Here is a 57,671-nt window from a genome sequence, read left to right as displayed (position 1 = left end):
GTGGCCTGAGCCTCCCTAGTCGCGATGTCATGCTTCTTTCCCAGCTCGTTCCACAGATCGACTTTATAGCCCAGCGATGTACTCACCTCGTAGCTGCGGGACGTAGGCACGCCGCCCAGCAGCGTACTGCCCGCACCCGCTGTGGGTTGGGGCCAGAGCGCATTACCTGCCAGATCTGCTTGCAGTTGCGCTTTGCGGACTTCGAGCGCTTTAACGGCCAGCCCCCGGTCGCTGTTCTCCACGGCCACCAGCAGGAGACGCAGTTGCGTGTCCTGCAATAGTGCTGCGGGCACCGGTGCTACCTGGGCAGCCCCTATGGATTTGTCGGCAATGGCGCCTTGCTTCCAGTTTTCGGGAAGCCCGCTCTCGGGTAGCTTGAAAGGCGTGCGGGTGGCGCAGCCCGCGAGCAGGATCAGCACCGTGCTGGTTGCCACCCAGCGTGCTGAGGTGAGCGTCTGGCGGTTCTTCATGTTCATTACTCCCGGGCCAAAGCCACAACGGGATCGAGGCGTGCTGCGTTGCGGGCCGGAAGGTATCCGAATGCGATGCCGATAAGCGATGCGCAGGCGAAAGCGGCGACGATGGCTTGGGCGCTGTAAATCAGCGTGAACGCGCTGGAGAACGTGGTGAACAGCCAGCCGATGCCGAAGGACAGCGCGATGCCTAGCACGCCGCCGATCAGGCTTACCAGCACGGCCTCGATCAGGAACTGGTGCAGGATGTCGATGCGGCGCGCGCCGACGGCCATACGCACGCCGATCTCGCGGGTGCGCTCATTGACCGATACCAGCATGATGTTCATGACGCCGATGCCGCCGACAAACAGCGTGATCAACGCGATGGTCGAGTTCAGGAGTGTCATCGTCGCGGAGGTGGATTCGTATGCCTTGCGCTCCTCGTCCGAGTTTTGGGTCATGATGTCTGAGTTCCCGCGACGCCACTTCAGCAGGCGTGTTATCGCGTGCTCCGCTGCAGCCGGCGAGGCCCCGTCCCTGACGCGGACGGTGATGCTATCGAGCCGCGTCTTGCCGCTGATGCGGTCGGTGACCATGGTGTAGGGCGCGAAGATCCTTAGGTTCTGGCCTGGCCAGCGGGTGAGCGTGGCGCTGGGCGCGGCCACCCCGACCACGCGTGCCGGCACGCCGCCCAGCATGACGATCTTGTTCAGTGGGTCCTCGCCATCGGGAAACAGGGTCTTGCGGGCCGCAGGGTCAATGACAATATCCTGGGCGCGGCGCGTGACGGCATCGGCGTCGAAGTTGGCGCCAGCCGCCAGGCGGATCCCCATGATCCCGAAGTACTGCTCGTTGACGCCTATGACATCGGCGGTGGCGGACACATTCCCATTGCGGGCGGTCAGTGAAACTTGGGCTATCGGCGTGGCACCGGCCAGATAGGGCTCTAGCGCCAGGGCCTCGGCATCGCTGGGGCTTAGCCCAATGGCGCGCTGTGCATCCAGGTCGCCCCAGCCGCGCCCAGTCCAGATGTTGATCGTGTTGGTGCCGAGGACGCTGATGTCGGCCAGTACCTTTTGGTGAGATCCCTTGCCAACAGCCACTACGAACACCACCGCCGCCACGCCGATGACGATGCCTAGCATGGTGAGGAAAGTGCGCAGGCGGTGCGCCGCCATCGCAATCATTGCCATGCGCGTCGCCTCAAAGGTGCGATCCTTGAGTGCCAGTAGTGATGCGCGGGTGCGGCTGCCGTGTGGCTCAAAAGACCTGATCGCTGGCATGTGCCTTTCCGTCGATCCCATGGCCAATACCGGACGGTCGGTGACAATCTCCCCGTCGGCCAGTTCAACGATTCGGTCCGCGTGCTGGGCTACCTTCATGTCGTGGGTGACCAGAATGACCGTATGGCCCTCGCCGTGCAGTTCCTTGAGGATCTGCATGACCTCTTCGCCGCTGCGGCTGTCGAGCGCACCGGTCGGCTCATCGGCGAGGATGACCTCGCCGCCGTTCATGAGGGCGCGGGCGATGGAGACACGTTGTTGTTGCCCTCCCGACAACTGACCGGGACGGTGGTGGTTGCGCTCGCCCAGGCCCAGCCGCCTGAGCAGGTCGAGCGCGCGGCGCTTGCGCTGCGCGGCAGGTGTACCGGCGTAAATCGCGGGAGTTTCGACATTGCCCGCCGCGGTCAGGTCCGACAACAAGTGGTAACGCTGGAAGATGAAACCGAAGTGCTCGCGACGTAGCCGCGAAAGCTCCTCAGGCCGGAGGCCGCCCGTGGAACGTCCGGCGATGCGGTAGTCGCCGCGTGTAGGGCGGTCCAGGCAGCCAAGGATGTTCATCAGCGTCGACTTGCCGGAGCCGGAGGACCCAACGATGGCCACCATCTCGCCGGCTTGGATGCGCAGCGACACATTCTTAAGTGCGGCAACAGTCTGCTCTCCCGCAGTGAATTCTCGCCAGACGACATCGAGCTGGATCAGCGGTGTGGGCATGTTTATTGTCCCCAAGTGGTTTCACTAGGTATCGCACTGGCGGCATCCCCGATCACCACGCGTTCCCCAGGCTGAAGGCCAGAAACGACCTGCACCCGAACGCCATTGTTCAGTCCCACCTGGACCGGGCGAGCAGCCACCTTTCCCCTGTCATCGACGACTCGTACGGTTCGGGTGCCGTCGGGCTGCCTGTCGCCCAAGGCGGTCACGGGGATGGTCACGACGTCACGGGCTTCGTCCAGCACGATGTGGACCTGTGCAGTCATCAGGGGGTACAGTTCGCCGTCTGGGTTCGGTATTTCGAACAGCCCGTTGTAATAGATGGCGGTCTTGGTCGCTGCTGATTGCTGGCTTGTCCCAGCTGTGGATTGCTCGGCCTTGGAGGCGATAGAAGCTGGCGCCGGCTCTATCGACTGCAGTTTGGCGTGGTAGCGTTTCTCCGGGTCGCTGAGCACTGTAAAGTAGACGTTCTGGCCCGGCTTCGCCCGCGTCACGTCTGCTTCCGATATCTCAGCCTTTACCTTGATTACGCTCAGGTCGGCGAGCATCACGATGGTCGGGGCGGACTGGTTGGCGTTGACCATGCGGCCCTCCTCGGTAACCACCGCGACGACCACACCGCTCATAGGCGCGGTAATCCGCGTGTAGCTCAGGTCGGTGCGCGCGGTTTGCACGGCCGCACCATCTTGCTTGATCTGGGCATCAAGCGACGCAATCTCCGCCAACAGCGCGTCGCGCTCGGTCAGGGCATTTTCGTAACTGTTGCGCGGCGTGGCGTCAAGCTGCAGCAAATTGCGCTCGCGGGTGAGTACGAGCTCGGCCTTACGGAGCTTGACCTGACGTACTCGGCGCTGCGCCTTCACGTTCTCCAGCGCGGCCTCGGCCTTGTTCAGGGCGTTACGTTGCGGCTGCGAGTCGATGTCCGCGATCAGCTGGTCGGCCTTCACGGTATCTCCGACCTTGACGTGTAGCTTCATAACCTGGCCGGTAGCGCGAGCGCCGACGCTCACTAGCTTGACGGGCTCCAGCAAACCGCTGGCCAGTACCGTACGTTCGATCGGCTGCACCGTGGCTTCGGCGGTGATGAGCTCGGATGCCTGCTTTCCAGCGTGTTCATTCGAAGCGAAGTAAGCCGCCGCAGCGATGATCAGGACACCGGCCGTGGCAGTGCCTACGGCTCCCGACAATGGTCTTCTCATTGGCAAATCACGCAAGAGCGCTTGTAAGAACTGGTTGCCTTGTATTTGATCCGGAAGGAGAGGTTCGTTGGGCTAGGGCAGCGAAAACGTATTGTCAGGATTGCGTAAAGGCTTCCTCTGTGGGATCCCTGACATACTATTATCGAGTCCTCACCATTTGAAGGAGGCTTGGCCTTGCACTTACTGTTGGTGGATGTTGATGAGGACCTGTGCAAGATGCTCACGGCTTATCTCAGCTCTGAGGGATTCTTCACGACTACCGTTGGCGACGGTGGGGCAGGGGTGACGGCTGCGTTGTCCGGAAATTATGATGCGGTCATCCTGGACATCATGCTGCCAACTTTGAGCGGCATCGATGCGTTGCGCGAGATCCGCCGGCGTAGCGACGTACCCATCATTATGTTGACTGCGCGGGGCGACAAGCTGGACCGGGTGGTAGGGCTGGAAATGGGGGCCGATGACTATGTGCCAAAACCTTACGATCCGCGGGAGCTAGTCGCGCGTGTGCGTGCCGTTCTGCGCCGGCGGCCGTTGAGCGGAGTTGGGGACCACTCTGAAAAGGTCTCGATTCGGGGCTTGGTCCTTTCGTCGAGCAGTAGGAAAGTCATCTGGAATGGTCGGCCAATCGAGTTGACCGCATCGGAATTCAACGTGCTGGAATCACTGATGCGGGTCGACGGTGCAGTGAGATCAAAAGATGATCTCACGCTGGAAGCGCTGGGGCGCCGACGCGAACCCTATGATCGCAGCCTGGACGTCCATATCAGCACCAGAAGCTGCTGACCAAAGGCGCTCGAGACATTTGAAATAGAGAGTCCGCGGAGTCGGCTATTGGATAAAGGTGGAATAGTGAAATTGCGCTTGTTCTGGAAAATTCTTCTTGGGTTCTGGATCACCAACCTCTTTATTTTCAATGCCGTCTCGATAGCCTATGCTGTGCGGTGGGGGGACGGATTACGGATGAATCGGGAGGTCGCTAAGATCGTCGCTCCCTACCACTTGTCCGCGGCCCAGCTGGCAATCGAGTCAGGCGGGATGGCGAAGTTCAAGAAGGTGTCGCAAAGCTGGAAGGCACAGAATTCGAACTGGCCCGGCGGCTACGAGCCATGGAACCTGTTGACGGTCGTTGAAGCGAAGCGCGTGGCCAAACCTGAGGAGGGTCCCCAGGAACGGCGCGATATCTGGGTCAAGCATGCGGTCGACCCTGAGTCGAATGAATGGGAGCTCCGCTACACGCTGCCGCCGGAGACAGGCTCTTGGAGCATCAGGGAACTCTTCAGGTTCTACCTGGAGGTGGAGTGGGCGATTCCGGCCGCGCTGGGCGGCCTAGTGTTCAGCGCGATCCTGGCCTGGTACCTGAGTCGACCGTTCCAGCGGTTGCGCAACGGGTTTCGCAGGCTGGCCGATGGCCAGCTCACTACCCGGCTGCAGCCCTCAATGGGCCGGTGCCGCGATGAGATCGCTGATCTCACGAACGACTTTGATCGCATGGCCGAACGGCTGCAGCAACTGGTGCTGGCACGTGATCAGCTACTGCACGACGTCAGCCATGAACTGCGTTCGCCGCTGGCCAGGTTGAGTCTCGCCGTGGCGCTGGCGGGCCAGGATGCGCGCACCCCCACGGAGCCACTGCAGCGCATCGAATCGGAATTGGAGCGGCTGGACGACCTGGTCGGCGAACTGTTGTCTCTGTCCCGGCGTGAAAGCGGCGAATCGGAACTTGATGCATATTTCGATATGCGCGCCTTGGTGGATGCTGTCGTAGCCGATGCAAGCTTCGAGGCCCAGGCTAAGGGGATCGCGCTGGTAGCACGGATCGAAACGGAACAACAAACGCTGATGCAAGGTAGCGCGGAACTCATCCGCCGCGCGATTGAGAACATTATCCGCAACGCCATCCAGTTCTCCGCACAGGGCGATAGCGTTGAGGTCAGCCTATCGGTGGACGCCGATCCGCACCAGGTGGTAGTGCAGATCGCGGACCGTGGCCCGGGTGTGCAAGAGGCCGACTTGTGTCGGATGCAAGAGCCGTTCGTTCGACTTCATAATGGCCTGAGCCGGCAGGGCTACGGATTGGGGTTGGCGATTGCCAGCCGTGCTGTAAGCAGCCACAGGGGAACCCTCGTTTCCGCCAACCGTGCCGACGGGGGACTGGTCGTCACGGTGAGATTGCCGCTGGCGAGTATGGTGTCCCACCTAGTGGAGCACATCTTCGAGAACGAAGGCTGAAGAAGGGGCGGGTTGAGCTTCTAGGGCCCATGCAGGGGCGCGTGGGCTCCTTTCTACGCACCAGTCTGACCAGGGGCGGGTCTAGTGTTGCCGCCTAGGTCGAACTGCAAGGGTGTATCCGTTGCGCTCCAGTCTTTGACGTTGATGCGGTTTCTGATGTAGAAGCTCCGTGTCTGGCTCTAGTGAGGTATCCATGTCATCAAGCTCTGTGGCACTCGTCGAGTCTTTCATCACTATGCCGGAACTGAATCGATTACTCGGCGTACTTCACTGCGATTATGAAGTAGACATCCAGTGTGATCGCGATGGATTCTGGACGGTTCACTTTGTTGTGGCAACTCGAAAATTTACGCTTGCTACCTCTCGTGGATCGAGAAGAGGATGGCGGCAATTGGAGGCGGTATTCTGCTTTCTGAAGCGGGAATGTCAGGCTTGCCAGCAGATTCGCTTGCATATATCAAAATGGACGTTGTCGTCTGACCGGCTGTCAGCGGGACAACTGGCGGGCCGCGGGGCGCTGCGCCCGTCCCAGAACGCATCCGATCGCAACCAGGGCCGCGAGCTGTCGTCCGCCAGTATCTCCCACTGACGGCGGAACTTGAGGTCGGCTTGCGCGAGCCGCGCGGCCGTCGCGAGCCTCCTGGCGATGAGGTCCTACTCGTGAATCTCCTTCTGCCGCACTTCATTCAGTGGGCCACTGGGTCGGTCTGCGCGAGCCATTGTCCCTTTCTGGAGCTTATCGCCGAGCGGACTGGATCTGGTCGTTGACCTGCGCAGACGTCGACCTGTCTGGACGCCTGTGCCGTGCCCGTTTCCATGTCGCCGCGCTGGACTTCTGCGGTCAGGTACTGCGGCTGCTTGTCCCGCGCGATTCAGTGCCAGGCGAGTGTGGCGGGCATGACGACGGTGACCTGGTCGGCGGCCGCGTAGCGCCAGGGGCGTGAGGTTCTGTTCATGGCTCGCTGTGCGTCGGGCGTGAGCGACCGTTTGTTGTCCGGCAGCGAAATCAAACGGGGGCAGACAAGGGTTATGACTCGCGAGGGTCATTCGGCTCTCGCGCCTGCACTGCAGTGAGATCGGAATCCGCTGGCTCACGAAGGGCGAGCTTACCGGAGTACTCATGCACGCGGCCGTTCTCGACCCGATATGCACGATCCGCTACTTCGAGCAGTGCATGACGGTGCGTAATCACGATCAACGTTGGCACTTGTTCCCGGACCCGCGCGAAAATCCGTGCTTCGCGCCCAACGTCAAGCGATGAAGTCGGTTCATCGAGAATGACGGCGGACGGGCGGCGCGCGAGCGCGCGACCTAGCGCGACACGCTGGCGTTCCCCACCAGATAGTGCCCTTCCCTGGATTCCTAATTCCCGATCAAGCACGTTTCCGTGTCCCTCACTGGCGAGTTCCTCCAGTTCCAGCAACGCAACGAGATCGTGCAGATATGCGTCGGACGGCGGGCTGTCGCAGCCGTATGCCAGATTCGCTCTGAGTGTTCCGGTCAGGATCATGGGCGCTTGCGGAGCGACAGCGATCTCGCGCGCGATGTCGCTGACGGACATATCGCCGACGTCTGCGCCGTAGAGGGACACCGTTCCCGATGTGGGGCGCGCAAGTCCGAGCATCAGGTTCGCCAGGCTCGATTTCCCCGCGCCTGACGGGCCGGTGAGCACGACAAGTTCATCGCGTTTGATCGTCATGTTCACATCACGCAGAATCTGCCTTCCGGCGTGCGTCACCTCCAAATGCTCGAGGCGATAGACATCGGGCGCCGAGAGGTCGAAGTTTTTGTTGGATTCATGCCGTTCGGGCGGCAGATCCAGGATGCCGAAGCCCTCGCGCAGCGCGAGATGGTTGCGGCGCAAGTCGGACAGCGAGCCCGCCAGCGCGGTGAATGGCATCGCCAGTGCGACGACATAACCGACAATCATGACGAAATCGCCCACCTGTAATGCCGATTGCGTCACGCCCTGGGCCGTGGTTACGGTAAACAGGGTGAGTAACAGCCCGGTGCAGACCGCCTGTGCGGCGAGGAGGAGCGCGAGGCGCGCATTGCCGCGCGACAGCTTGCTTACGTAGACGTCGAGAATCCGGCGCAGCGCCGCATCTTCCCTCCGGTATGCATTGTTGAGCTTGATGTCGAACAGGAAGCCGAGCTTCTCGACGAGATGGCTCGATAGCATGTCGGCACCACTGAATATCTCCGCGTGGGCGGTCTTGCTCTTGCTCGCAAGAAACCATGTCGCCGCAAAGAGCGCGAGCATAGAAAAAACGAAAACGAGCGCGAACGTACCATTGGTCAGCCGCCACAGTACGGCGCTCGAGAGAAGGAGCTGCAGCGCGGTGGGCACGATGATCCAGAACACCGTGAACGTGATTGCGCTGAAGGCTGCCCGGCTTCGTGTCACGACCGAAACGAGCTTGCCGGGATCTTCATCCGTCAGGCGTGCATAGTCTACGCGAATGAGACGGGCAAACATGACGTGATGGAATGCCGCGTCGCATCGTGCGAGCACAGCCGCAGAAATCATGCTCTTTATCCATTCGAATGCGCTGGACGCGGTCCAGGCAAGCCCGTATGCGCCGGCAAGCACGATCGCATAACCTTCGGGCCGTTGCGCGCCATCCACCGAAAGCGCATTGGTTGCCTCTCTCAAGAGGTACGGAACAAGCGTGGAAAGTCCTGCGACAACGGCGACGAACAGGGTAGCCCCAATGAAATGGACCGGCAGTGCCCGATATCTGGCGACCGTGATCTTGTAGGCGAATATCCAGTCCTTGAATAGTACGGCAGCGAATCGCATCGTCATGTCCTAGAGCTACATCTTCGCGCGGCAGTCATGCGGAGCCGTTTGGTCACACCTTACCGTCAAGGCCGCGCACGAACATCTCCGCGGCATATACTCGGGTGATCTCCATCAAGCCCGTCGGATATCCCAGTGCCGCCCGCTTGATGATCTTGCTCATGCCGTCGACATCGATGAACCCTGCGGATGCGCACCAGCCGTCGAGACAGGTTTCCCGAACGTGCGCGTGGTTCGCCGTGATGCCCTGCAGGGCAGCATGCATGATGTCGCCCTTGTCGGTTCGCCAGAGGTTCGGCAATCTCGACGCACGATAGACGGCTTGCCGCACGTTGAGTCGATTGTAGTCGGCAGAGAACGTCTCTTCGAGTCTTGTTCGCAGAGCAAGTTCCACGATGGGCTGGGAAAGGAACGGCATGACGGGCCGGCTGTGCGACGGGTAGGATTGCACGAGCGCGTCATCGAGGATCGCGGCCAGCGCCGCTATCTGATGGCGCCTGCCAGGTTTCAGTCGCAATGAGATATCCGGCAACACGTCGTCGTACAAACCTGCGACAGGCCGCTCGTTTTGTTCCCCCTGAACCACTGCCTGCGCCTTCTGGCTAAACGCGCCGCGCAGATGCTCGGCAGCCCCGTTACCCGCAAGCCTGAGGACGCTCCAGATCGGCAGACGGTACTGGATCGACAACGCTATCAGCGCGGACGCAGCGCGCGCCATGCGAAGACAGGATACCGTGTCGACGAGTAAGCAGAACGGTGGTGGTGCGAGGTACAGCGAATCGCCGCCGTGGCCGTTCAGCATCACACCGTCATTGCCGGGAAAGCCCCGTCCTGCCATGTCATCTTCACGCGCGAGGAAGCACAGCTTCGTGGTGGGGCGCGCAACGACCCGCAAGCAGTCGACGGAAGTGAACGGCAACCGCGCCAGCAGCGGATACGTCCTGTGCTCGATATCGCAGGATTCTGCGACACTTCTGGCGATCGATACCTCATTGGAAGACACCCGCATGGGATCGAAGTGCGTGATTGCCATCGTTCGCCTGTGCAGTTCCGCTCGCCGCAATGCAACCGCCAGCGAGGTAGAGTCTACGCCGCCGGAGAGCTCTAGAACGATCGCATCCCGGTCACGCAACATCGACCGATGCACCATCGTCAGCAAGTCCACGAACTCCCTGTTATCGGCCTGCGTCCCCCAACGCCAGGGTGACCACGCGCGGAACAGTTCCGGTGCGTCAACGCGCGCCCAGCACAATGCCTGCCCGGGTGGCAGCAAGGAAATGCCGCTCCACCCGGTTCTCGTTGCGTCACCACAACCATGGAGGAGAAACTGATGCAAAAAGCGGGTATCCGGCTCGCGCGCTGCGTCACCAATCGCTGCAAAATCGGCAATCCGGTTCCCGACATGCAGGGTGCCATCGGCGGCGAGACGATAGAACACCGGATGCTGACCGCAAGGGTCGGTGAGGATCAGGAACCGATTCCGGAGCTTGTCGTAGACGATGACAAAGTAGGGGCCCCAGAACCGCCGGCTCATGTCTTCTGGAGCTCGCAGGACAACTTCCACAACATCGGCAGCCGATGCAGGCATTCCGCTGTCGCCGGAGAATATCCGACCAGAGATGGCCCAGCATGCTTCGGGGCTCTCCCCGAACGTCGATGGATCGGTGTGTGCCGACGGGCAGAAATCGGCGATGCGCCCGCGAGTGGTGGACCAAGTGTAGTGTCCCGATGCTCGTTCTCCGTCCGCTCGCGGGGCGTCGGGTTGAAGTATAACAAATGCCATGGTGATCCGACTCTCAGTTGACTTCCAGAATGACAGCAAGCTGATTGCGCAAACTAGGCTCGTCGCCGATGATCCGCCCTTCATGCTCGACCCAGGCATGGGCATAGAAGGGGCGGTTCTGTACGCCCATGACAAGTCGCAGATCAAATCCGTATCGAAAGCCAAGGAGAAGCAATGCGCCAGCCCATTCGAGACATTTTGTTTTCCTGGGATACAGCATGCAGGCAGCATTCAGTGACCTGACGAGGTCATCGATGTCCCGTCCTGATGTTAAGCGCCGCCGTTCCCGCTTTTGCTCTATGAGGTGCTTCAGCCCCGCCAGGCGCTCAGCCGCGCAGCACCGATGCACGGTGTGCAACGTCATCAAGGCGTGCGCTACAAGCACCGCGCCGTGGGAAAAGGAGACATCGTGGCTCGTCAGATGCCAGCAGTTCTGGGAGACGCCGGTGTAGTGGCGCTCAACCCTGTTGACGATTGACTGGACCGCACAATCATCCGGAGTCGGTCTGCATAGCGCATCGGGCGCGATGGTTTCGGCCCTATCCTTTGCGCTGAGGTGCAGTCTGCGGGATTGTTCCGCTGAGAGAACCGTATAGGTGTCGTCAAGTATATTCAGCGCGATCAGTTGATCTTCGAACCACGCAAATCGAATGTTCTCCGTCATGCCATCTTCATCGCATTCATGGTCGGCATATCCCAGTATCGCCGAGTTGTCCCCACATGCGATGGCATGTCGAGGCGCCGTGCCGTGTCTTGGCGGTCTGTCCGTCAGGCCCGGTGCCCCGAAGGGCACCGTTTCTAGACGAGGATCACTTGAATTGGTAGACCCACGAAAGGCTCTCCAGAATCGCGCCGCCGGCCTTTCCCTGCGTGCTATCCGTTGCATTGATCGTCTCGAAGTCGTCTGACTTCAGAACTTCCATGATGTCGTGATTGAAATGCATGCTGATTTCCTTTCGGATGAAGATCGGGATCGAATGCGAATTGACCTAGATTATCTGTCAGCTCCTTATTGAGTTAAGAGAGGCACTTGGAAGAATATGATTTGAACCTGGAGTCTGCAATGTGTATTTGCTGGATTTCATATACTACTTTGCAAGAATGCGCGTGTGTTTAATGCTTCGGTTTGTAGAAGGCAGATTTGTATTGCGAAATCGCAATTTGTGATGGGAATTGAATAAACGAGGCGAGCATCTCAGATGCGAATGTCATTTCGCAATAGTGGATCATGCGAAGAATAGCGAGTTCTTCGGAATCTCCCCCAAAGCCCATCTCGTTATACAGAAGTCATGATTCTTCCCGCAGTGCCTGAATGGTGAGTGCGGCGTCCATGGTTCGCTACATGCCGATCCAGATCGTCTTGGCGCCGGGCTCCCCATCGCTCTTGCGCCCAAGGAACCCACCCAGGGAAGCAACCAACCGAATCATCTGATTGAGTGTGTCAGGTGTGTTCGGGCGAGCTTTCTTAGCGAGCAGGTATGCCTCCCGAATCTCGTCGGCGTCGAAGAACAGGGACGCATCCAGATCCGGGCAGGTTCTGCCCAACCGCATCAAACGGGCAATGCGCCACGCCGCCACCATATACAACGCCAAGGCTCGCTCCACACGATCCATGTGCAATAGTTGCAGCGCCTCGACCTTGCCGCCCGTCTTCAGGACATGGAAGAATATTTCGATCTCCCACCGGGCTCGGTACCAGTCGAGGAGTTCGATGACAGCGTCAACGTCCTGTGCTTCCCGGTTCGTCAACAAGCGCCAAACCGCTGCCTTGACGCCGGCGGGCGCTCCGATCTCCCTGGCCTCTACACAGGTGAGCGCCGGGCCGGCCAGACCCGGCAGCTTCACATGGACGCGTAGCTCCTGTTTAACCTCGCGCGCCTTCTGGCCCGCACGCCCTGGCAAGATAAAAGGTGACTTCACCAAGTACCGGGCTAGCGTCGATGCTAGCTCACAACTTGCCCGCCTCAGCAAGGTTGCGGTTGTATTTGCTGCGGATCAGCCAGTCGGCCGGCTGGCCAAGTTCCTGGGCGCGCGCCATCGGCTCGGCGATGTCACCCTCGCGGTCCGTTACGTACGTACACCAGCCGTGTCTGGGGGCAGCAGCGCGGCTTGATCTGCAACCCGTTCGTACCTCTCGATCCAGCGGACGCTTTCCTTGATTCCGCTGCGGTGGCCATCCGGTCACGTTGTGCGGCCGACGATCTTGATCGATGGAGGATCATCCGATGCGTCCCGCTCCCTTGCGGCCTACCGCCGCTGCCGTCGCTACGACGAGGGAATTCCTCGAGGCCGGCCCGCCCCAGCTCGCGGCCGTTGCCGGATTGCTTGTAACCGCCGAAGGGCGCCAGCAGGTTGAGGGCGCGGCCATTATCGAACTGGCCGGTTCGCATTCGCCTCGCCACGCGTCGGGCCCGGGCCGTGTTCGCAGACCAGACGCCGCCGCCCAGTCCATAGACGCTGTCATTGGCGACGCAGACGTCCTCGTCCTCGTCCTCGTCCTCGACCGCCAGGATGGACAGCACCGGCCCGAGGATCTCTTCCCGGGGCAACGGTCATGCCACGGCTCACGTTGCCGAACACGGCGGGCCGAACAAAGTAATCCCGCGGCAGATGTGGCGGCGCCTCCGGCCCACCCGCCATCCGGGTGGTGCCTTCCTCCAAGCCTTGCCGGGGTCCCTTAGATTCCCATGCGAGTTTCAGGCAGCCATCGCCCCGAAACCCCCATGGGAATCTAAGGGACCCCCTGTACCGCGAGGTCTGCGGCCTGCTGTTCTCCCGCTACGGTGTTACGCCTACCGCCAACAAGCTCCACAACGTGGAGCGCAAGGGCTGTATGGGCACGCCCGCCGAGGCGCTGCAGGCGTTCTGGCAGGAGCTGCGGGGACGCACGCGCGTCGCCATCGAGCATCCGGACCTGCCGGACAACTTGAAACAGGTTGCCGCCGAGGCCATCAAGACGATCTGGCAGGCGGCCAACAAAGCCGCCACCGGCGAGCTGGCCACGCTGCGCGCCGAGGCTCACCATACGGCCAGCGCTGCCGAGGCCGAGCGCGATGTGGCCCGGGCTGAGACTGCGGGGATGCGGGAGGAAGTGTCCGCTCGGCGCAGTTGGCCGAGGCGCGGTAGGCGCACGAGGCCGTGCAGGCAGACCTGGCCGCGGAGCGCCAGGCCCACGCCGCGACCCAGGCCAGGCTAGAAGCGGGCCGGGCGGAACTGGACCCCGCCGCGCGGCAGCTGGCGGAGCTGCGCACTCAATTCTCGACCGAGCTGGAACGCGCCCGCGAGCAGGTGACCCTCGCCCAAGAACGGGCCGAGGCCAGCGAGCGACGTAGCATGCGCGAACTGTACGCGGAGCGCACTGCGCGCGAGAAGAGCGAACGGGCCGCCGAAGGCTTGCGTTCGGAGCTAGTGGCGGCGTGCAGCGAGGCGCGCGACGCGGCAGTGGCCGAGGCCCGCGCCCGGCTCGAAGCGCAGGCCACGGCGCAGCGCCGGGCCGACCGCGCCGAAGCCGCGCTGGCACAATTGCGGGTGGCGCCGCCCGAGCGGGAGAGTGGAGGTGGACGGCGGCGCAAGGCCGGGAGCCCGTCGCCGACTGAGAAGCCAAGCGACAAGTCGGGCGAATAACTGGACGAACAACAGGATGAAAGGCAGGGCGCGCCGGCCGCCGCCCCGAACCCGGATGACGGCAGCGACGGCAACAATGACAATAAAAAATTTTTGTCCAGCCAGCGGCCGGGACTGCAGCCGGCTTACAACGCGGCGTCCTTCAGCTTCTTCAGCGGACGCACCTTCACCTTGACCGATGCGGGCTTGGCCGCGAACCATTGGTCTTGGCCGGTGAACGGGTTCTTGCCGAAGCGCTTCTTTGTGGCCGGCACCTGGATGGCCGCCACCTTGAACAGGCCCGGCAGGGTGAATTCGCCTGCGCCCTTCTTGTGGATCGCGCTCACGATGGTGTTCTCAAGGTGGGCAAGCACCGTCTGCACGGTCTTCTTGTCCAGCTCGGTCTGGCCGACCAGGTGCGCCAGCAGGCTCGACTTGTTGAAGGTGTCCTTTAGCGGCTTAGCGACCGGTGCAGCCGCAGCAGCCTTTTTGGCCGGTGCGGCCTTCTTTGCCGGTGCAGCCTTTTTTGCAGCGGTCTTCGTTGCAGTCTTTGCTACTGGTTTTGCTTTCGTGGCCATAGTCGTAGATTTGGTTGAAATGCGCGCCTGCAGGCTGGATTCAGCAAGCAGCGCACCGGCGAAGCATAGCAAATGCTGCCAGGCACGCAAGGGCGGAAAACCCCTCCAGTTACAGCCTGATGCCTTCCTGCAACGGCGCGTCGTCCGCGATGGTGGCTGCGATCCGGTCACAGGTGCGGGGACTGGCGAGGCCGAGCATCGCGCTGACGTCGTCGCGTGCGTGGCCCGCCAGCAGCTGGCGCCGGCAGAAGGTATTACGCAGGATGCGCGGGCTCATGTCGGCGGCGCTGAAGTCGATCGCTTCCAGCGCGGCGCGCACGATCACGCCCAGGGTCTTGACGGTCATGGCCTGGCCGTTGGTCTGCAACGAGAAGATGAGGTCGCCGGCGATGGGCAGCGTGGCGCGGCGTTCCCGCCATGCCGCGAGGATCGGCACGGCGAATGGCGCGAGGTGGACGGTGCGGGTGTCCCGGGCTCCGTGGGCCGGTACGCGCAGATAGGGTGGCGTGGCCTCTGGGTGCAGGTCGCCGACCACGGCCGCGCGCCCCTCGGCCACGGTAATCCCGGTACCGAGAAACAGGGCCACGATGGCCCGGCTTCGCAACTGTGAAAGGTCGTCGGTGGGAGCGGGTTGCACCCAGGCCTGGAGGCAGGCGTCGGCGGCTTCGGGCAGGAAGATTGGTTCTGGCTCGCCCTCAGGCCAGTGGGCTTCGCTCACCAGTGGCGCGGCCGGATTGGTCTGGCGCACGCCGATGGCGACCAGGTGCCGGCACAACCGATCCAGCAGCTTCAGGTAGCGCATGCGCGTGGCGACGCCGTGGCGCACACCGGCAGGCGTGTGCCACAGCGCGGCGATGTGCTCGGGGCCGAAGCTGGCCAGCGTCGCGCCGCGCTCCAGCAGATGGCGGCGGAAGTGCTCGAACATGGCCCGGTGCTGAACGATCGAACGCGCCGAGAATGGGCGGCAGTCCGCGCCGGCCGCCTCGCGTGCTTGCCAGTCGGCATAGGCGGCGGTGGGATTGGTGTGCCAGAGAGACGTGTCCATGGGGCTCAGTTATATACTGAATTTGACTTTCCCCACACCCCTGCCGCCTCGGACGAGGCGGGTATCGCTGGCAGCTGGGGGGCAGGGCGCGCATCGTTGGCACGTTAGACGCAAGGCCGGCCATAGCGGTTGCGGCGTGCACGCATAACGTGGGTACCGCGCATCCAGCATCTCGGCAATCTCCCGCAGGCTATCCCATTGCGTCGGACTGCACTCGAGCAAACTCCCATAGGCGCAGTAGCGCAGGATCTCGTGGAGCAGGGCGTAGCGCTTTGGCTCCGGGAAATGCAGATTGCCTTCCTTGGCCCACGCCTTGTAGCCGGCGTGCGTGAGGGCCAATAGCTGGCCAACTGTGCCATCGAGATTCTCGCTGACTGCCTTCGCTTCCTGGTGCAGCGCTTTTTCGAATTCGCTCACGCGGCCTCCTACAGCGGGTGAAGATCCGCCACGCCGACCCAGCGAGAGCCAATTGTGGTGCGACCGCGGATGATTTCCTCGACCTCCACGTCGGCGGGCGGTCCAGATGGGCCTTGAAACAAGGCAAGCACACGGGCCTTGACGGCAGGCAGGTAAGGGGCCGCCCGGTAGATCAGGCTGGTCACGGCACCGGCTTCGATCCAGCCGTAGCACCGATAGAGCGGCGTGCCATTGGGGTGATGGCCCATCGGCTCGTTGAACCTCGGCGCAAGACCGTCGAGAAACGCGCCGAGTTGTGAGCGTTGCATGCCGATGCCGCCGGTCGTTTCCTGAATGGCCGGCAGCGTGGTGTTGTACTGGCCAGCGAGCGCGGCGCGCATGACACGGCGGTACTCCTTGCCGCCGGCCAGCAACACCTTGCCGGACCTGGACTGGCCAGTTCGCCGAGCCCGCGAATGCCGGCAGATCGGCCAACATCGCGTCGGCATGCTGCGCGGTCATGCGCTGGTCGTAGGGATCGATCACCGCGTGCGGATCCAGGAAGCCGTGACGTGCGGAGAGGATCAGGACATTCGGTCTGGCCTCCCGTCGCAGCTGCGCCCGATAGGATTCGTACATCACGCCTTGGTAGAGGTCAATAATGGCACACGCCTGGCGGTCGAGCTTCATGCCGGAACAGGCAAGCAGCAGCAGTGCCGGAGCGTTGGCGAAGTGGACGCGGCCCGAAGAAGTCGGGAACAGGGAGAGCTGCGTTTGGCGGGAGAGCATTGGCATCGTCGTCGAAAGGGGATGCTTCTACTCTATCGGCGCGGATGCGAAGTCAAGGAGCGACACCGTGATCGGGTGGCACTAGATTTCGCGCTTTCGATTACGCATCCATTTCCCTTCCGGCCGGAAATCGAGCACCTCCGGTCGTCGCGGCCATGCGACGAGGTCGCCTAGCCGTCTCGAGGTAGACCATTGGCCGCTCGCGGCCTTCCACCCAGCCAGCTGTTCGGCGGCCGAGCTTTTCGGCGGCGTGTGCCGGGGCCATACGCCCATTTCCCGGTTTTGTCGCAGTAAGCCTCCGGTAGAATGTGCCGGTGTCGAATTCAGCACGTGTGGGCAACGGTCATGAACCTCGAAGTTGCGAAGGTATTGAAGCGTCTGCACTACCCGCTGGACGTGATGCTGACCTGCGTGCGCTGATACGTCGCCTATCCGCTGAGCCTGCGCCATCTGGAGCAGATGATGGCCGAGCGTGGCATCTCAGTCGATCACTCGACCGTGCACCGCTGGGCGCTCAAGCTGCTGCCGGCACTGCACAAGGTATTTCGTCATCGCAAGCGCCCGATGGGCAAGAGCTGGCGCATGGACGAGACCTATATCCTGGTGCGCGGCCAATGGAAATATCTGTATCGGGCGGTCGATAAGGCAGGCAATACCATCGACTTCCTGCTGCGCGCCCAGCGCGACAAGGCCGCGGCACGGCGCTTTTTCGAGAAAGCCGTCGACCATAACGGCGAACGCGATTCGGTTACCATCGACGGCAGCCCGGCCAACCTGGCGGCGCTGCACGACCTCAACGCCGAACGGGAAATGCCCATCGCCATTCGCCAGGTCAAGTACCTGAACAACGTCGTCGAGCAGGACCATCGGGCGATCAAGCGCATCACCCGACCGATGCTCGGGCTTAAAGCCTTTCGCTGCGCGAGTCCACATAAGCGATTCCCTAGCGACTAACTTGTCGGCAGGACCCGAGCATCCGCTTTTCGGCCACATTCGTGCCATGGCATATATTCATATGGCCCAAGACGGACCGGTATTGGCTGTCGCGTCTGAAAGGGCGGCTGATGAATTCTGCTAAGGGCTATTGCAACATGCATTTTGTCTGAGTCACGCACCCGCTACGACGCTTGGCCGTTGAACCAAGCCGCTTCGTTCATTAGACACTGCCCGAGTGCCTGGATACGTCGACGCGCCCGGCGTGCGCATTCTTCTGGCGAGCTGTGAGCTGCCGGCAGCCGTTGGATGCCACGGCAGACTCGCCGAAAAATGAAATCAATCTCATTCTCGGTGAAATCGCCATAGGCGCAGTATGTAGTGTGCTTTTCTTTTAGATACGTGCCCAACTCGACTTCGGTGAGCATCAGCGCATTAGCCAGCAGAGACCTCGAGTGCAAGCGCAACCAGCGACGCCGCCAAGGCTTGTAGCTCTCGTCGTTCATTTGACCCCCAATACCAAAACGCGAACTTCGCATGCGGCTTGAACTGCAAGGAGCCTCTACTGAATGCGTGTCGCGAGATTTTTGGAATCTAGCATAGCTCTCTGTTAGACGAGCAGCAATTAGGGAAGCTAGAAAAATTGGACCTACTAAAGAGGGGGTGATAGGCACTGAAAATTTGCCGGTACTGACGCGAAACAGTGGCAGGCATAACCCCTCGGTCAGAGAGCAGTTGACGGATTTGGGTGACTTCGGTGAACTCGAGCCACGCCGCGAACCGAGCTGCAAGAAGCTTGCGGTAGACGGAGGCGCGCAGAAAATGTCGCTTGAGGGCGAAGTGCTGCCGGCTCGGACCGAAGCTCGAGAGGAACGCCTGGGTGCGTTTGCGATCGCGAGAGTCGTGCATCCGACGCTAGCGTTCACGCGTGGGCTGGTGGCTGTTCTCGGCCCGACTATTCAAGCGCGCAGCGGACTTTGGCGAGCACGTGTTTGACGTTCGCCAGGTCCTCCGGCAACGTGACAATGCCGCCGATTGTACAGTAAGCAACTCATCTCGCCATTCGGGCTTCGTCGACTAGAATGAGGCTTGTTGCCAGACTCCGGGAGTGGAAACATGGAGCCAGATGAGTTGATCAGGACCTTCGAGGAAATGGCCACGGACGATGACGTGGAATTGTCACTTGACGGCGCGATCAGCGGTCTGGCCGTGCTTCTCACGGATCTTGCAATTCAAGGAAGGAGAGGGCGCTGCTGACGCAGGTTGGTGCCACCTTATATCGGGTGGGATTGAACGAGTGTGTAGTTTCGGCGATCAAGATGCGGACGAGGTAACAAAAAGCCCGCCTCAGTGGGCACGATCGTGTACTGTTTCGTGTTTAGATTATACCGTGCAATCGACCTTTAGCTGCTTCGCTTGCGCGGGCAAGGTGAGGGAGGACGGTCTCACGAATCCGACCCCACCTTCCGCCCACAACGCTCAAGGTCAATGTATTCCGAGTAAATTGTATGCGCGATACTCGAAAGGGCAATCGCTGCGATCTGCCAGTCGAACTTGAACTTCGTTCTGGTAATCGCTTTCCAATCTCGCGCTGAAAGGGTCTCTGTCAGAAATTACGAGCGGGAGCTCCCGTCTGTGCTGGAGCACTTTACACAAGCTCGGGAGACGCTCGGAGTTTCTTGCAGCGTACCAGCGAAGCACGGTGCTCGTCCTGCCGTCTCGCGGCCAAAACTGTGCCCAGGATAACGCCGTCAGCAGCGTATGCTGCCTGAGCGGGGAGGGTACAGAACAAGAGCTGCGAGCTGAAATCAGGCTTCGCATTGACGCCACATGCGGTTGATCGAAGAGCGACTAGAAATCCATTTCTAATCGATGGGTTACGCGGGAATGCTCGCGTCGCAGCTGGGTCCGGAACCGTCACAAAAATCAAAGCCACCCCAATGAACTCGGCCTAGATAATGTTAATGTGTATTGGCCTGAAGATATTCAGGGCAAAGAACGCATTCTAAATGTCGAAGCCAAGACCGGCACTGCCGAGATTCACTTCGTAAATCGATTTGTCCAGGAATATGCTCGGGAGATTAGCGCCTCGTCGACGAACGCAAAAATCATAGAGGCGCTGCGAAAATTATTGACTAGTCTGACCTGGCTAATGAGCATTCCAGCGAGACTGGTTAGTTGAGAGGGTGGGTGCAAGTGAGGTAAGTGTTTCCTTTTTCGGAGAAAAAGTGAGTATGTTGTATCGTATCGCGATCAACGGGACCGTCAACCTGAGCGGCAGACGATGCGACCCCACGCGCTGCATAGCTGATCTGCTGCAAACTTAATTGCGTTTCACCAGCCATGCGCTAGTGTGTAGCAATCTCACTCCGTTCGCCGCTGCCGTACATAGGCGGGACGGGAGAGACCAGGCCCGCGGCGCAGCGAAACGTAGCCCTGCCCCGCCGAGCCCCGGGGGAAAGGGATGTCTCCGAACAGTCAACTCGCGCATGGCAATGAGCCAGGTGTGCTGGAGCATGGCCGCTTGCCGGCCGGCGACGAGCACATCGGGCTGCTGGGATCGAGCCAGGCGTTTCGCCGGGCCATGGCTATCGTGGCCCGGCTGGCCAGGGTCGAGGTGCCGGTGCTGATCGTGGGCGAGACCGGAACCGGCAAGGAACTGGTGGCCCGCAGCCTGCACTATTCCGGCCGCCGGCGCGACCGCCCGTTTGTTCCGGTCGACTGCGGCGCCTTGCCCGAGACGCTCTTCGAAAGCGAACTGTTCGGCCATGTGCGCGGCGCGTTTACCGATGCCCGGCACGATGCCACGGGGCTGGTCACGCAAGCCGAAGGTGGCACGCTCTTCTTCGACGAAATCCACGCGCTCAGCCTGCGCAGCCAGGCGGCACTGCTGCGCTTCCTGCAGGATTTCCGCTACCGCCCGCTGGGCGCGGTGCAGTGCCGCGACGCCGACGTGCGCATCGTCGCCGCCACCAACCGCGAGCTGAAGCAGGGCGCCGAGGATGGCTGGTTCCGCGAGGACCTGCTGTACCGGCTCAATGTCGCCAACGTGTACATGCCCAGCCTGCGCGAGCGGCCGGAGGACATCCCGGAACTGATTGAGTTCTTCATTGCGCGCTTCTGCGCCCGCTATGGCTGGCCGCGCGGCCATTTCGACGAGGCTTCGCTGGCCTGGATGCTGGCCCAGCCCTGGCGCGGCAACGTGCGCGAGCTGGAGAACTTCGTGCAGCGCTGCCTGCTGTCCTGCGACGGCCGGACCGTCCACGCAGAAGGCTGCGCCGCCGCGTTGCCATGCCCGGGCGATGGCCGCGCCAGCCAGGTTGCACTGTGCATGCCGCCGTTCAAGCAGGCCCGCGACCAGGCCATGGCGACGTTCGAAGCGGCTTACCTGCGCGCCGCACTCGCACGCAGCCACGGCAACGTGTCGGCGGCGGCTCGGGAGGCGGGCAAGGAGCGCAGGACTTTCGGGCGCTTGCTGGAGAAGCACGGCATCGACCGCGCGGATTTCCTCTAGCGCTGCGGCAGTTGCGGATCAGGCAAGCGCCCGCTCGGCGGTGTCGACCAGCGTCCCGAGCGGAATCCGCGGCATCGCGTTAATCGCATCGTAGGCGATCGCAAACGGGTCCAGCCGTGCCTCGGCCGGCACCGGCGCGTCCATGCCGGTGACCACGAAGCCGAGATAGAAGCGCTGCTGCGGGTTGTCCTGGACCGTTAGGCGGCCGCCGTGGCGGGCCATGACGTAGCGGGCCAGGTACAAGCCGAGCCGGTTGAGCATCCAGGTGCGCGCGTCTTCGGTAGCGGCGCGGAAATCGGCCGCGTCGACAAAGGCGGCGAGCCGCGCGAATTGCCCGAGCGGATCATCGGCGAGCTGCTCGGGCGCGATGCCGGCCACCTGTGCGAGTTCGCCGAGCATGTCGTGCTGGCGAGACAGCAGCGTCTGCAGCCAGGCGCGGCGATCGGCCAGTGATGGCGGGGGGGCGGTGGGCTGGCTCATCTGAAGTACTCGATAAAGGCGATGCCGGCGTCGCGCAAGGCCTGCCGCAGTTCGGGCGAGGGCGGCGCGTCGGTGAACATCCAGCGTGGATCATAGCCCGGGACGTTGTCCCGCAGCCAGACATCCCGGTTGATCTGCTCCTGGATACGCTCGCTCAGCCCGACGGTATTCGGCACCCCGCCGCGCTGTCCCGGCACGCCCACCCAGGGCGTGTACGACTTGGCTTCACCGGCCAGCACGCCGCCGCCGGCCTGCGGCACCGGCACGTCGACATAACGGCCGCCGGTGTTCGGCACCGGGAAGTGCTGCTGCCCCGGTGCGCCGTACAACTGTTGCAGATAGGTCTCGCGTTCCTGCCACAACATGGGCTGGCGCATGCGGCTGATTTCCTCCCAGCTCAGCGTGGTCGCGTTGCCCGGACCCAGCATCAGCGGCTCCCGCGGCGCCGGTGTGACCAGCACGCGGCCGGCTTCGCCGGTGCCCAGCGCCAGCGGGCCAAGCGGCGAGACAGGAGAAAGTGGCGGGCGCAGCGCCAGCGACTGCGGGCCGAGCGGCACCAGTGCGGTGCTCGCCGCACCGGCTTCGCTGCCGGCGCCCAGCATCAGCGGCACCGCGCTCGTACTGCCTTGCGCGGGTACAGCCAATGCTTGCGGGCCGAGCGGTACCAGCGCGGTGCTCGCTGCACCGGCTTCGCTGCCAGCGGTCAGCATCAGGGGCGCCGTGCCTGCCGCGCGGGACGGCACGGTGGCGGTGGCGGCCACACGCATGCCGCCGCCTTCGAGCAGTTGGTAAAGCGTTGCCGTTTCGCCGCGCACCATGATCACCAGGTCCGGGCGCGAGCCGACGGTCACAAACATCGCACCATCCTCAGTGAAGGTGATGACGTATTCGCCTTGCTGGATGGTGCGGGCGGCTGTGCTGGTGGCACTTCTGGCCAGCGCGGTCGTGGCCCCGGCCAGAGGCGCGGCGCGCCCCAGGGCGGCACTCATGCGCAAGGCGCCGCTGGCCATGCCCAGGTAGCCCGTGGCTACGCTGAGGAAGCCGTTCAGCACCATCGCGTCGCCGGCTTCCTGCTGCTCGCGGGTGAACACGTCGTGCGCGCCGATGCCCAGACGATAGGCAGAGCCGATGCGCATCGCTTCCTCGCCCTTCTGGACGCCGTAGTAGCCGAGCGAGATTTCCAGTGCGGCAAAGAAGGCGATGCCGGCGGCAGAGGTCGGCGGGAAGATCGTCAGCAGCAGCGCCAGCGCCGACAGCGCTGCCACCACCACCATCTCGACCTTGGCCCAGAACTCGTTCCGGTCCATTTCCTCCTGGATGGCGTTGCGCACCTCCTCGTCGGCCAGCGGGAACAGGCTCTTGATGACGGGGCCGAAGTGCTCATAGCCGACTTCATTGGCCCTGATCTTGCCGATCAGCTCGTCGTAGTTCTCCTGCCGCGTGGCGATGGCGGCCAGGATCTGCTCGCGAATTTCCTGTGCGGTACCGGACTGCAGGGTGTCCAGCATCCCTTCCGGCAGTACCTGGTAGCCTTGCGGGCCCAGCGCCTGCATGATCGGGCCGGCCCGGGTCAGCGCCTCGCGGGTTGCCGCGGGGTCCGGGAAGAGCCGGTGCAGCGAGGCCTCGGCCGACCCGCCGGGCGGGTGGTAAAGGCTGGGTGCGGCAAGGCCTGAGACGGGCCGCGTCGCCTGCGCGCCCGCGGTCGGGCTGGCGGCGGGGGCGGCGTCGGGGAAGAACTGAGCCAGGTCGGGCTGGCCCATCTGGCTGGCCAGCGTCTCAAGGCGGGAAGGCGGGCGGATGCCGGCGCGCAGCTCGCTTGGCGTCGCCCAGGGCTCAAGGCTCAGCGCTTCGCGCTCCGAGCGCGAACCGGATATCTGCGTCTCGAGGTGGCAGCCGGTACAGGCACGGAATTCCCCGAAAGCCTGGCGCGCCCGCAGCTCGCGCATCAGCGGGTCGCGCATTTCCTGCAGTTCGAAATAGGGGCGGGATGCGCCCGATTGCGTCATGCCCAACGCGGCAATGTCCTCGGCCGGGATGGTGTCGCCGACTAGGTCTGCCCACATGCCGAGATTGCGCTTGTTGGACAACAGCCGGTGGGTCGCCGTCGTCTTCACCAGTTCCTTGAAGGAGGCGATGCGCTCGTCCAGCGAACCCGTGAGATTGAGCACGGTCGGATTGGCCGGATCCTGCGCCGGCGCCATGCAGACCTGCGGGGTGGCCGGTGTCTCGGTCTGCGATTCGGCGCTGCAGACCTGCGGCGCATCGGCGGATGAAGCCAGGCTCAGTGGCGACGATGATGACGATGGCGGATCCCGGCGGATCACCGGCTCGCTATCCGCTGCGCCTGCATCCTGCACCACGTGCGCCAGCTCGTGCCCGAGCAGCCGCCTGCCCTCGCCGGTGTCGGGCCGGTACTCGCCGGCACCAAAGGCAATGCGCGGACCGAGCGCGAAGGCGCGGGCGTTCAGTTGCGCCGCGCTGGCCGCCGCCTCGGCGTTGTCGTGGATGCGCACGTCGGACAGGTCGGCGTGGTAGCGCGCCTCGAAGAAGCTGCGCTCGCCGTCGCCGAGGCGGCGCTCGTGGCCCAGCGACAGGTTGCGCGAACTGCTGAGCAGGTCGTGGCTGCGCGGCTTGCGGCGCAGCGTGCCATGCGCTGCGGCCTGGCAATGGGGGCAGGGCGGCTGGCCGGCCGCGCACGTGCACCCGGCAGGCTTGCCGGCCAGCGCAGCGTCGGCCATGCGGTCGGCTTCGGCTTCCTCGGGATCGCCGGTGGCGCCGACCTGGACCTTGGCGCGGATCGCACCGCGCGCGTAGAGGTCCTGCAGGGCCAGGTTGCCCAGCGGCGCAGTGCGGGCAAGGGAGGTGCCGGCGTGACCCGCAGCGGTGCGTGGTTGGTGTCCGCTGCGGGCTGGCTCGCCGGCGCGGCTGGTGTCGGGGGTGCGGGCAGGTTCGGCGTGGGTGTTCATGAGGTTCACCGGCCGTTCAGGCGCACTTGGTGGAGGAGCAGGTCAAGTGGGTTTCCACGCCCTTGTCCGTCACCGTGGGGTCCAGGATCGTGTTGAGGCTGGGCGGCGTGAAGCCCTCTGGCTTGTCCTCGACCGATTTCACTTCCCAGCTGCCGTCCTGCTGCTTCTGGTAGGTGACGTCGACATCCTGGATGAACCCCAGTGGATCGACGGGGTCTTTGTACTGCCAGCTCACCACCAGTGTTTCGCCGGGCTTTTTGGCGTTGGCCTTGTCGCGCACGTTGGCCCGCCACACCGGCATATTGATCGGCCCGACATCGCCGGCGCGCTCCATGAAGTCGCCGCGCAGGAAGCTGCCGAGCCTGACGTACCACGGCTGGTCGGCATAGGCCAGCGGGCCGACCGGCGCATAGCCCTTGGTTTCCAGGTCGCGCTCCATCTTCTTCTGCCGGCCGATGATCTGGGCGGCAAACATCACGACGTTGAACGTGCCGGCGCCCCAGCCGGCGTAAGTGCCGGCCTTGCTCTGCGGCGACGGCGTCTTCACCACCACCTCGACCTTGTTGCCGGCGCCAAAGGCGCCGTAGCTCTCCGCTTCGGTCGCCAGCCTGGCCAGTTGCGCCTGCTGCTGGGGCGTCGGCGCGACTTCCAGCTCGATATGGAGGACGCGCCGCTGGGGCGTTCCCTGGTGTTCGATGCGGAACCACTCGTTGCCAACCTTCTCGCTGCGCCCGGTGCCGGGCTCGAAGTTGGCGAGCTTTTCCAGCCCCTTGCTCAGCTCCTTGTACATCGCGTCCGGCTTCTGGTAGTAGTCCAGCGAGTTCTGCATCGTCTTGAGCTGGATCAGTGCACCGCCCTTGATGCTGGCGCTCTGTCCGGAGAAGGGCAGGCCCTGCCGCCCGGATCCGGTGATGGGAGTCGATGTGCCGCCCTCGATGAAATCCACGCCGGGAAAGTTGCGCGGCAGCTTGAGCGCGCCGGGGTAGTTGTTGACGAGCACCATGTCTTCGGCCGGCAGGCCGCGCAGGTTGCCCGCGTTCCAGTTGACCAGCGGGTTGCGCGGCGTGCCGGTGCCCGGGAACAGCAGGGGTACCTGGTTGAGCAGGCTGGCCTGCGCGGGGAAGATCACGCGGTCGGCCCAGCCTGGCATCTTCCGGTCTGCGGCCTTGGTCAGCGCGTCGAGCTGTTCGGGGCTCAACTGGCTGGTGCGCGCCTCGATATCCGCGTCGTTGAAACCATTGAGCAGCAATGCGGCGTTGTCCCAGTCCCCCTTGGCGACGGCGTTGTCGTAATCCTGTTTCAGCCTGGCGATGCGGCCCTGCTCCATGTCCGAGAACGCCATGCTCTCGATCGGATCGGTGACCCGCTTCGACCAGCCGGGCATGGCTTTGGCCGCACCGTTGCGCAGCAGTTCGCGGTCCTTGGGCGAGAGTTCGCCCAGCAGCATCGTGATGTCGGTGTCGTTGAAGCCGTTCAGCAGCACGGCGGCGTCTTCCCAGCGCCCATAGCGCACCGCCGAGCGGAAGCGCCCGATCAGGTCTTCGCGGGTCGAAGTCCGGTCCTCATCGCGGAAGATGCCGCCATGGCTGAGTCCGGTGCCCGAGGGCGCGTCACCCTGCGCCACCCGGGCGGCTTCGTGTTCCGGCTCGCTGTCCGCCGGGGCAACGCCGCCGTGGCCGGGCAGGTCGCTGGCGCCGTGGTACTGGCCGACGTGGCTCAGCTCATGCGCGAGCAGCAGGTTGCCAGTGGTCGAACCGGGCTGGAACTGGCGGTCGCCGAAGGCAACGTGGCGACCGGCCGTGAAGGCGTGGGCACCCAGTGCCAGCGCCATGGCCGAGGCTTCGGGGCCGGTGTGCAGCGTGGCTTGCCTGGCCGGCTCCCGCACGGCGGCGGGCAGGCGTTCGCGCCCGGCCGCATCGAGCTTGCGCGAAGGCAGCACGGCCAGCCTGCGCAACATGGAAGTGAAATCGCGGCCGGGTCCGGCGTTGGGCTGGTAACGCTGGGCGAACTGGTTGTCGAGCCGCGCCGGGCCGCCGCTCCCAGATATATGGGGCGGCCGCGCAAGCATCTGCGCCTGGTTGCCCGTGGGCCGCTGTCGCCAGGTGTGGCGCATGCCTGTCGCTGCGCCCTCAGGCGCGCCCCCCTTCGATGGTGCCCAGGTGCGCGCGGAAGCGCGCCGCCGCGCCGGGGTCGCCGTGCTTGGTCTGGCGCCGCGAGAGCGCGCGCATCAGTTGCGCCATGCCGACCGGGCTGCCGTCGCCGGCGGCAAGGAAGGCGGCTTCGAGCGCGATGGTCTGGATGTCGCCGCCGGTGAGTTCGAATTGTCCGGCCAGGAAGGCGTAGTCGATATCGCCGGCCAGCGGCACCTCGGCCGGGAAGATGCCGCGCCAGAGCTGCTCGCGCAGCACCGCGTTGGGGCGGCCGAACTCGACCGTATAGTGCATGCGCCGCGCAAAGGCGGGGTCGAGGTTCTTGGGCAGGTTGCTGGCCAGGATCACCACGCCGTCGTGTTCCTCCATCTTCTGCAGCAGGTAGGCCACCTCGATATTGGCGTAGCGGTCGTGCGCGTCCTTGACCTCGGCACGCTTGCCGAGCAGGGCGTCGGCTTCGTCGAACAGCAGGATGGCGTCGGCGTCTTGCGCGGCGGTGAAGATGAGCTCGAGGTTTTTCTCGGTTTCGCCGATGTACTTGGAGATCACGCTGGCCAGGTCGACGCGGAACAGGTCCAGTCCGACATGGTTGGCCAGCACCGAAGCCGCCATGGTCTTGCCGGTGCCCGAGGCGCCGGCGAACAGCAGCATCAGCCCGGCACTGCGGCCGGTGCGGCCCTGCATGTTCCAGCCGCGGAAGACCTGCTCGCGGCTGGCAATGGCGGCGGCGATCTCGTGCAGCAACTGCAGCGTGGTGGCTGGCAGCACCAGCTGGGGCCAGCGGTGCGGCTTGGTGGCGTGCTGCGCAACCTGCGCCAGCGCCTGCGCGGCGAGCTGGCGGGCGGCGCGCTCCAGCGCCTCGCGGCCGCTGGCGATGGTAGGATCGGCGGCGCGCAGGGCCTGTGCGGCGCGTGCCACCACCCTGATCCGCGCACCGGCCAGCGAAAAGCGGCAGGCGAGCTGGCCTGCCGTGGCTTCGGCGGGTTCGTGTGCGTCGGCAAGCCTGGCACCGCAGATTGCCTCGGCCCAGTCGGCGGCGCGCTCGGCGATGCCGGCGGCAGTCAGCCCGACGGTCGTGAGCGGCAACTGCCCAAAGGCGGGGGCAGGGCGCCAGCCGGGCGGCACCAGCCACAGCACGTCCAGGCCGGCGTCGCCGGCACGCCGCAGCGCGGCGGCCATGCGTTCGTCCGTGGCAGGCTCGCGGCTGGCATGGGCTGGCTCGTGCAAAACCAGCGCCGCGCCGGCCAGCCTGGCCAGCTGCAGCACCGCGGGGCCGGTCAGCAGCGCCGGCGGCGCCAGGTGCAGGCCATGGCGCCCGCGCCGGGCCAGCATGTGGCGGACCCATCCTGCCTGCCGGTCGGCATCGTCGCTGCGGCAGGCGACCAGCTCGCCGCCCGGTGCATTGGCGAAGGTGGCGAGGGTACTGGCGTCGCTGGCCACCGTCTCCAGCCAGGGCTCGCACGCATCGCCGCAGGGGCGGGCCTGCGCCGCGGGCGGAATGCCGAGCAGGAATTGCACCACGGGCCGTGCCAGCGCCAGGCCCTGGCCCAGCGAACTGCGCCGCTCCTCGGTATCGGCCAGTTCCAGGATGCCGGCCGCTGCCAGCGCGGCGATGCGCGCGCGCAGGCCGGCACCGTCCGCCGGGATCAGGTCGGCGTCGTGCAGCCGGCGCACCATGTCGACGGTGGCGGCCTTGCGGCCGATGTCGTTGTTCAGGTAGGCGTAGAGCGTTTCGTAGCGCAGGTCGAGTTCCGGCGCGAGCACGATGAACAGCAGCTCGAGATCGGCCGGCGCCAGCGCCAGCCGCTCGCCCAGCAGTGCCAGCGGCGAGCCGGCGTCGAAGTGCTCGTGCCACTGTGCGGCCTGGCGCGTCAGCGCGGCGGCGGGGTCCGCACCTGGCGCGGCGCCGAGCTGGCCGGCCTGCTGGCGCAGCAAGGCATCGACCTGCCGATCGGAGATATAGAGGCCACGCAGCTCGTCGAGCGACAGTTCGTAGCGTGCGCGCAGGCGCAGGATCTCGCGCTCGATCAGGCAGTCCAGCCACAGCCGTTCGTTGCCGAAGGGGTGCGGCTGCGGCCACGGCGGTGGCGTGGCGCAAAGCGCGGGCCCGGGGGAAGCGCTGGGGTCGAAATCGCGTCGCATCGGCTCACTCCGTGCCATGCAGCGCCAGGCTGCGCTGGCCGGGCCAGTGCAGCCGCAGCCGGGCCATGCCGTTCAGGCTCAACAGCACATGCAGCGGCGGGCGGCACAGTTCGAGCGTCCACGCCTGCGCCGGCGGCGCGCCGCTCCTGCGTGCCTGCCCGCGCGCGTTCAGCACATTGGCAAACAGGTACGGCAGCGAGCAGCAGGCGGCGCCGGGGATGCGGAAGGCGGTACGGCGCAGCGCCGCCTGCGCCAGCGTGGCAAAGGTCTCCCGCCATTCGGGCGGCAGCGCGGCCAGCACCGGGCTGGCCGACAGCAGCGCCATGTCCTGGCACAGCAGGCGCGTGAGCCGTAGCCGCACGGCGAACGGCAGTGGCGCCGCCTCCATCATGCCGGCCGGAGCCGTTGCGGCGTGCAGCCGGCAGGCGCTGCCGGGTTCGACCCACACTGCGGCACGCGTACCGTCCAGCCGCAAGTGCAGGCGCGCGGCGCCGGTGAATGCGCGGCTGCGCAGCGTTGCGGCGAGCACGCGATCGGATGGGCCGGGATCGGCGCCGGCCAGCCAGTCATGCAACCACGCCATGCCGGCTTCGGGCGACAGCCGCAGGAAGGCGCGCCAGAACGGGTCGCGCCACACCTGTTCGCCGCGGCTGCCGGCGGCGACCGCCAGCGCCAGCAGCGTGGCGATGTCATGCACGTTGCCGGCACCGGCCAGCGGAACCGGCAGCGTGGCCGGCCAGCCGGCATCGAGCAGGTCGTGCAGGGCCGGCAGCAGCCAGGCCAGTCCGCCGAAAGGTGCCTCCAGCAGGTCCGGTTCCTGCTCCGGCGCGTCCCGGGCGCCGTCGCGTTTTGCCTGCCGGGCCTGTGCCGACAGCGTGGCAACGGCCTCGCGCACAGGTTGCGGCGTGGTGGCGAGCAGCAGCAGCCAGTCGGGGTCTGCCGGGGCAGCGGGCCGGCCTTGCGGGATGCCGGGCAGCGGGCCGCCGTGCGCGGCCATGCGGGAGAGTTCCGCGGCGGGCATGGCCCCCGGCATCGACAGCAGAGTGGCCAGCCAGCAAGCTGCGCCAATGCCGGCACCCTGCCCGTGGCGTCCTTGTGCGAGCAGCCACAGCGCCAGCAGCGGCGCCGCGATGCTGCCCGGCGATGTGTGCAGCCATGCCGCCAAGGCTGGTTCCGGCGGCCCCGCGCCGGTCGGCTCGCCTTCCTGCTCGCGCCAGTGCGACAGGATGCGCACGGCCTCGCGCTCGCCCAGCATGGCGAACAGCGATGGCCAGCTGGCATCGTCGAGCAGTGCCAGCGTGGCGCGGCCGGTGGCGGCGTCCTCGGCCAGCAGGGTGCGGACGGCCGCGGCAGCGGGCAGCGCGCGCAGGCCTTCGAAGCGGTGGTAGAGCCAGCTGTCCCAGCCGTGGCCGCGCAGCAACTGGCCGATGAAGCGCGCGTGGTAGGCCGCGCGCGAAGGCAGGCGCAGCGCACCCGCGGCGGGGTCGTCCAGCGCGCGGGCGAAAGCCTGCGCGAGCTGGCGCGACCAGTGGCGCACGATCTGCCCGGGCGGGCAGGCGGTGTCGAGGTCGCAGTCGATCTCGAGCACGGGCAGCAGCACCACGCCGTCGTCGCTGTTACCGTCACCGAGCGTATCAAGGTGTTCCGCTAGCGCCTGCGCCAGTTGCGGCGCCAGGCGGTCCAGTTCATGGCCGAGCACGGCCGGCGCCGGATGCGAGCCCGGCACGCTGTACTCGTTGTGCCAGCGATGGATGCGCAGGTTGGTCATGACAGGCGCCGGCTAGTCCGCCTGCACCGCGCTGACGGCTGGCGTGGCCTGTCCCGCCTCGGCCGCCAGCAGTTCCTCCAGCACCTGCGCCGCGCCGCCGATGCGCAGCAGTTGCTCGCGCAGCGTGGCGGCACGTGCTTCGGTCTCGGCGAGCAGGCGCTGGCCCGAGCTGTATTCGCTCCTGAGCGTGGCAAGGCGCGCCTGGAGCAGGCTGCGCTCGATCATGGCGGGTAGGTCGGCGTGGTTCATGGCAGCTCCTTTCATGTCCTTGGCCCGTAGGCGATGAAGTGGAAGGCGTTGTCGACAAAGTTGCCTTCCTGCGGCGGCGTGGTGTCCCTGGCGACCAGGGTGAAGCCGCCCGGGCCCACATTGCGCACGGTCGCGAGCTGGTCGTCGTTGGCCGAATCGACCAGACTGGCGACCACCACCGGCGTGGCCGTGAAGGCCGGGGAAAAACTCACGGTGTAGTGGCCGGCGCTGGTGCGCGTGGCGCTCCAGCCGGTGCCGATGGTGATGCCGCCGGCGCTGACGGGGCCGGCCACGATGCGCATCTCGGCCAGGCCGCCCACGGCGAAGTAATCGCCGTTGATGCCGAGCCGGATCGCACCGCGCACCTCCAGCGTGCCGGCCGGCGTGACGGTCAGCTTGTCGCCGTTGCTCCACAGCCGCGCATTGCCGCCGCTCGCATACCAGACCCAGCGTTCGCCGTTGCCGGGACTGCCGACGAAGGTGCCGGTCTCTCGGTTTTCGAAAGAGAATCCGGCGCCGCCACCGCCGCTGTGGATCTCGTTGCCAATCACGTGCAGCGTGCGCGCGGGGGTCAGCGTGCCGATGCCCACGCTGCCGCCGAACATTGCCAGGTCGGGCGAGTTGCTGCGCGCTTGGCCGATCCAGCTCCCGAACTGCGCGGCGGCCTCGTTGCCGTTGCCGACCTGCTGGAACTGGATGCGGGGCGGGTCGTCGAAATCGCTCAGCACCATCAGCGGTGCCAGTTGCGGGCCGTACTGGAACCACGCCTGGCCGGCGTCGGGCGCGCCGCTGTTGCCCATCTGCAGCCATTTGCCGTTGCCGACCGCATTGCCCTGCGGCGATGCCACTTGCTGGATGTCGAGCCGGGCGCCCGGCGTGAGCGTGCCGATGCCGACATTGCCGGTGGCCGCCTCGATGAACAGGTTGCTCAGGGTCGGATCGTCCTGGGTCACGTTCAGGCCGTTTTTTGCCGGACCCAAATTGATCTGCCAGGCTAGCGTGCCGGCCGTGCCTTCCAGCCCGATCAGGCCGCCATTGGCGGCGATGGCGCGCACCGTCAGCGGCAGCCCGAGCGCCTTGTCGGTGCTGCCGATGCCGACGCGCCCGTCGTGCTGGATCGCCACGCCTGCGCTGTAGTCGAAGCCGATGGCGCAGGGATCGGTGCCGCTCGCGGTGGCGGCGCCGATGGTCAGCCGGGTCGGGCCGGCGGTGCCCTGCGGCTGGCCCAGCAGCACTTCGAGGTCGACCCCCTTGAGGGCGCTGGGCGCGCCGCGCCGCAGCGCGGTAACCGTGCCCTGCGCCAGGTAATCGGTGCCGGCGGCGTCGACCCACTCGGCGCGGGTGCCATAGTAGCGCAGGTGGCCGCGCGCGCGGGTATCCGCGTCGAGCCAGATGGGCTCGCGGAAATGAGGTGTGTAGGGATCCGACTCGCAGTAGACCAGGTCGCTCTCGGTGGGCAGCGTGGCGTCGCACAACTGGTCTACAGGGGTGCCGGCCACGCGCGGGATAAAGCGACCGCGCAGCCGCAACAGCCCGCCGCTGCCGTAGAGGACTTCGCCGATCCAGCCCGAGTGGCGGCAGAACAGGCGCGACTGCTTTGCGCTGGCCGGCGTGGGCATCTGCAGTGCGCCGCCTTGCCACAGCACGCGGCCGACCGGGATCAGCCAGAGGCTCGGGTCGTCATCGCCGGGAAAACGCTGCGCCGGCACCGAGCCGTCCGGCGCGATGGGCTGCAGCGGCAGCAGCGCGCCCGGCGCCTCGCGCGCGTCGCCGTAGCTGTCGTCGCCGAGCGCGACGCCGCTCTGGCGGGTCTCGATGGTCTTGCGCTCGCCGACCTCGACCAGGAACGACTCGACCACGCGCGCATACGCATCGGTGGCGCCGCAGACCTCGAAGCCCGGGCGCACGCCCTGGCCGGCGGCTTCGTCGTAGCGTATCCACACATTGACCAGGCCGGCGGGCTGGCCGGCGAAGAGGCCGGCGTCCAGCGGGAAGGGCTCTGCCACTACGATGGTGCGGCCATAGCCGTCGGTGGCCAGCCCCGGGGTCAGGTAAGCCTCGACATTGCCTTGCGGCGCGTTCTGGTAGACCAGGTCGATGCCGGCGGCGATGCCCCAGCTGTGGCTGCCGAGCTGGTGGCGCGCGACCAGCTCGCTGAAGTAGCGCAGCAGTGCCTGCAGGTCTTCGGCGCCGAGGTACTGGCCCTCGAAGAACCGTGGCCGCTCGGCAAAGTCCGTAGTCATGGCGATCTCCTCCTAGCCGGGTTTGCGGCCGCTGCGCCTGGCTGGCGGCTTAGCGGCACCCTTGAGCCGTTCGATTTCCGCAGCCTGGGCCTTGACGCTGTCGCGCAGCGCATCCAGCTCGGTCCGTATCGCGGCCATCTCGTCGGGTGCGGCGGCACCGGCAGCCGGGGCCCCGAACGAGGGCGCGGCGGCGAAGCGGCCGGAGAGCCCCAGCGCGGCGCCCAGCAGCGGTTCCAGCGCAGCCGTCACGGCCGGCCGCATCAGCTGGTTGGCAATCAGGAACTGGGGCAGGTTGGCGGTCTCGGCGGCCGCCAGCCGGGCGCTGGCGTCGCCGCTGCCGCCATTGGCGAGCATCATGCTTTCGGCCAGGGTGCTGAACTCCAGCGTCTTGCCGGTGCGCGACAGCGCCGCGCGCAGCAGTTCGGTGGCGCCGGCGATGCGTTGCGGCTGTGCCAGGGCCGGGTTGAGCAGGTCGTTGGCCTGCTGGTAGGCGGCGTTGGCCTGCTTGATGTCGGCGCTGTCGTTGCCGCCATTGTTGCCGCCACCGGCAGCCGCGCCGGGCGGGATCTCGGCGCGCATCGCGAACATGCCGGGCTGGTTGCCGGCAGCGGCGGTGCCGGGCACGCGGGTCTCAGGCAGGATGCCGCCGATATCGAAGCAGCACAGGTTCTCCAGCAACTGGCGCAGTTGCTTGCCGAAGGGCAGGATGCCCAGCCAGTACTGCAGCGACGGGAAGGTGGTGGCGAACTTGCGGTGCACGGTCCAGTTGCACACGCGCAGCACCCGGCAAGACTGGCCGCCACAGCCGCCCGCGATATGCAGCGACGCCAGCGGCACCCGCACCTCGCGCGAGGGCGGCGGGCAGGGCGGCAGCAGGGCCGAGCAGAAGCAGGCAAGCAGCGCATCGAGCCACACGATCAGCAGCAGCACCACGGCCAGGTAGATTGCACCTGCATTGGCCAGCGTGCCGCTGGTCGGGTAGGGGATCGCGTTGAATTGCGCGAGCAGGTCGCAGTTGTAGCTGCCATGGGTGCCGAAATAGCGCCTCAACTGCATGCGCGCGGCGCTCATCCACTGGTACCAGGCCTGCGCTTCGGCGGCGGTGGCGGGCACCTTGAGCACGCCTGGCAGCTTGGGCATCTGCGTGATCAGCAGTTCGACGCAGCAGCGGAAGCGCTGGATCAGTTCCGAATCCGGATTGAAAGCCTGGTTGCCGGCGTTGTTGCCGCCGGCGGCGCCGCCGACGGTGCTGTCGGGCGTGTCGACCGGGTCGGATCGCTCCGGCGGCTTGCGGTAGACCTCGAAGGCGAAGCCCTCACAGATCACGGTCGGCTCGCACTGCACCGGCGCGCCGCGCGGCTTGGCAAGGGTGGCGCCGTTGCAGCTGCATTTCATGCCGCCACAGGAACCGCCGCAGCCGCACTTGCCGCCGTTGCCGCCGCAGGCACAGCTGTTCGCGGTGCAGTCCGGTGCCGGGCGCAGCGGCTTGACGCCGCGTGCGGGCGCCTCGGCGTAGCGGATCGCCAGAATCCACTCCTCCTCGCCGGCGTCGCAGTTCTGCGGCGGTGGGTGCCGCAGCGGCTCGCACTGCTGCCATTTGTGCTCGGCGTCCTTGCAGCGGCGGATCAGCTCGCATACATCGACGCTGACTGCCTCGCACACCACGATATCGTCGCCGCAGGGGCTGAGCGCATAGCCGCAGCCCACCGCGACGCCGTCACCGCAGGGATTGCAGGTGACTTCAAGTCCGTTGACCACGCCCCAGCCGTGCAACTGCCGGTTGTGCAGACGGTGCTTGCCGCGGATGTAGCCGTCGAGCCGGTTGAGGTCGTCGGCGGTCAGGATCTGGCCGGCGAAGAAGCGCGGCCGGCACAGGCACTCGAGCATGCCGCAGGTGCTGCACACGCAGGGCTCGGGCGGGCAGGCGGTGGGGCTCTGGCCCTGGCGCTTGCGATAAAGGTCGTTCACGGTGTTCATCGCCTGGTGCTCCCTATCCTCGTTCTACGGTGAACCAGCTTTCGAAGGTGCCACCCTCGATCCCGTCGCCGGTGACGCGCTCGTCCTGCGGCTGCAGCCACTCCGGCACCTTGCCGGGCTGGGGCGGGTCGGGCGGCGAAGGCGGGACCAGCTTGGGGATGTGGTCGGCGTCGAGCGCGCGCAACTGCCTGGTCTGGTGATGCAGCCCGCGGATGAAGTCGCCGTTGATCAGCAGCCGCAGCTTGACCGGCTTGCCCTGCATCGACTCGGTCAGCCTGGGCACCATCTGCCGGCCGATGCGTACTGCGGTGGCCATGCCGTCTGGATCGGCGCCAGGGGCAAAGACCGTTTGCGCGTCGCAGTCGCCTTCCAGCCGGCCCGGCTCGATATCGCTGCGCCCGAGCAACAGGTCGCACCAGCAACGCAGCGGGATTTCAGTCTCGCCGAAGCGCTCTTCGTGCTGTACCTGCAGATGGATCGAATCGACATGCAGGTCGACAGCGACGACCGGCGAGTCGAACGCCACCACCAGGCCCCGCGCGACCTCGTCGAAGGCAACCCGCTCGGCATGCTTCCAGTTGAAGTCGCAGATATGCGCCAGCGCCCAGTCCAGGCCGGGCTCACCTGGGTCGCCTTGCTCTCCCTGCTGGCCCGGGTCGCCCCTGTCACCCTTATCTCCCTTATCTCCCTTATCGCCTTTGTCACCCTTGTCCCCTTTGTCCCCTTTCTCGCCCTGCTGCCCCGGCAGACCGGGGTCGCCCTGTTCGCCCTTGGCGCTGGCGCCGCCGCAGCAGTGCTCGAGCATGCAGCGCACCGCCAGCGCCAGGTCGGCCACGCTCGGCACCGTCGGGCGCCAGGTCAGCATGTCGATGCGGGCGATATTCGCGGCCGCGTCGGCGAGCGGGTCGCTGGGTGGGACGGTGGGGTCTTCGAGCCGCCGCTGCGGCCGATACTGCGCGATGGTGGCCAGCGTCAGGCAATCGGGCGCGGGGCAGGCCGGGCAGGAATGCGGATCCAGGAAATCCTCGCAATGGGTCTCTTCGATGCCGATGATGGCGGCGCCTTCGTCATAGACGGCCCACAGCCGCTCGCCGGCGAGCGCCAGCGTGTCGCCGCCCGGGCCAATCTCCAGCGCGTTGGACAGCAGCGCCGGCTGGCCTTGCAGCATGCGGCGCAGGTCCGCCGCGACGATGCGGCTGTTGCCGGCGGCCGGCTGCATCAGCACATAGCCGAAGCGGCCGGCCGGCTCGGCCACCAACGCCACCGGCGGCTCGGGCAGCGCGTCCTGGCGCAGCAGCGTGCCGTCGGGCCTGGACAGGACGATGCGCTGGCCGGTCTGGTCGGTCCAGGCCAGCACGTCGAGCGCATCGGTCTTGACCGCCGCCAGCGCGCTCAGGTTGGTGCCGGACAGGCCGAGTGCGGCTGGCGTCAGCGCCGCCGCCGACAGGTCGACCGATTGCAGCGCGCCGTTCGCCTGCGCCAGGTAGAGCGTATGGCCGTCGCTGTCCAGCGCCCACGCGGTCGCGGCGAAGCCCGACAGGGTGGCGTCGAGCACGGGCGTCAGCGCGCTGGCGCCAACGTCGACGGTGAACAGCAGGCTGTCGCCTCCCGCGACCACCAGTGCCGCGATCCGGTTCGCGCCGACGTTCATGACCCAGGCCTGCGTGGCGGCCGCAGTGCCGGCCAGGTCGAGCGTGGCCGCCTCGGCGCCGGCAAAGGCGCCCGGCATGGTGGTGTCGAGCAGGGCGAGCCGCGTGGGGTCGGCTGCCGTCGCGCCGGCCACGACCGCCACCAGGCGCGTGCCATCGCCGTTGACGGCGATGCCGAATACCGCCGTGGCGAAGTTGTGGGTGGCGATATAGGCCTGGGTCGACAGCCAGAGCTGCTGCACCGTGCCGCCGCTGCCGCCGGACAGGTCGGCAGCCAGGTAGGCGCGCTGGCTGGGCTCGTGCAGTGCCACCGCGCGCGCGTCGGCCAGCGTGACGCTGGCCAGCCAGGTGAGCGTGGGCGGCTGCGGCAGGGCAGGCGGCACCGCGGGCAGTTCCGGGTCGACCAGGATGTCGAACTCGTAGCTTTCCAGGATGCGGTTGGGCGCGCAGCGGGTGTCGTCGCAACCGCACTCGTCGTACAGCACCGGCACTTCCTCGGTGGGGCACTCGCGATAGCGGATGCACAGCAGCAGCAGGTGGTCCTCGCCGTCGGGCTGCTCGATGAGCTGGCGCACCGCCGGAAAGCAGGTGATGTCGAGGGTCTCCTCGTCGATCACCAGGATCTCGTTGCCACAACAGTCGAGCGCGCCGCCCGGCTTGACCACCAGGTAGCGGTCACGGCAGGCGGGGTTCTGGTGCGCGACCACCTCCAGACCGCATATCACGCCGGTGCCGTGCAGGCGGGCGTGGTGGCGCTTGAACTTCTCCACTACATAGGCCTGCTCGACGTCAAAGTCGGGCACGTCCATCAGCTTGCCGAAGAAGTAATGGTTGCGCAGCGGGGTCTGCACCTCGCAGCTCGGGCAGGGTGCGTCGCAGCAGCCTGTGGGGGAATGCATTGAGTTGCCCATGGAAAGACCTCTTGTCGGCAATGCCGTTCGTCGGAGCGGCGTCTGTTGGTTCAGTCCGTGTGTGCCTTATTGCATGGTGGTGTCCATCCCCACCCGCCGCGTGCCTACCCGCAAGGCGTGCGTGCCGCCGTCGCGGTCGGCCCCGCCCAGCACAGTGGCGCGGCCCAGCTTCATCGCGTCCAGCGCGACTGGCGCAGCCCGGTATCCGATCACGGCATCGAGACCAAGCATGGCCTGCACGCCGATGCGAAAGCGCGGCTCCACCGGCACCAGGCTGGCCTGCACATGGGCCGGCACATCGGTCTTGAGCAGCTGCGCCAGCGCGCGGGCGAGCGCGGGCTCGCGCAGGCAGGCCGCGGGTACGAACACCGACAGCTTGTGCGCGTAGACATGAAAGGGATCGCGCCACGGGTCCTGCGCGGTCTTGAGCTGGGTCACGCCGATGCGCGCGCTTTCGTCGGGGCTGGAGGCGCCATGGCGGCCGGCCTGGACGGGCCCGACGCAGGGATCGCAGTCGTCGCCGGTCCCGCTGGCGCCCGGCAGCGGGCAGCCGGGCGCGGCCACGGGCGGCATGCCGGCGCCGAGCCGGCTGCGGTTGACGATGCGCTCGCCCCACAGCCTGGCATTGTCCGACAGCCTGCCGAATCCCAGGACCAGCCAGCGCCGCAGGATGTAGTGCTCCAGCAGCAGGCGCGGCGGGCGCCAGCGGAAACGCGGGGCAATGTCGGTCGCGCACGGCACGCACGCGGCCGGCCCGGCTGCGTAGTCGCACCAGCGCTGCAGGCCGAGGAACAGGTAAAGCGTGTGCGTCAGCCCGCGCGGCGTGCCGCGCCAGGCGAAGGCGCGCGGCGCATGCTTGATGAACTGGCGCTGCCTGGCCAGCGGCAGCGCGGACAGCCCGCTGCCGGTGCCCAGGCCAAGCCAGCCCGCCAGGAAGCCGAGGAAGTCCTGCCGGCCGCCGGCCGGCGCCGAGAGCGGGTCGAACAGGCGCGCCTGGCCGTCGATCTGGCTTTCGATGCCGCGGAACTGGCGGTCGAACAGGGCCAGCCAGCGATCGGTGAACTCGGCGCTGACCGGCTCGGCCCCGAAGATGGCCGGCAGGTAGCGGCGCCAGCTCACGCGCGGGAAGTCGACTGCGAGGCAGGCCAGCGCCGGGCTGGCGCCGCCGTCGCCACCGAGCCGCAGGCGCAGCCACAGGAAGCGGCCAGGCGGAGCCTGCAGCATGTAGTCGGCGCCGTCGAAGGCGGTGGTGCCATCGGGCTCGGGATGCAGCGTCAGCGCGGTCAGCCAGTCGCCGCTGGCGAGCAGATCGGATGGCGGCAGCTCGGTTTCGGCTGCGAGCACATCAATGGCGAGACGCGTGTGCGCCGGCAGGCTGGCGCCGAGCACGATGCGGTCCCACACGCATTCCGAGATGCCGCTGTCGAGCGCCAGCGAATACCAGGTGCCGGTCGCGGGATATTGCAGCGGCGGATCCTCGGGCGGTGCCTCCAGCAAGGTGCCGGACGGATCGAACACGCAGGGCGCGGCGCATGGCGGGCTGCACAGCGCGGACAGGTCGGCCGAGCCGTCGGCGTGTACTGTCAGCGGCAGGGGCGCGAAAGCATCGGCCACGTCGGCCGGGCGTAGCGGCGGATCGAGCCGGGTGCGTGTGGCGGGCTCGTAGAACACCACGGCTGCGGCGCCGTCGGCGGCGATCAGCAGCCTGCCATCGCAGGTGGCGGCGATGGCGGAGACGGCGCCGAAGCCTTCGTGCCGCTCCAGCACGCAGCCGGCCGGCGAAAAGCGCAGCAGCAGGCCGTGGATGCGGTCGCCGACCCAGATGTCCCCATTTGGCGCCACTGCCAGCGCGGCTGGCTGCCAGTCGTCGAGCCGGCTGCCGGCGTCGCAGGGCGGGGTCTGCAGCGGGGCGCGCCACTGGCCGCGCGCGGCGCCGGTGGCGGCATGGAGCACGATCACGCGGCGCGCGCCGGGGTCGGCCAGGTAGAGGCGAGCGCCGCTGGCGGCCAGCGTGACGGGGCCGGACGGCAGGCGCGGGTCCTGCGCGCGCAGGCAGAGGGCATCGGTAAATGCGCAGGCGCAGGGGTCGAAGCGCAGCAGGCGGCGGCCGCTGGCGTCGAACAGCAGCAGCGCCTGCTGGCAAGGGCCGAGCGTGGCCAGCGCCAGATGCCGGGGCAGCACCAGCCCGCCGAAGCTGCCGCTGGCTTCCAGCAGGGTGCGGCCGGAGCCCGGCAGCGGCAACAGCGTCAAGGCGCCGCATTCGCCCAGGGGACCAATGGTGGGGGCCGGGACGACTGGCGGCTTGCCGGGCAGCGTGCGCCAGCCGAGGTGGCCGTTGAGCACCAGCGTATAGGGATCGTGCGGCGGGCGTGGCACCGGCGGCAGGTAGGCCGCGTGGGAGGCCGGTCCGGCCGGGAGTGCGCCGGTGCCGGCGGGGAGGGTGCAGGGCTGGTTCATGCGTCCACCTCGCTGGTCTCGTACTGGACGCCGAGCGCGAGCGAATCGTCCGCCAGCCGCAGCAGGGCGCCGCCGCCGACCGGCACGTTGGCGCAGGCGGGGTTGTCGACGCCGTCGAGCTCGAACAGCAGGTCGTCGACGCTGACCACGCCGGGCAGCAGCAGCCGCTGCACCACGCGCGAGTAATTGATGTCGCCGCCGAACGGCCAGCCGCTGCCGTCGGCTTCCAGACTGCTGTCCTCGCCGCCGACAAGCGGATGGAAGTAGCGCCGCAGCGTCAGCAGCGCGGCCTGCTTGACCGCGGCGAGGTCGGCGTCGCCGGCCACGGTCAGCGTGGCCTTGAGTCTGAGCAGCCGGTAGGTTGGCGCCAGCACGTAGAGCTCGGTAGTGGCCAGGCGGCGCTGATCCAGCCAGGCGCAGACCTCTCGCAGTAGCCCCTCGGTGGGCTGGGGGGCGGGGTCGTCGAGCGGGCGCTGCGGGTCGCTGGCTTCCGGCACGATCACCACGCTGACCACGCCCGGCACTTCGACACCGGGGAAGGCCGGATGGAACAGCGGCAGCGCCCTGGCGCGCGCCACCCCGCCGACCTGGCGGGCGTGCAGCTCGAAGTCGTCGCGGGTGACGGCACGCTCGTGGCTCTTGAGCGTGGCGGCGGCGCGCTCGCGGGCGGCTTCCAGGGTCTCTTCGTCGCCGCCGCCGAAGGCCGGAAACAGGTTGCCCACGCCCTCGGTATCGATGCCGGGCAGGCTGCCGCGCAGCGTGGTGATGACGCCGGCGCCAACATTGCCTTGCGCGCCGCCGCCGATGCGGTAGCGCCGCGCGACGATGTTGGCGGGCCGGTTGGGGTTGGCCACGGGAATGCGGCCGCCGATGCCGTGGAAGCGGATCTCGCCAGTAGTGCGGTTGAGCACGAAGTGCGGGTCGTCCGGGCCGGAGGCGAGGAAGTCCGGCACTTCCTGCCACGGCTGCAGGCCATCGCCCTCGTCGACTTCGAGCGCCAGGCTGCCGGCCAGCACCGGGTGCTGGGCAAGCTGGAACACCTGGTCGGGCATGCCGGTACTGCGCCCGACGATCTCGGCATCGACCGACTGCGCGGCGATCGCCGGCACGGTGTTGGTGCGCACCGCCAGCAGCCGCGGCGGCCGCTGGTAGGCACCCTTGGCAAGACGGGCGCGCAGCCAGTAGCGCGGCGCCGCCACCTTGCCCAGCACCGCGCGCTGCGGGCCGCCGCGCGGCGCGGCCCCGAGCAGCACGTGGCCGCTGCGGGTGAAGGCGGCGGTGTCGTCCCTGAGCGTGTCGAGCGGGTACCAATCCTTGCCGTTCCAGTATTCCCACGCCAGCGTGGCGGGCGGCGCGGTGGCGAGCGGGCTGTCGACGTAGAGCGGGGCGCGCGCGTCGCGCCGGCCGATCCAGACCGCCAGGTCGATCGGCACGGTGGGAAAATCCAGCGCCGAGTCGAAGCCGAGCATCAGCGCGTTGCCGAGGCGCACGGCGGGGCCGAAGGCGAGAAAGCCCGCCTGCACCTCGGCATTGGCCGTGCTGACATCGGTGGTCTGCAGCCCCTGGTAGACCTGCACTGCATCGAGCCTGGCGGAAATGGCGGTCAGCGCCTTCTCGGTCTCGAACACGACGGGCCGTTCCTCGCCCGGCACCTCGGCCGCCACCTGGGTGTGCATCGGCACGATCAGGGTCGGCTCGGCGAAGCCTGGCTGCACCGGGAAGCTCAGCTCGGCCCGCGCGGGCCGCGCCGGCATCAGCTCGATGCCGAGCAGCTCGAGGAACTTCAGGTAGTTGAGCTTGGGCACCCGTCCCAGCCGGGCGATCAGCAGGTCGCTCATCCACGCCATCAGCTGCACCACGGCCATGCCCGGCTCGTTGTCGTTGACGTCGTTCCACTCCGGCGTGTAGCGGGAAATGCGCGCGCGCGCCTCGGCCACGATGTCGGCATAGCGCCTGTCGTCGATCACCGGGTATTCATTCCTGAGCGGCATGATCTCTCGCCTAGACGAAGGATTCGTTGATGTAGAACGGGTACACCAGGTTGGCCAGCGAGTTGTTGGCGCGGATGCGGTAGTCGATGCGGATCAGCAGCAGGCTGGGCTGGGTGGGGTCGAAGTCTGCCGTCACCGCCAGCACGTCGATGCGCGCCTCCCACGCCGCCAGCGCCTCGCGCACCGCGTCCACGGCCTCGGTGCGGGTGGTGGGGTCGTTGGGGGCGAACAGCAGGTCGTGGATGGCGCAGCCGAACGCCGGCTGCATCACGCGCTCGCCCAGCCGGGTGCCGAGGATCAGGTAGATGGATTCTTCGATGCGCTGTTCGGCGCGGGCGAGCGCGAGCTTGCCGCGCGGGGTGACGCCGAGCGGAAAGGCGAAGCCGGTGCCGAGGAAGTCCTGTTTCATGTCAGCCTCCCAATGCGTCCGCCACCAGTTGCAGCGCCTTGACCAGGTCTTCGAGCGTGGTGACCACGTTCTGCATGCTCTCGATGTCTTCGGCCGAGCCGATGGTCGGCGTCTTGATCGGGTCGACGCCCGCAATGCCCATGAAGGGCTCGGCCAGCGACAGGATCACCAGCACCGGGTCGATCGCCGACATCATGTGCTGGGCCGAGGCATTGGCGTTGGCCTGGGCGCACTCGAGCGCCGCCATCAGCTCGCTATTGCCTTCGGCCTGCGCCGACGATATCTGCAGCGCCAGCCCGCCCATCACGGCAAGGATGCTCTTGAGCTGGCCGACGATGCACCTGAGCAGCTTGATGATCAGCAGCAGCACGTCGCGCACGAACGGAATCATCACCGCCGGAGTCGGCACCGCCAGGCAGGGCAGCACGGCCTCGGCCGCCTGCAGGAACTCCGGCACCACCTTGATCAGCGTGGGCGGGTCGGGCGGGCCCAGCGCCTTGACCACATCGATCAGCGGCTTGATCAGCTTCAGCACCTTGACCAGGCACTCAATGCTGGCCATGACCGGCGCCAGCTGCAGCACCAGCGAAAAGTTGAGCGAGCAGTCGTCGGGGATCCCCTTGGTAATGTCGACGATGCCTTTGAGCGTGCCGCCGGTGGGCAGCTGTATCTCCGCCTTGCCGGGCTTGGGCAGGGGAATGCAGACAGGCTTCTGCAGCGCTTTCTGCAACGCCTCGGGCAGCGGTACTTCGATGGGAACGTCCATGGTCGCCTCGCGATGCCGGTTAGCCCTTCCGGGGGAACAAGGAAGCCGCGACAGCGCTTCCCACCTGTCGTTCCCGCGCAGGCGGGAACCCAGCGTCTTCAAAGTCAATATCACTGAGTCCCCGCCTGCGCGGGGACGACGGTGGCCGTCTCAGTGTTGTCGCGGAACGGGAAATCATCTCGGCCTCGGTCAACTCAGATCGGCCCGCCGGTCGGTCGCACCAGCCGGTCGTTGATGGTCACGCTGCCAACCGCGTTGATGGCCAGCGCGCCGCGCGTGTTGATGCTGATATGGGTGTTGGTCATCACCACGGTGTTGCCGTGGGCGTCTTCGATGATCAGCGCGCCCTTGTTGCCGGCCGTCGGCGTGGAGTCGACCATGCGCAGCGCATGCCCGTTCCTGGAGCGGATCATGCGCTGGCGTTCGTCCTGCGAAGGCGGGCGCTGCCTGGGGTTCCACAGGAAGCCGATCACATAGGGGTGGTCCCACATGCCCTGGTCGAAGGCGAGGATCACCTCGTCGTCGATCTCCGGCATGAAGAAGGCACCGCGGTCGCTGCCGGCCATCGGCGCGGCCACCGGCACCCAGCGCTGCTCGGGCCCGGAGAGCCACGGGTAGTTGACCTGGATGCGGCCCAGCCCCTCCCGGTCGCGCACGGCGATGACCTTGCCGATCACGATGCCTGCGCTGCGTTCGCTGCGGTTCATGTGGTCTCTCCTGGGGCGAGTTGCAGGCCTGTGTCCGGGTCCTCCCGGCGCGCCGTGAACCGGGTGACATAGCCGCTGCTGTTGATGGTGTGGGTGGTTTCGGTGACGAAGTACTCGCCAGACAGGCGCGCGCCGATGCCCTGGATGTTCACGTGCGATCCGGCCCGCAGCCGTGGCAGGCCGACCACGCTGGCCTGGACCTTGACCAGCTCCTGGGCGTGGCCGGTGAGGATGTCCAGCGCGAGCTGCCTGGCCTCGTTGCGGGTCGAGACCGGGCGCGTCACCACGCGTTCCTCGCGCGGGTCGCACTGCCTGACGATCTCCAGCAGCCTGGGATTGCGCCTGAGGAACCTGGGATCGTCGAGGTCGGCGGTTTCCTCGATCGCACGCTGGCTGGCGCGGTCCCAGCCGCGCACCGTCACCTTCTTGACCTGGTTGGCGGTGGTCAGCGTGGCCTTCAGGTCGACCAGCCCGGCGCCCCAGTCCAGCCGGTAAGGGGTCGGGCCGCCCTTGGTGGAGGGGCCGAAGTAGAGACGGTCGCTGCCGTCGGCCGGATCCTGCTCGATGGTCACCACATAGCCGCGGATGCGCGCGCGCCGCCACAGGAAGTCGATGTCGTACTCGTTCTTTTGGCCGACGAAGACCAACTGCGGCTCCTGCTCGGGGTCGATGCGCACCGGCATCGGAATGCGCCGCGCGTCCTGGCCGCTGTTGCGCCAGTCGGGGTCGGTCAGGCCCTCGAAGCTCTTGGCGATCCGGCTGTCGGTAGTGTCGTGCCAGTTGCCGTCATAGCGCTTGCGGCGCAGCCGGTGCAGCCGGTTGAGGCCCCGCACTGCCAGCGTGTGCGGCCCGCCGGCGGAGAAGGTCGGCTCCATGGTGGTGAAGTTGCCGGTCAGCATCTCCACCAACTCGCTGCTGTAGCCCATCTTCACCTTGACCACCTTGGAGCAGGGCTCGAACAGGGTCTCCAGCTCGTGCAGGGTGGCATTGGCCGCGCTCTTGCTGTCGTCCGAGCCGATGTACTTGTAGCGCCGCCGCGCCGGGTCCCAGTTGCCGACGGTCAGCTCGAAGCCGTCGATCTGGTCGATGTTGTCGCGATAGGTGATGTCGACGATGTCACGCAGCACGTTGTTCTCCGGCTTGACACCGTCGATGGTCAGCTCGAACCGCGGCACGCGGAAGCCCGCGATCTCGGTGCGAGCCGATTCGAGCGCGAGGGTCAGGTATTCGTCGGCGTTCATGGCGCGTATCCGTGGTGTCCGTCGTTTCCGTCGCGCCGCTAGCGGATCGACGGCACCGTGAGCCGCAGCCCGGCTGCCAGCCGGCGCGGATCCTCGATGCCGTTCTCGTCGGCAATGGCGCGCCACTCGTCGGCCCGCTCGTAGTAGTCGCCGGCCAGTGCGCTGAGCGTTTCGCCGCGCTGCAGGACATGGGCGTGGCTGCGGTCAGGCGAGCTGGGATTCTGCTTGCCGAGCTGCTGCTCGATCGGGCGCCACTCGCGCAGCACCAGGTTCACTGTGGCACGCAGCGGAATACCCTCGGGGCTGAACAGCGTGAAGCGGCTGCGCACGCTTTCGGCCACGCCCGTGAAGCTGGTGCGCCGCTGGCTGCCGCCCCAGGCCTTGCCGACCTCGTTGCCGGGGAACTGGTCGTTCCAGATAAAGGTGACGATGGGCGGGGCATGCAGCTTTGGAATCATCTTGACCAGCTGGTAGTACTTGTCGGTTTCCTTCGTGACCGACTGCGCGCCGATGCCCATGCCCTTGTCGGTGCTGTCGCAGAAGAGCTCCAGCGTCAGCTTCTCGGCATTGCCGCGCACGTATTGCTGCAGTGGCGCGTCCAGCCCCGGGATGCCGATCTCGGCCAGTTGCACCTGCTTGTCGAACTGCAGCTCGGTCGGATTGAACTGCACCGGGTAGGTGATGGTGTTGCCGGGTTTGGGCCCCACCTGCACCTTGAACTTGCCCTTGGCCGGTATCGTCATTGCTGTGCTCCACCGATTTTTTTCCACTGCAGTCAGGTCGCTATTCGCCGCTGTGCCCGGTCTCGCCTTCCATCCAGTCCAGGTAGCCGTTGCGGGTCGAGCTTTCGCTGCCGACCTGCTTCTGGTGGGCCAGCATTTCCTGCACCGCCGGCAACAGCGCCGCGATGATGCTGCGCACGGTCTGCTCCGACAGCCCGCCGGCACCGTCGACGATGCGCACCCGGCTGACCACGCTTTCGATGATGACGTCGCTCAAAACAGACTCCCGATGGCTTGGGCAGCCTCGCCAATGGCGCCGGCCAGCGCTGCCGCGCCGCCCAGCTGGTAGAGGCCTTCGTGGGTGATGGTGACGGCCTCGACCGCCACCGCGCTTTGCTGGGCGTTGAGCTGGGGCCCGCTGTACTTGGTCGGCAGCCCGCGGCGGAAGCCCCATACGGTATGCGGCTTGTGGCGCGCGTCGCACAGCGTGATCAGGCCGTCCTTGCGCTTGCCCGAGCCCTGCGTGAAGGCATAGAACCAGTCGAACAGCTCCGTGCTCTTCGTTACGCCGTGACGCAGCACGATCTCGGTGTTGCGGATGCGCTTGGGGAACTTGAGCACGGTGCCGTTGAGCCCGCCTTCCATGAAGTCGTCGGTCTCCATCGTCATCTCCAGCCCGCTGCATTCGCTGAAGCCGGCCACCGGCGCCGGCATCAGCGGCGACAGCGCGATCCGCGTCACGGCCGAGCCGGTGGAGGCAGTCGAGTCATACAGGCTGACCAGGAAGTTGAACCCGAGCAGCGGGTCGCGGCGGGCGGCGAGGCTCATGCGAACTCCTTGCGTTCGAATAGCGAGAACACCGGCAGGTTGTCCTGCCGGCCCACGCGCAGCACGATGAATTCGGCCGGCGCGGCCGGGGCGATGCCGACCAGCGCAATCAGCTGGCCGTGCTCGCGGGCGTCGGCGCCGGTGGTGTCCTCGTCGCAACGCACGAAGAAAGATTCCTCGACGGTGCCGCCGGCAAAGGCGCCGAGCTGCCAGAACAGGGTCAGGATGGCGATCAGCGTGCTGGCCACCGCGGCGCGGGTGGGCGCGTCATTGGGCTCGAATACGGCCCAGCGCAGGGCGATGTCGAAGGCGCGCCTGAGCGCGATCAGCATGCGCACGGTATTGACGTGGCGCCATTCGGGCTCGTCGCTGACAGTGCGCGCGCCCAGCAGCATCGGCATGCGCCCGAACTCGGCGCGCAGGACATCGACGCCGGCATCATTGAGTTCGCCGTGCTGGGCATCGTTGACCGCGCTGCGCACGTCGACCACGCCCTGTACCGGGATGTTGGCCGGCGCGCGCATCACGCCGAGCGTCAGGTCGGTATTGGCGATGGCACCGGCGACGTGGCCGCAGGCGGGCACCAGCCTGACGCCGGCCACGCTGCCGGCAACCGGCGGCGCGGTGCCGTCGTTCTCGGCCACCGCCAGCCACGGCGCGTACAGCGCGGCAGCGCGTGCCGGCTGCTGTTCGACCAGCAGGCGCCGCCATTCGGTCAGCGCGCGAATGCCACGGCTGCGCCCGGTGGCGCGCTCGAAGGGGGCGGACAGCACGGCGAAGCGGTCGCCGCGCGCCTCGCAATCGGCGATCAGCGCGGTCTGCACGCGCAGGATGTCGGCCTCGGCAAAGGCGGGCGGCAGCTCGGCCGTGGCGCGCGGCTGGTGCACGCGCCGCGGCGGTGCCGGCGGCGGGCAGGGGCGGCAGGGATCGCCGGCATCCGGCGGCAGCGCCTCGTAGAGCGGGTCCGGCTGCGGGCGGATCAGGATATCCGGGGCGGCCACCAGAGAGATTTCGTCGATTTCCGCCAGCGCCTGCAGGCCGCGTGCCTTGCGCAGCCGGACGAAGTCGCTGTCGCGCGGCGAGCCCGGGGCGCCGAGGAAGTCGCTGGCGGCAAGCGCCGCCAGGCCGTCGGCGCCGAGCATGAGCGGCAGCCGCCGGCCGGCCGGCTGTGCCAGTGGCAGCGGCGGTCCGGCAGCGGGAATCGCTTCGGCCTGGATCAGTCCCGGCGGCGCGGGCAGTGCGCCGTTGGCGACCGGCGGCACGCGCAACAGGTCGGCGGCACTGCGGTAGGGCGGGGCCAGCACGATGCCCAGATAGCGCGGGTGCTGCGGCGACAGATGCAGGTCGCGGTACTGGGCGGCGAACTCGTCGCGCCGCCATACCTCCAGCGTGTAGGCGATGCGCTCCACCGTCAGCGGCTGCGCGGGGTCGAGCGCGCTCCAGGCAAGCTGGTCCGCGCCGCGCTGGCGCGGGTCGGGATGCACCCAGTAAAGCCTGCCGGCGGCTGCGTCGACATGGACCAGCACGCGATGCGCGCTCGCCGCCGGCTGCTCAAGCCGCACCAGTTCGCCTGGCGCGAAGCCGGCCACTGCCGCCAGGCGGGCACCGGTGGCGTCGGCCGCCAGCGCGCGCTGTGTCAGCGGGCGCTCGCGCCGCCATGCCACGGCCAGCTCGTTGCCCCAGCTGCCGGGCGAGGTGGCGGCCAGCCGCCAGCGCGGCATACCGGTGCTGTCGAATAGCAGCAGGCTGGCGGAGCGAGCACCGCCGCCCGGCGGCTCGTCGGCGTCGGGCCCGGCAAACTGTCGCGCCGCCACCCGCACCACCCAGCAGCGCATGCCGCCGTTGTCAAAGAAGCCGCGTACCGCGTAGGCCAGGTAGCCGCTGCCGAAGGGCCGCCCGAAATGCGCCTGGAACTGCCGCCACGATTCCACTGCCACCGGCGTATCGAGCGGGCCGCGCTCGGCCAGGCCGATGAAGGCGGCGATGTCGGTGCGCAGCACCACCGGCTCGGCGCCGGCGGCGTCGGTCCGTTCGATGCTGACTCCTGGCATGCCATGGCGCATGGCGTTCTCCGTGGTACCGGGGCAGCCCCGGCCTGGTTCAGACGGCGTTGCTGATGAGCTCGATGGTCAGCCCTTCGTGGTGCAGCTCCATGCTTTCCACTGCCACCTGGTTGCCGGTGGCGGTGAGGCTGGGGCCTTCGATCTTGTTGATCCAGGCGTTGACGAAGTTCCAGCTCAGCACGTCCTGATGCGCCTCGTTCATCAGGATCACGCTCCCGTTGCGGCGCTCGTCGGCGCCGTCGGCGATATGGCGGTACCACTCCCACAGCGTGTCGTCCTGGACGTAGCCGCGCTTGAACATCAGCGGCGTGTACTTGCGCAGGCCCTGAAGCTTGCGCACGTTGTTGGTGGGGTCCTTGCCTTCGCGGTAGTCGATCGCGTCGCCGTCGGCGGTCAGGCCGCTGACCTCGCTGAACGAGGCCACGACCAGGCCGTCGAGCTCGACGCGGAAGTTGAAGACCGGGAAGGGGTCGATGCGGATATCGGTGGCAGCCATGGCCTCGCTCCTCAGCTTTCGGCGTCGGCCGTCCACAGGCCGATGCGGATGATCACGTACTCGGCCGGCTTGACCGGCGCCACCCCGATCACCACGATCAGGCGTCCGTTGTCGATGTCGTCGCGTGTCATGGTGGTCCGGTCGCACTTGACGAAGAAGCCCTGCTCGGGCGTGGTTCCCTCAAGCGCACCGTTGCGCCACACGGTGGTCAGGAAGTTGGTGATGCTGCGCCGCACGCGCGCCCACAGTTCCTCGGCGTTGGGCTCGAACACCACCCACTGCATGCCGCGGTCGATCGAGTCCTCCAGGAAGATCAGCAGGCGGCGCACGTTGAGGTACCTGAACTCGCTCTCCGAGGTGATGCAGCGCGCGCCCCACACCCGCAGCCCGCGGTTGTTCGGGCGGAAGTCGCGCACCACGTTGATATTGGTCGGATAGGGGTTGAGGATGTCCTGCTCGCCCTTGCTGAAGTAGCGCGTCAGCCCGGTGATCCCGCGCACCACTTCGTTGGCCGGCGCCTTGTGCACCCCGCGTTCATTGTCGACCCGGGCATAGATGCCGAGCATGTGGCCGGACGGGGGAACCGGCACCTGCCGCAGGTTCGCCAGGTTCTGCGGGAACGGGTCGGGAATGGTCAGCCAGGGGTGGTAGATCGCGGCGTAGCGCGAGTCGTACTGGCTGCGCAGGTTCTGCACGTCGGCCAGCGTGTCGTTGTCCGGCGGCGGGCCGTCGAGCACGGCGAAGCGGTAGCGCATCAACTCGCACTGGTCGATCAGCGCCTGCTGCAGAGCCGCCGTGGTCTGGCCGGGGATAGCGACCAGCGAGATGTTCTGCGGGTTCTTCAGCGCCTGCAGGCCGGTGCGCAGGTCGGGTTCGTTGTTGTCCGCGCCAGCGTACATCGGGTCATTCATCAGCGTGACGGCGTCGCTGCCGCCGGCCAGCGGCAGGCGGGCCGGACGCACCAGGCCGGAGGGCAGCAGGTCGGTCAGCGCCTCGGGCCCGAGCCGGATCGCGGTGCGGTTGGCCATCACCGGTTCGAGGTCGAGCACGCGGATGTAGCCGGAAGCGCCTTCTGAGCGGCGGTCCCAGCGCCGCAGCGGATTGCCGGCGTCGTCGGTGGGCGAGCCCGGCGTGAAGGTGGCGCCGATCACGCGCTCGAAATAGCGGCTGTGGCGCGGGTCCATCGATAGCTGGCGGAAGCTTTCCTGGTCGAGCAGGTTGTCGTTGCGGGTCGGCACGGCGGGGTCGGGGCGCTGGCGCAGGTAGACCGTCAGGCTGAACTCGCGCGAGCGGATGCGCGCATTGAGGCCGGCCATCAGTGCGTTGTTGACCGCATTCATATGCACCGCCTGCAGCCCGGGCGGATCGAGCAGCACCAGCCGGTTGGGACGGTCGATCGCGCGCGCCTTGAGCAGCGCGGCCCCGGCCACGGGCGTGCCGTCGGGCTCGAGCAGCTCGAGGATGCTGCCGGGCTCGACACCGGTCAGCGTGGCCAGTTGCAGCGACGAGAACATGCCCGGCCCGGGCGGCGGGCTGGCGGCCAGCACGCCGGCGTTGGCCGCCAGGCCGCTGGCCTCGTCGGCGGCGGCGATCATGAGGCGGTCGCCCCAGCTGCCGGCATCCAGCGCCTGCACCGCGAACAGGCGGTTGCGCTCGACGATCGCCGCGCCGGCGGCATGGCTGAAGTCCAGCCGGTCGTCGAGTTCGATCTCGGCCGGGTTTGCATTGACGGCGGCGCCATCGAGGCGATGGTAGTAGTCGATGCCGTCCGGGGTGGTGAAGCGGACCACTTCCGGGAGCACCACGCCGTAGCCGGTGCCGTCGCCCACCAGCAACTGCTCGCTGCCGGGCGCGGGCGGCAGCACCAGTGCCGCGGGCTGGCGCGTGGTGTCGACCGCCACTTCCTGGCGCACCACTTCGGCGCCGCTGGCGTGGCTGCCGCGCAGCGCGTGCGCGAGCTGGACCACCCCGGCATCGGGTGAGACACCGCGTTCGCCCAGCACGCGGACAATGGAGACATACTCCTCGGCCGGCGCCACGCCGATGCGCAGCACATCGCCGGCATCGAGGCCCAGGCGGTTATCCAGCGCCAGGGTGGCGGCGCCCGGCCCGGCGCCCTGCGTGGTGTGGCGCAGCGCGAAGGTGGCGGTGCTGCCGGCTGCAGGCACCGCCGGCAGCGGCGCCTGCAGCGCGCCTGCGCCTGTGGTGGCGTTGACCGCGCTGATGGTGGCGGTATTGCCGCCGATGGTGATGCTCATGCCGGGCGCCAGGCCGCTGACGTCGTCGAGCGGCACCACGTCAGCGCGCAGCAGGGCCCGCGCGGTGTTGGCATTTCCGCCCACCGTGACCGCGGTGCCGGGAGCCGGCGCTGCTGCCAGCGCGGTGGCCAGCACCACCGCGCGCAGGTCGGCCAGCACCGTGCCTACCGGGGCGGTATCGCCGGCGTTGTCGAAAATCATGCCGGGCTCGACGCCGTTGACGCTGTCGAGCGGGACCACGCGCTCGGTGGGGTATGCCACCACATTGGCCGCCACGGCGCCAACCTGTACCGCATCGCCGGCTGCCAGGGCAGGGCCGGGCAGTGGCGCGGCCAGGCGCACGAGGCCCAGGGTGGGATTGACTGCCGCTACCACCTGGTTGTTGGCGCCAAAGGCGAAAGTCATGCCGGCCGCCATGCCGGCCACGGTATCGAGCGGGACCACCAGGTTGGTCGGCAGATCGACCACGGTGCGCGCGTCATCGCCCGGCGTGACGAGCTGGCCGATGGTGCCGGCCGGATAGGCCCCGTAGGCCGGCACGTCGAGCGGCAACTCGGCCAGCGTGCCGACGCGCTGCACCTCTTCCTGCGTGCTGCCGACGCCCACCACCACCAGGTTGCCGGCGGTGCTGAAGCTGGGCCCGTACAGCAGCAGGTCGCCGGCGCTGGCGGCGACGGTCAGGTTGACGTTCGCACCGGCCGGGATGTCGAGGCCGTCGACCTGCGCGCCGCGTGCATGAGCCAGGCGCAGCGGGGTTTCCAGCAGGACGCGGGCCTCGGTCGTGCTCAGGCCGACCACGGCAGCGGCAAACACATATTCGGCGCCGTCAACCTGCAGCAACTGGTGGGTCAGCGGCAGCAGGTTGGTGATCAGCGCCGCGGTACCGCTCAGCACGATCTCGGTGGCGCCGGCGTGGGCCTCGTCGCGCAGCGTGAAGGGACTCAGCGTGGCCGCCACGGTGACCGCGATATCCCGTGCCGGCGCGCCGGCCGGGTGCGAGAAATACAGCGGCAGGGTCAGCGACGTATGGCTGGGCACGGCGCCGATCGCCTGCACCTGGCGGTAGTCGGCACGGCTGCCGTCGCCGACGCGTACCCAGTCGTTGACGGCGAAGTTGGCCGGGTCCAGTACGTAGAGCAGCGGCAGGTTGACGGCGGTTCCGGTGTCCTGCAGCGCCGGTCGCAGCAGCACGGTGCCGCCCACGGCGGCATTGGCCAGGTCGAGGTGGAACATGTCGCGCCCGGCGCGCTCGGCCTCGTCGGGCAGCACGCGCGTCACGTAGGCGCGCTTGCCGCCGTTGAGGAAGAAGCCCTCGACGGCATGCGGCAGGTAGCAGTGCGCCCGTCCGCCCGGGCCGGTGAACTCGTCCGGCGGCAGCGTGCCGCCGAACAGCCGCTGGAACTCGCCGAAGCTGGTCACCAGTTGCGGCACGTTGAGCGGGCCCCGCTCGGTCACGCCGACCAGCCCGCAGGTGCTGGTGCTGACCCCTTCGATCGGCTTGTTGCTCGCCTGGGTTTCCTCGACATAGACGCCGGGTGCGAGATATTCGGGCATGTTGGTTCCCCTATGCGGTTGCGGGATGGACCGGGATCGGGCGGATCATTCGAAGGCCACCGGCAAGGTCTGCTCGGCCAGCCCGTAGTCGGGCTCGATGGTCAGCAGCAGAGGTTGCGGCGGCGCCGGGTGGGTGGCACGCAGCCGGAACAAGGCCAGGCGCGACAGGCGCGGCAGACGGAAATGGCCGTTGGCGTCCGCCACCGTGGCGTAGTGGTCGATGCGCTGGTATTCAAGCGGATTCACGCCGTCGTCGATCTGCACCAGCGACAGGGCGGGCCAGGGCGCGGCGATCGTCAGGAAGGCGCTGGGATCGCCCGCCAGCGCTGCGCGCGACAGGCTGCGCGGATCGTGCGTGGCGGGTACGCTGGCCGGTACCACCTGCGCCTGACGGCGGTGCAGGTGCCTGAGCGGGTAGTCCAGCTCGATCCAGGCCGGCTGGTCGTCGGACAAGCCGGTATCGACGGAGCGGATGCCGATCACCTCGCCGCGCGCGGCGTCCGCGGCATCGATCAGCAGCGGCATGCCGGGCGCAAGCGTGACCCGGTTGTCCAGCCGCAGCCGCTGCGTGCCGGGCGCGGCCGGCAGCAGCAGGCGCTTGGTTTGCGGCAGGTCTTCAATGAAGTCGCAGCGCGCCAGCGTGGCAGCAGCGTGGCTGCGGTAGAACCCGGGTGCCAGGGCTACCAGGTTCGCCGGCTCCATCACCGCCGGGGGCATCACATTGGGCGGCGGGTAGGTGGGCCAGAGGCCGTCGATCTCGACCGTGGCGCCGGACAGCGGCAGGTTGGCCGGCGTGGCGCGCTGCACGACCCGGCCCTTGAAGGCGACGCCGGTGCGGTGCATGAACACGTCGCCATGATCCAGCGTCGCGAAGTCGTCGGGAAAGCCGGCGAAGGGGCCAAGCGTGCCATCGATGTCGAGCGGCAGGTAGCCGTGCGCGGCAATATGCAGCGGCACCGCTGCTGCGGCCAGCGCGAGCCCCGGGAACAGGCTCGCGGGACGGCCGGCCAGGCCGACCAGGCCATCGCGCGCGATGCGCTGGGCCACATGCAGCGCCAGGCGCGGATCGGGCGTGCTCACCAGGTCGGCATGCACCGGCAGCAGCGTGATCTCGTCCACCACGCGCGCCTGCACCAGCGCCCGCAGCCGGGCGCCCGGCGCCTGCAGCGGATCGGGGCAGAAGTGCCAGCCGGCGGCGCCGACCTGTTCCGGGCGGCAGTCCATCACGCCGGCTCCTGCAGGCTGGCCAGGCCATGTTCGGACAGCACCGAGTCCACCGGCGTTACCTGCTCCGGATCGATGGCCGAGGCGATCGGGACAATGCTCATCTCGAACGACACGCACAACTGGTAGGGCTTGTCGAGCGCGTCCCAGACCCGGGTGATCTCCTCCAGCGAAAGCGGCTCCAGCCGCATGAAGAACTCCAGCCCCGAGCCGGCCAGCGTGCCCGCCAGCCGGGCGCCGCTGATGCTGGCATCGTCGTGAAAGAGCTGCAGGATCTTGCCCAGGATCAGGTGCTCGAGGTCGGTGGCATCGTCGCGCTCGTCGGCCACCTGCGGCGTGATCAGGAAATGCAGGCGCAGCGGCAGCGGGCGGCGCTCGAGACGGTCGGCCGCGCTGCGGCGCGGCGGCCGGTTGAGCGTAAATTCTTCGCGCTGGACCAGGTAGAGCCACAGCGAAATGCCTTCGTTGTCGTGGTCATCGAGTTCCTGCGGCGTATCCAGCGAAACGATCATCGTGCCGATGGCGTCAGGCATCGGATCGGCCGGGTCGAAGTAGGGCGAGAGGTCGGGGTCGTCCTGGAGCGCCTGCTCGATGTAGCGGCGCAGGCTCTGGCAGGCATCGCGTATCGCTGTTTTCATCGGTTCAGTGTCCGTTCTCGGGTCTGCTCTCAGTGCCGGGCTGGCTGGCCCCGGCGCTGTACAGGTAGTCGCCGGAGGGCAGGCGCCGTGCCGCCAGCACCCCGTCGCGCACCAGTGCCTCCAGTGCCCGGGCGACCGTGGCGGGGTCGGCCTGTACGCCCGCCGGCAACCACCAGCGGGCAATGCCTTCGCCGGTGTCGGCCGCCCTCGGATAGCGGCGAACGTACCCGGCGACCTGCATCGCGACGGCAGCTGCGCTGGCGTCAAGACCTGAAACCGAGGTGTCGACCATATCGGTAGCCGTCGCGAGTAGGGCTGTGTTCCCCGGTAATAGCGCAACATCCGCGCCAGGTCGGCGATCCCTTATGCCGCGCGGGACGGCAGCCGGCCGGCCTGGCGGGTGGGGCGCCATGGCCCCGGCGGCCGGCGGGCAATCTTCAGGGAAAACAAGCGGTTGGGGCTACGCGCGGGGTGGGGCGCGGGCGCCCCGGTTGTGGCGGCGCTGCCCCGCCCTGCCATGGGTCGCGCGGACACACGGGCGAGTGGCTGGCGAGTGGACTGGCGCCTATGCTACATAAGAGAAAAGGAAAGCAGCGTGATGCGATTTCAGAGCCCGCGTAGAAGCGCCTGGGTGGCGTTGAAGTTTTTCACAGGGATCGCGGTCGCAGTGACGGCGGCAGACATTGGGGGCGTTATTCCAACAATGGCCGGCGCGCTGAGGACGTGCAAAGGAGTGGCGGCGGAAATTCGGACAGTCGGATAAGTGGAAAAGCTGGGGCCTGAGCCGGCCATAATGGCAGGCATAAAGGACCCAGAAGATGACGAAACAGACGGACCCACTCGGCAACCTTCAAGGCCAAGGTGGCCATGGCCGCGCTCAAGGGCGACAAGACGCTGGCGGAGCTGGCCCGACGCGGCCCTTGGCCGGGCTCGAATTGGCGCACAGGATGTCGATGTTGAGCTCGAACAGCGCGCGCCCGAACTGGGTGTAGCCGCGGCCTTCGGCGTTCTCCCTGGCGTTGACGCGGAAGATGCCGGCCTTGTCCGAATAGAACGCCATCGGCTTGCCGTGGCGCTCGACATAGGCGCGCGTGGCGGTGAAATAGGCCGGCGTCGACTCGCTTGGCACGAACAGCAGTTGCATCAGGCGTCCGGTGGCATCGTCGACAAACACCAGCAGCGTGCAGGCTGGCGCCCGGTCCTCGAACCAGGCGTGGTCGCTGCCGTCGATCTGCACCAGCTCGCCTAAGCAGGCGCGGCGGTTCCTCGGCTGGTGGATCTTGGGCGGGCGCAGCTTCCTCGGCACCCAGAAACCGGTGTCGATCATGATCCGGCGCACCGTCTCCGTGGCCAGGTCGATGCCGTGCCTCTCGCGCAGCTTCTCGGCGGCCAGGGTCGGACCGAAGTCGGCATAGCTGTCGCGGATCAGTCCGCGGACGCGTGATTCCAGCCCCGGTGGCAACTGGCGATTGCTGCTGCGGCCGCGCTTGCGCGAAGTCAACCCAGCAGGACCGTCTTCCTGCAAGCGCAGGACCAGCCGTCGTACATGACGTGCACTGATGCCCAGCCGCTCGGCGGCGCGCCAGCGCGCTAGATGGCCGTCCGACACCGCCTGAATGACCTTGAGCCGGTCCAGTTCTCGCATGCTCATGGTGATGGTTCCTTGCCCATGCATGGCCGGCTCCCGTTTGCCTCGGAAAGCTGGCTAAGATAGGCCGCTAAAGTGGCTAGGTGACATTTCTATTTGGCTCAGAAGTGACATTACTTAAAATCCCCAACAAGCAATGTCAAAGCTAAATTCAAATGTCCGGTCTCTGGCCAAGTTGAAATGTCCGGTTAGCTCTCGACTTGCTTGATAGGCTCTGGGGTGAACGTAGGGCGGTGGTGCTGGCCTGACACGACTGAGTCCAGCTCAGAGTGAAGCCGACATGCAATGTCAAAGCTAAATTGAAATGTCCGGTCTCTGGCCAAGTTGAAATGTCCGGTTAGCTCTCGACTTGCTTGATCAGCTCTGAGGTGAACCTAGGGCGGTGGTGCTGGCCTGACACGACTGAGTCCAGCTCAGAGTGAAGCCGTCCTGCCAGCAGAGCCGCGTTGAACTACCAGTAGCAATTGGGATCAGTTCTCCGTTCCGTTAAGCGGCCACGGCTGCTCCTGCAACCGTTGCAGAGCTTCCAACATATCGTTCTGGCCCAGCGACCGCTGCGACTTCTTGCCGGGCGGTCGTCCTCGGTTGCGGGGAACTCCCTCGGTGCCAGGCACAGATAGTGACCGCGTGTTGTCGCGCTTCTCCTGAACGTATTGGGCCAACTGCAGCACGTGTCCCAGGCGCTTGTTGTCCACGATCGCACCCTGGTCCACTTCCGACAGCCGGTCATAGGTGGTGTAGGGCAGGGCGGCGCCATTCGCCCGCGGCTCGATCCTGCCATCCGGGTAGTGATAGACATCGATGTAGCGGCCG

At 66.9% G+C, this 57,671-nt stretch carries 40 protein-coding genes and 8 pseudogenes (1 of these 48 running past the window's edge); 6 read left to right on the top strand and 42 right to left on the bottom strand.

Annotated elements, in window-relative coordinates; translation table 11 throughout:
* The 3 genes in view from ACW4E8_RS35550 to ACW4E8_RS35540 are tightly spaced (at most 5 nt apart) and all read right to left on the bottom strand, a layout consistent with a single transcriptional unit that may run on beyond the window.
* Window positions 1-470 carry the 5' portion of a TolC family protein gene (locus ACW4E8_RS35550; protein ID WP_456808780.1) on the bottom strand. It extends 928 nt beyond the left edge of the window, so 470 of the gene's 1,398 nt are visible here — the first part of the coding sequence; its start codon is at window positions 468-470; its stop codon lies off the left edge, out of view.
* A 5-nt stretch (window positions 471-475) separates the two neighbouring features.
* A complete protein-coding gene (locus ACW4E8_RS35545) occupies window positions 476-2,449 on the bottom strand; it encodes a MacB family efflux pump subunit (protein ID WP_456808779.1) in 1,974 nt (657 codons plus the stop codon).
* 2 nt (window positions 2,450-2,451) lie between these two features.
* Window positions 2,452-3,636 (bottom strand): efflux RND transporter periplasmic adaptor subunit, encoded by a 1,185-nt coding sequence (locus tag ACW4E8_RS35540; RefSeq protein WP_456808778.1) that lies wholly within the window; start codon window positions 3,634-3,636, stop codon window positions 2,452-2,454.
* 186 nt (window positions 3,637-3,822) lie between these two features.
* Between ACW4E8_RS35540 and ACW4E8_RS35535 the strand changes: the two genes are divergently transcribed.
* Both ACW4E8_RS35535 and ACW4E8_RS35530 read left to right on the top strand, forming a co-directional pair.
* Entirely contained in the window at window positions 3,823-4,431 is a 609-nt protein-coding gene (locus ACW4E8_RS35535) for a response regulator transcription factor (protein ID WP_456808777.1), read from the top strand.
* A gap of 66 nt (window positions 4,432-4,497) precedes the next feature.
* Complete coding sequence (locus tag ACW4E8_RS35530; protein WP_456808776.1) at window positions 4,498-5,877, top strand: sensor histidine kinase; 1,380 nt, start codon at window positions 4,498-4,500, stop codon at window positions 5,875-5,877.
* 1,027 nt (window positions 5,878-6,904) lie between these two features.
* On the opposite strand, the gene ACW4E8_RS35525 is transcribed toward ACW4E8_RS35530, so the two are convergent.
* The 6 genes and pseudogenes from ACW4E8_RS35525 to ACW4E8_RS35500 all read right to left on the bottom strand — a co-directional run.
* Window positions 6,905-8,680 carry an ATP-binding cassette domain-containing protein gene (locus ACW4E8_RS35525; RefSeq protein WP_456808775.1) on the bottom strand — a complete coding sequence of 592 codons (1,776 nt, stop codon included), beginning with the start codon at window positions 8,678-8,680 and terminating at the stop codon, window positions 6,905-6,907.
* Between the two features lie 52 nt (window positions 8,681-8,732).
* The gene (locus tag ACW4E8_RS35520) at window positions 8,733-10,268 is read right to left on the bottom strand and encodes an asparagine synthase-related protein (RefSeq protein ID WP_456808774.1); all 1,536 of its coding nucleotides are present in this window, start codon (window positions 10,266-10,268) and stop codon (window positions 8,733-8,735) included.
* A gap of 208 nt (window positions 10,269-10,476) precedes the next feature.
* A complete protein-coding gene (locus tag ACW4E8_RS35515) occupies window positions 10,477-11,127 on the bottom strand; it encodes a lasso peptide biosynthesis B2 protein (protein WP_456808773.1) in 651 nt (216 codons plus the stop codon).
* 145 nt (window positions 11,128-11,272) lie between these two features.
* Window positions 11,273-11,407 (bottom strand): hypothetical protein, encoded by a 135-nt coding sequence (locus ACW4E8_RS35510; RefSeq protein ID WP_456808772.1) that lies wholly within the window; start codon window positions 11,405-11,407, stop codon window positions 11,273-11,275.
* Window positions 11,408-11,801: 394 nt separating this feature from the next.
* A pseudogene (locus ACW4E8_RS35505) lies at window positions 11,802-12,638 on the bottom strand (IS4 family transposase); the annotation flags it as partial.
* Between the two features lie 101 nt (window positions 12,639-12,739).
* Window positions 12,740-13,133 (bottom strand): annotated as a pseudogene (locus ACW4E8_RS35500) (aldehyde dehydrogenase family protein); the annotation flags it as partial.
* Window positions 13,134-13,206: 73 nt separating this feature from the next.
* On the opposite strand from ACW4E8_RS35500, the pseudogene ACW4E8_RS35495 reads away from it, so the two are divergent.
* Window positions 13,207-14,174: pseudogene (locus ACW4E8_RS35495) on the top strand (DNA-binding protein); the annotation flags it as partial.
* A 38-nt stretch (window positions 14,175-14,212) separates the two neighbouring features.
* Here the strand turns inward: ACW4E8_RS35495 and ACW4E8_RS35490 are convergent.
* From ACW4E8_RS35490 to ACW4E8_RS35470, 5 genes and pseudogenes are all read right to left on the bottom strand, one after another.
* The gene (locus ACW4E8_RS35490) at window positions 14,213-14,644 is read right to left on the bottom strand and encodes an HU family DNA-binding protein (RefSeq protein WP_456808792.1); all 432 of its coding nucleotides are present in this window, start codon (window positions 14,642-14,644) and stop codon (window positions 14,213-14,215) included.
* Between the two features lie 109 nt (window positions 14,645-14,753).
* Window positions 14,754-15,689, bottom strand: coding sequence for a tyrosine-type recombinase/integrase (locus tag ACW4E8_RS35485; RefSeq protein WP_456808771.1), 936 nt, complete (start codon window positions 15,687-15,689; stop codon window positions 14,754-14,756).
* A 9-nt stretch (window positions 15,690-15,698) separates the two neighbouring features.
* Entirely contained in the window at window positions 15,699-16,106 is a 408-nt protein-coding gene (locus tag ACW4E8_RS35480; RefSeq protein WP_456808794.1) for a hypothetical protein, read from the bottom strand.
* A gap of 8 nt (window positions 16,107-16,114) precedes the next feature.
* Window positions 16,115-16,486, bottom strand: a complete 372-nt coding sequence (locus tag ACW4E8_RS35475) for a hypothetical protein (protein ID WP_456808793.1) — start codon at window positions 16,484-16,486, stop codon at window positions 16,115-16,117.
* Window positions 16,487-16,649: 163 nt separating this feature from the next.
* Window positions 16,650-16,775, bottom strand: a pseudogene (locus ACW4E8_RS35470) (DUF6884 domain-containing protein); the annotation flags it as partial.
* A 444-nt stretch (window positions 16,776-17,219) separates the two neighbouring features.
* Here ACW4E8_RS35470 and ACW4E8_RS35465 point away from each other — a divergent pair.
* Window positions 17,220-17,798 (top strand): annotated as a pseudogene (locus ACW4E8_RS35465) (IS6 family transposase); the annotation flags it as partial.
* 194 nt (window positions 17,799-17,992) lie between these two features.
* Here the strand turns inward: ACW4E8_RS35465 and ACW4E8_RS35460 are convergent.
* A complete protein-coding gene (locus tag ACW4E8_RS35460; protein WP_456808770.1) occupies window positions 17,993-18,313 on the bottom strand; it encodes a hypothetical protein in 321 nt (106 codons plus the stop codon).
* 238 nt (window positions 18,314-18,551) lie between these two features.
* Window positions 18,552-18,816, bottom strand: a pseudogene (locus ACW4E8_RS35455) (IS6 family transposase); the annotation flags it as partial.
* 107 nt (window positions 18,817-18,923) lie between these two features.
* On the opposite strand from ACW4E8_RS35455, the gene ACW4E8_RS35450 reads away from it, so the two are divergent.
* Window positions 18,924-19,064, top strand: a complete 141-nt coding sequence (locus tag ACW4E8_RS35450) for a hypothetical protein (protein WP_456808769.1) — start codon at window positions 18,924-18,926, stop codon at window positions 19,062-19,064.
* Window positions 19,065-20,271: 1,207 nt separating this feature from the next.
* Window positions 20,272-21,321 (top strand): sigma 54-interacting transcriptional regulator, encoded by a 1,050-nt coding sequence (locus ACW4E8_RS35445; RefSeq protein ID WP_456808768.1) that lies wholly within the window; start codon window positions 20,272-20,274, stop codon window positions 21,319-21,321.
* A gap of 18 nt (window positions 21,322-21,339) precedes the next feature.
* Here ACW4E8_RS35445 and ACW4E8_RS35440 read toward each other — a convergent pair whose 3' ends face one another.
* The 26 genes and pseudogenes from ACW4E8_RS35440 to ACW4E8_RS35315 form a co-directional block, all read right to left on the bottom strand.
* Entirely contained in the window at window positions 21,340-21,801 is a 462-nt protein-coding gene (locus tag ACW4E8_RS35440; protein WP_456808767.1) for a hypothetical protein, read from the bottom strand.
* Window positions 21,798-24,767: an eCIS core domain-containing protein gene (locus ACW4E8_RS35435; RefSeq protein ID WP_456808766.1), complete on the bottom strand. Its 2,970-nt coding sequence runs from the start codon at window positions 24,765-24,767 to the stop codon at window positions 21,798-21,800. Before ACW4E8_RS35435 ends, ACW4E8_RS35440 begins: the two co-directional genes overlap by 4 nt.
* A gap of 16 nt (window positions 24,768-24,783) precedes the next feature.
* The gene (locus ACW4E8_RS35430) at window positions 24,784-26,880 is read right to left on the bottom strand and encodes an eCIS core domain-containing protein (RefSeq protein WP_456808765.1); all 2,097 of its coding nucleotides are present in this window, start codon (window positions 26,878-26,880) and stop codon (window positions 24,784-24,786) included.
* A 16-nt stretch (window positions 26,881-26,896) separates the two neighbouring features.
* Complete coding sequence (locus ACW4E8_RS35425) at window positions 26,897-29,059, bottom strand: AAA family ATPase (RefSeq protein WP_456808764.1); 2,163 nt, start codon at window positions 29,057-29,059, stop codon at window positions 26,897-26,899.
* Between the two features lie 4 nt (window positions 29,060-29,063).
* The gene (locus tag ACW4E8_RS35420) at window positions 29,064-30,827 is read right to left on the bottom strand and encodes a hypothetical protein (protein ID WP_456808763.1); all 1,764 of its coding nucleotides are present in this window, start codon (window positions 30,825-30,827) and stop codon (window positions 29,064-29,066) included.
* A 12-nt stretch (window positions 30,828-30,839) separates the two neighbouring features.
* Window positions 30,840-31,076, bottom strand: coding sequence for a hypothetical protein (locus ACW4E8_RS35415; protein WP_456808762.1), 237 nt, complete (start codon window positions 31,074-31,076; stop codon window positions 30,840-30,842).
* A gap of 11 nt (window positions 31,077-31,087) precedes the next feature.
* On the bottom strand, window positions 31,088-33,319 hold the full coding sequence (locus ACW4E8_RS35410) for a hypothetical protein (RefSeq protein WP_456808761.1): 2,232 nt from the start codon (window positions 33,317-33,319) through the stop codon (window positions 31,088-31,090).
* 12 nt (window positions 33,320-33,331) lie between these two features.
* On the bottom strand, window positions 33,332-35,296 hold the full coding sequence (locus ACW4E8_RS35405; protein WP_456808760.1) for a hypothetical protein: 1,965 nt from the start codon (window positions 35,294-35,296) through the stop codon (window positions 33,332-33,334).
* Window positions 35,297-35,309: 13 nt separating this feature from the next.
* Entirely contained in the window at window positions 35,310-37,844 is a 2,535-nt protein-coding gene (locus ACW4E8_RS35400; RefSeq protein WP_456808759.1) for a hypothetical protein, read from the bottom strand.
* Window positions 37,845-37,922: 78 nt separating this feature from the next.
* The gene (locus ACW4E8_RS35395) at window positions 37,923-40,313 is read right to left on the bottom strand and encodes a hypothetical protein (RefSeq protein ID WP_456808758.1); all 2,391 of its coding nucleotides are present in this window, start codon (window positions 40,311-40,313) and stop codon (window positions 37,923-37,925) included.
* Complete coding sequence (locus tag ACW4E8_RS35390; RefSeq protein ID WP_456808757.1) at window positions 40,310-42,304, bottom strand: putative baseplate assembly protein; 1,995 nt, start codon at window positions 42,302-42,304, stop codon at window positions 40,310-40,312. Before ACW4E8_RS35390 ends, ACW4E8_RS35395 begins: the two co-directional genes overlap by 4 nt.
* A 10-nt stretch (window positions 42,305-42,314) precedes the next feature.
* Entirely contained in the window at window positions 42,315-42,713 is a 399-nt protein-coding gene (locus ACW4E8_RS35385) for a GPW/gp25 family protein (protein WP_435385401.1), read from the bottom strand.
* A gap of 1 nt (window position 42,714) precedes the next feature.
* Complete coding sequence (locus tag ACW4E8_RS35380; RefSeq protein WP_435385400.1) at window positions 42,715-43,479, bottom strand: hypothetical protein; 765 nt, start codon at window positions 43,477-43,479, stop codon at window positions 42,715-42,717.
* Window positions 43,480-43,673: 194 nt separating this feature from the next.
* Window positions 43,674-44,186 carry a phage baseplate assembly protein V gene (locus ACW4E8_RS35375; RefSeq protein WP_456808756.1) on the bottom strand — a complete coding sequence of 171 codons (513 nt, stop codon included), beginning with the start codon at window positions 44,184-44,186 and terminating at the stop codon, window positions 43,674-43,676.
* Window positions 44,183-45,427, bottom strand: a complete 1,245-nt coding sequence (locus tag ACW4E8_RS35370; RefSeq protein ID WP_456808755.1) for a phage late control D family protein — start codon at window positions 45,425-45,427, stop codon at window positions 44,183-44,185. The genes ACW4E8_RS35375 and ACW4E8_RS35370 overlap by 4 nt, the downstream gene beginning before the upstream one ends.
* Window positions 45,428-45,465: 38 nt before the next feature.
* Window positions 45,466-46,170, bottom strand: a complete 705-nt coding sequence (locus ACW4E8_RS35365; RefSeq protein WP_456808754.1) for a CIS tube protein — start codon at window positions 46,168-46,170, stop codon at window positions 45,466-45,468.
* A 40-nt stretch (window positions 46,171-46,210) separates the two neighbouring features.
* Entirely contained in the window at window positions 46,211-46,426 is a 216-nt protein-coding gene (locus ACW4E8_RS35360; RefSeq protein WP_456808753.1) for a hypothetical protein, read from the bottom strand.
* Window positions 46,423-46,977, bottom strand: coding sequence for a phage tail protein (locus ACW4E8_RS35355; protein ID WP_435385395.1), 555 nt, complete (start codon window positions 46,975-46,977; stop codon window positions 46,423-46,425). The genes ACW4E8_RS35360 and ACW4E8_RS35355 overlap by 4 nt, the downstream gene beginning before the upstream one ends.
* Window positions 46,974-49,040: a phage tail sheath family protein gene (locus ACW4E8_RS35350; RefSeq protein ID WP_456808752.1), complete on the bottom strand. Its 2,067-nt coding sequence runs from the start codon at window positions 49,038-49,040 to the stop codon at window positions 46,974-46,976. Before ACW4E8_RS35350 ends, ACW4E8_RS35355 begins: the two co-directional genes overlap by 4 nt.
* 37 nt (window positions 49,041-49,077) lie before the next feature.
* Window positions 49,078-49,536: a phage tail protein gene (locus tag ACW4E8_RS35345; protein WP_456808751.1), complete on the bottom strand. Its 459-nt coding sequence runs from the start codon at window positions 49,534-49,536 to the stop codon at window positions 49,078-49,080.
* A gap of 11 nt (window positions 49,537-49,547) precedes the next feature.
* Window positions 49,548-53,348: a phage tail sheath C-terminal domain-containing protein gene (locus ACW4E8_RS35340; protein WP_456808750.1), complete on the bottom strand. Its 3,801-nt coding sequence runs from the start codon at window positions 53,346-53,348 to the stop codon at window positions 49,548-49,550.
* A 45-nt stretch (window positions 53,349-53,393) separates the two neighbouring features.
* The gene (locus ACW4E8_RS35335; protein ID WP_456808749.1) at window positions 53,394-54,572 is read right to left on the bottom strand and encodes a hypothetical protein; all 1,179 of its coding nucleotides are present in this window, start codon (window positions 54,570-54,572) and stop codon (window positions 53,394-53,396) included.
* Window positions 54,572-55,210, bottom strand: coding sequence for a DUF4255 domain-containing protein (locus tag ACW4E8_RS35330; protein ID WP_435385390.1), 639 nt, complete (start codon window positions 55,208-55,210; stop codon window positions 54,572-54,574). The genes ACW4E8_RS35335 and ACW4E8_RS35330 overlap by 1 nt, the downstream gene beginning before the upstream one ends.
* Window positions 55,211-55,214: 4 nt before the next feature.
* Window positions 55,215-55,502 (bottom strand): hypothetical protein, encoded by a 288-nt coding sequence (locus tag ACW4E8_RS35325; protein ID WP_456808748.1) that lies wholly within the window; start codon window positions 55,500-55,502, stop codon window positions 55,215-55,217.
* 618 nt (window positions 55,503-56,120) lie between these two features.
* Window positions 56,121-56,885: pseudogene (locus tag ACW4E8_RS35320) on the bottom strand (ISNCY family transposase); the annotation flags it as partial.
* A 443-nt stretch (window positions 56,886-57,328) separates the two neighbouring features.
* Window positions 57,329-57,671 (bottom strand): annotated as a pseudogene (locus ACW4E8_RS35315) (ISNCY family transposase); the annotation flags it as partial.

It is taken from the genome of Cupriavidus sp. CP313 (assembly GCF_054072015.1).
The sequence above is the reverse complement of the archived record's forward strand: the minus strand, read 5'-3'. Positions and strand labels throughout refer to the sequence as shown.

What these genes read in the sequence shown, in the direction of transcription:
- ACW4E8_RS35545 (WP_456808779.1), bottom strand. Translation starts at nt 2,449, where the DNA reads ATGCCCACACCGCTGATCCAGCTCGATGTCGTCTGGCGAGAATTCACT.
- ACW4E8_RS35525 (WP_456808775.1), bottom strand. Translation starts at nt 8,680, where the DNA reads ATGCGATTCGCTGCCGTACTATTCAAGGACTGGATATTCGCCTACAAG.
- ACW4E8_RS35520 (WP_456808774.1), bottom strand. Translation starts at nt 10,268, where the DNA reads ATGCCTGCATCGGCTGCCGATGTTGTGGAAGTTGTCCTGCGAGCTCCA.
- ACW4E8_RS35515 (WP_456808773.1), bottom strand. Translation starts at nt 11,127, where the DNA reads ATGACGGAGAACATTCGATTTGCGTGGTTCGAAGATCAACTGATCGCG.
- ACW4E8_RS35510 (WP_456808772.1), bottom strand. Translation starts at nt 11,407, where the DNA reads ATGCATTTCAATCACGACATCATGGAAGTTCTGAAGTCAGACGACTTC.
- ACW4E8_RS35490 (WP_456808792.1), bottom strand. Translation starts at nt 14,644, where the DNA reads ATGGCCACGAAAGCAAAACCAGTAGCAAAGACTGCAACGAAGACCGCT.
- ACW4E8_RS35485 (WP_456808771.1), bottom strand. Translation starts at nt 15,689, where the DNA reads ATGGACACGTCTCTCTGGCACACCAATCCCACCGCCGCCTATGCCGAC.
- ACW4E8_RS35475 (WP_456808793.1), bottom strand. Translation starts at nt 16,486, where the DNA reads ATGCGCGCCGCGCTCGCTGGCCAGTACAACACCACGCTGCCGGCCATT.
- ACW4E8_RS35460 (WP_456808770.1), bottom strand. Translation starts at nt 18,313, where the DNA reads ATGAACGACGAGAGCTACAAGCCTTGGCGGCGTCGCTGGTTGCGCTTG.
- ACW4E8_RS35450 (WP_456808769.1), top strand. Translation starts at nt 18,924, where the DNA reads ATGGAGCCAGATGAGTTGATCAGGACCTTCGAGGAAATGGCCACGGAC.
- ACW4E8_RS35445 (WP_456808768.1), top strand. Translation starts at nt 20,272, where the DNA reads ATGTCTCCGAACAGTCAACTCGCGCATGGCAATGAGCCAGGTGTGCTG.
- ACW4E8_RS35440 (WP_456808767.1), bottom strand. Translation starts at nt 21,801, where the DNA reads ATGAGCCAGCCCACCGCCCCCCCGCCATCACTGGCCGATCGCCGCGCC.
- ACW4E8_RS35435 (WP_456808766.1), bottom strand. Translation starts at nt 24,767, where the DNA reads ATGAACACCCACGCCGAACCTGCCCGCACCCCCGACACCAGCCGCGCC.
- ACW4E8_RS35430 (WP_456808765.1), bottom strand. Translation starts at nt 26,880, where the DNA reads ATGCGCCACACCTGGCGACAGCGGCCCACGGGCAACCAGGCGCAGATG.
- ACW4E8_RS35425 (WP_456808764.1), bottom strand. Translation starts at nt 29,059, where the DNA reads ATGCGACGCGATTTCGACCCCAGCGCTTCCCCCGGGCCCGCGCTTTGC.
- ACW4E8_RS35420 (WP_456808763.1), bottom strand. Translation starts at nt 30,827, where the DNA reads ATGACCAACCTGCGCATCCATCGCTGGCACAACGAGTACAGCGTGCCG.
- ACW4E8_RS35415 (WP_456808762.1), bottom strand. Translation starts at nt 31,076, where the DNA reads ATGAACCACGCCGACCTACCCGCCATGATCGAGCGCAGCCTGCTCCAG.
- ACW4E8_RS35410 (WP_456808761.1), bottom strand. Translation starts at nt 33,319, where the DNA reads ATGACTACGGACTTTGCCGAGCGGCCACGGTTCTTCGAGGGCCAGTAC.
- ACW4E8_RS35405 (WP_456808760.1), bottom strand. Translation starts at nt 35,296, where the DNA reads ATGAACACCGTGAACGACCTTTATCGCAAGCGCCAGGGCCAGAGCCCC.
- ACW4E8_RS35400 (WP_456808759.1), bottom strand. Translation starts at nt 37,844, where the DNA reads ATGCATTCCCCCACAGGCTGCTGCGACGCACCCTGCCCGAGCTGCGAG.
- ACW4E8_RS35395 (WP_456808758.1), bottom strand. Translation starts at nt 40,313, where the DNA reads ATGAACCAGCCCTGCACCCTCCCCGCCGGCACCGGCGCACTCCCGGCC.
- ACW4E8_RS35390 (WP_456808757.1), bottom strand. Translation starts at nt 42,304, where the DNA reads ATGCCGCTCAGGAATGAATACCCGGTGATCGACGACAGGCGCTATGCC.
- ACW4E8_RS35385 (WP_435385401.1), bottom strand. Translation starts at nt 42,713, where the DNA reads ATGAAACAGGACTTCCTCGGCACCGGCTTCGCCTTTCCGCTCGGCGTC.
- ACW4E8_RS35380 (WP_435385400.1), bottom strand. Translation starts at nt 43,479, where the DNA reads ATGGACGTTCCCATCGAAGTACCGCTGCCCGAGGCGTTGCAGAAAGCG.
- ACW4E8_RS35375 (WP_456808756.1), bottom strand. Translation starts at nt 44,186, where the DNA reads ATGAACCGCAGCGAACGCAGCGCAGGCATCGTGATCGGCAAGGTCATC.
- ACW4E8_RS35370 (WP_456808755.1), bottom strand. Translation starts at nt 45,427, where the DNA reads ATGAACGCCGACGAATACCTGACCCTCGCGCTCGAATCGGCTCGCACC.
- ACW4E8_RS35365 (WP_456808754.1), bottom strand. Translation starts at nt 46,170, where the DNA reads ATGACGATACCGGCCAAGGGCAAGTTCAAGGTGCAGGTGGGGCCCAAA.
- ACW4E8_RS35355 (WP_435385395.1), bottom strand. Translation starts at nt 46,977, where the DNA reads ATGAGCCTCGCCGCCCGCCGCGACCCGCTGCTCGGGTTCAACTTCCTG.
- ACW4E8_RS35350 (WP_456808752.1), bottom strand. Translation starts at nt 49,040, where the DNA reads ATGCGCCATGGCATGCCAGGAGTCAGCATCGAACGGACCGACGCCGCC.
- ACW4E8_RS35345 (WP_456808751.1), bottom strand. Translation starts at nt 49,536, where the DNA reads ATGGCTGCCACCGATATCCGCATCGACCCCTTCCCGGTCTTCAACTTC.
- ACW4E8_RS35340 (WP_456808750.1), bottom strand. Translation starts at nt 53,348, where the DNA reads ATGCCCGAATATCTCGCACCCGGCGTCTATGTCGAGGAAACCCAGGCG.
- ACW4E8_RS35335 (WP_456808749.1), bottom strand. Translation starts at nt 54,572, where the DNA reads ATGGACTGCCGCCCGGAACAGGTCGGCGCCGCCGGCTGGCACTTCTGC.
- ACW4E8_RS35330 (WP_435385390.1), bottom strand. Translation starts at nt 55,210, where the DNA reads ATGAAAACAGCGATACGCGATGCCTGCCAGAGCCTGCGCCGCTACATC.
- ACW4E8_RS35325 (WP_456808748.1), bottom strand. Translation starts at nt 55,502, where the DNA reads ATGGTCGACACCTCGGTTTCAGGTCTTGACGCCAGCGCAGCTGCCGTC.